A 57,671-nucleotide genomic window follows, 5' to 3' on the forward strand; every position below is an offset into this window, starting at 1 on the left:
AGGTAAGTGTGGTATAAATCATCAGTAAAACATTAAATAATTCACTAAATTATTTGTACTTTAGCCGATAGATTCTGAGTACAAAAAAAGAATGAACTGCGTATTAAAATAAATAAAGAGAAATGCCAAGAAAAGTTGTACAAGGTCCCATCAGGGATAAAGAAAAAACAAAACAGAAACTGCTTGCTGCAGTAGGAAAAATTTTAAGGGTTAAGGGGTATTCCGGACTGAAGGTGAGTAAGATCGCTGCAGTAGCCGGGTTTGATAAAAAACTCATCTACGAGTATTTCGGAAGCACGGAAAAACTGATTGACGAATACATCCGCTCCCAGGATTATTGGAGCAGGCTGGATCAGCAACCTATTGAAATCGATATGTCAGACGGAGGTCAGGAACTTTCCAAGATGGCGGTCATTGCTCAGTACGATAGACTTAAAAAAAATAAAGAGCTTCAGAAGATCATCCTTTGGGGACTATCTGAATCCAAGCCTATCCTAAAAAAAATTGCTGATGAAAGAGAAGAAGTAGGAGAAGAGTTATTTACGGCTATTGATCCTCATTTTGGGGAAGATGCTACGCGTTACAGGGCTATTGCTGCATTGTTGGTTTCAGGCGCTTATTATCTTAATATGTATACCGGACATAACGCCAGTAAGTTTTGCGGAATCGATCTGAAAACGGAGGCAGGAAGAAGGGAAATCGAAATGGCAATTGAAGAGATCATAGATTCAGCGTACGAAAAAAGAAGAAATAAATAATTAATAAAGCATCAGTTTCTCATTAAATGAAGATTAATGTTTATGCAAAATTTGAAAACCTAAAACTTTCAGATTAAAACTTTATTCCTTATTTTTGACCAATGGAAAATTTTATAGTATCTGCAAGGAAATACCGCCCACAGGAATTCAACACCGTTGTCGGGCAATCCCATATTACGGATACTCTAGAGCATGCAATCGGAGAAAATCAGCTGGCACAGGCACTGCTTTTTTGCGGTCCCCGAGGTGTGGGTAAAACCACATGTGCCAGGATTCTCGCGAGAAAAATCAATGAAAAGGACGGCTCTGTTTCAGAAGACGGATTTGCCTATAATATTTATGAACTTGATGCCGCATCCAACAACTCTGTGGATGACATCAGGGAACTCATAGACCAGGTGCGTTTTGCGCCACAGGTAGGCAAATATAAAGTATACATTATTGATGAGGTGCATATGTTGTCTTCCGCAGCATTCAATGCTTTTCTGAAAACGCTTGAAGAACCGCCTTCCCATGCTATTTTCATCCTGGCTACGACCGAGAAGCATAAAATCATCCCAACGATTTTATCAAGGTGCCAGATTTATGATTTCAAAAGGATTACCATCGAAGGTATTCAGGATCATTTAAAAGAGATTGCTTCAAAAGAAAATATCCGTTATGAAGATGATGCCTTATATCTTATAGCCCAGAAAGCTGATGGGGCGTTAAGGGATGCCTTATCGATCTTTGACCGTCTTTCCACATTCTCCCAGAAGAATATTACACTGGCAAAAGCCGCAGAAGTGCTGAATATCCTGGATTATGACCAATACCTGAACATTGTTGATCTCGCAAAGGAAAACAAGATTCCGGAAGTGCTTTCTGCATTCAATGAAATCGTAAAGCGCGGCTTTGATTCGCACATCTTTATTGCCGGACTTGGAAACCATTTCAGGGATCTGATGATGGCTCAGAATGCATCTACCATGGACCTTATCGAAGTTGGTGAAAAAACAAAAGCCAAATTCGTAGAACAGGCAGCAAAATGGAGTGCCCAGCAGCTTGTGGATGCCATTGAAATCTGCAACCATGCGGATATCAACTATAAAAATTCCAAAAATCCGAGGCTGACTGTTGAGATCGCCCTCATGCAGCTGGCTTCCCTTACGGCCGGTGCAGATATTTCAAAAAAAAAAAGTTTTTCATCCTAGCGCCACATCCTGTTGAAGCTGCACAACCGAAAATCCAGGAAAAGCCAATTGAGATAAAAGAAAAGCCTCAGGAAAAACCTGTGGTGGAAGAGGTGAGTGAAGTGGTCGTTAAGAAAACCACAAAACCTTTATCAAGACAGGCCATTTCTTCCGGCTTCAGCATCAGTTCTTTTCTCAATAAAGAAGACAAAGAGGAAAAACAGGAAGAGACTGTGGTCAAAGATGAAAACCTTCCTCAAAGCCATTTTACCGAAACAGACCTTCAGATGGAGTGGAAGCTCTTTCTCAAACAGGTACAGGCCAAAGACCCTTTTGCTTTCAATGCGATCAAAGGTTTCAGCCTTGTTAAGGCTGAAGAACATACGGTACGCGTGCTCTATCCTTCGGATTCGGCCAAAGCTGAGTTTGATAAAATAAGCGGGGAATTCTTCAACCATTTCAAAAGAAAAGTTCATAACTACATGATCAGGATAGAATACCACCGTGATTTTGAAAATCTTAAGGTTGAAGTGATGACCAAAAGAAAGATTTTTGAGAAACTGGCTGAAAAAAACCCGCTGCTTAAAGAACTTGATAACCTGATGAAGTTTGATTTGTCATAATTTTTTATATATTTGTCGGATAATTTGATCCGGATCATAAAAAAACTGTTCCGGACAAGCCGTCCAGACGGCCCTACTCAGGTGAATACAACATTGATATCATATCAGTCCGCTGAAAACCACTCCGGTTTTGCTTCCGCTAATAATTTTAGCGGACGATTTAGCTTTTTCACTGCCTATCACAGAAATTTCAGAACGTATTACCGTTTTTACTGGTATTGCTAACTGATTTTTCTTTCTCAAAAAATACAGGAATATACCTTCAGCTATTCCGCATTCATTAAATAATTTTTAACGGCATTTTTTGAAAAGAATTATAAAGTAAGTTTATAATCACTATACTATTGACATTAATTTAAAAATAACAGACAAATATGAATTTAAAAGAATTAAGCAGCGATTGGATCAATGAATTTCCGCAACCGATGATGATTGCAGGGCCCTGCAGTGCTGAAAGTGAATCTCAGATGTTGGAAACGGCCCGCAGGATCAAAGAAAGCGGAGCTCCCGTACCGGTATTCCGTGCCGGGATCTGGAAACCGAGGACCAAGCCGAATGGATTTGAAGGCGTAGGGGTGATCGGACTGAACTGGCTGAAAAAAGTAAAAGAAGAATACGGATTCAAAACAGCAACGGAAGTAGCCAATGCCCATCACGTATTTGCCGCTCTTGAAGCGGATGTTGATGTCCTGTGGATCGGTGCCCGCTCTACCGTGAACCCTTTTACGGTCCAGGAAATCGCTATGGCGCTGAGAGGTGTGGATAAACCGGTATTCGTGAAAAACCCTGTGAATCCGGATCTTGCTTTATGGATTGGGGCATTGGAAAGGCTATTGGGACAAGGTATTACAAAACTGGGTGCTATTCACAGAGGGTTTTCAACGTATCAGAAGACCAAATACAGGAACAATCCCAACTGGCAGATTGCACTGGATTTTAAAAGCCAGTTCCCCAATATCCCGATGCTGATCGATCCTTCCCATATCTGCGGTAACAGGACAGGGCTGGCAGATATTACCCAAGAGGGCCTCAATGTAGGATACCAGGGAGCCATCATAGAAAGCCACTGCAATCCTGATGAAGCATGGAGCGATGCCTCCCAGCAGATTACGCCGGAAGTGCTTGCCGACCTGATTTCCAACCTTAAGATCAGAACTACGGAAATGGCAGGTTTTGAAGATGAGATGGGCCGGCACAGGACACTGATTTCAGATATCGACTTCCAGCTGATCGAACTTCTTTCCCAGCGAATGAAGGTTTCTGAAAAAATCGGAAAGCTGAAAAAGGAAAACGATATCGCCATCTTCCAGCCGGAACGGTGGAAAGTCATCACTGAATATGCAAGGCAGAAAGCAGGTGAGACCGGGATGTCCCAGGAGTTTATGGAAAAACTGTTCAAAGCGATCCATGAAGAATCGATCGAGGTTCAGAACAATATCATGATCGATCGGTAAACGGTTGACCAAAATCAGATGTCACGGCAGAAAATCACCGGAGAAAGGATGCTTGCCCTTATATTCAGGTTTTCTGCCGTGATTACTATCTTCTAATTTCCTATATTTGTACCTGTAAAATATGAAAGGAAAAATCATCAAATCTACAGGAAGCTGGTATCAGGTCCTCGATCTGGAAACAGATGCCATTTTTGAAGCCAGGATTCGCGGGAAATTCAAACTCCTGAAAACCCGGCTTACCAATCCTCTTGCTGTGGGTGATCATGTGGAATTCCAGCTGGAGAAAGATGATATTGCCTGGATCACTAAAATAGAACCGCGCAGGAATTACCTGATCCGGAAATCGGTCAACCTTTCCAAGGAGGCGCATATCATTGCTTCCAACATTGATCTGGCCTGTTTTATTTTTACGCTGAAACATCCGGAAACATCTTTAGGGTTCCTGGACCGTTTTCTGGCCTGTTGTGAAGCCTATAATATTACACCACTGATCCTGTTCAATAAAATGGATGTCCTTAATGAAGAAGAGGCTGAAATGGTGAAGGACATTGAATTCCTCTATCAAAATATTGGCTATAAAACGTTAGAAATCTCTTCTTATACCAGGCTCCACCTTGACCGCTTGCAGGACCTGCTCAGGGATCAGACATCCGTGTTCTTCGGGCATTCCGGATGTGGTAAATCCACCCTTGTTAATGCACTTCAACCCGGTCTTAATCTCAGAACTTCAGAAATATCGGATACGCACCTCAAAGGTAAGCATACCACTACTTTTGCCCAGATGTATTTCTGGGATTTTGGCGGTAATGTCATCGACACTCCCGGAGTGCGTGAATTTGCGATGATCGATATCAAAAAAGAGGAGGTGCAGCATTATTTCCCGGAAATATTCAAAAAAAGGGAAGAATGCAAATTCCACAACTGTCTTCATATCAACGAACCCAAATGTGCCGTGATTGCCGGCCTGGAAACCGGAGACATTTTTGAATCCCGGTATGCTACTTACATCAAACTGATGGATGAAGCGGAAGAGGCAGTGCAGAAATAAGGGGATATAATCTACAATGTACTTGCTGAAGACAGTCCTGGAATCTAAGGGATTTTTCAATTTGGTTTAGCGTAGAATACTGTGAACTGCCTAATAAAAGTTTCGCGTATTCCACTTTCCATGATGATTTCTCGCTGCCATATCTGTATGCATCTGAGAAATCAGCACCTTTTCTGTTTTTAATCCGCAGACTTAATCTGCAATCCGTTTTTTCTCTGTCTGATTTTATTCTGACCGATTTTGCTGAACTGATTCTGTATGCTATTATATAATAAGGATATACAAATCTGCTGAAATAAAAAACCCAGCCGAAGCTGGGTAAAAACTAATAACCATGAAAACTCAAATTAAACATGAGAATCGGAATAGAATAAACAATTACTGTGCCAAAAAATTTTTATTTTCGATAAAATTTAAATTATTTTCATGTTGTGAAAAATTAAATAAAATTAAGCGTATTTTTTTGTAATTTCGCGCCATTAAAAAATACTATATTTATGTCTAACATTACATTCACGATGATTAAGCCTGATGCAGTTGCTGACGGACACATTGGGGCAATACTGGGAAAGATTTCTGAGGCAGGTTTCAGAATCAAAGCAATGAAACTGACACAGCTTACTGTTGCTGATGCTAAAAAATTCTATGAAGTACATTCAGAAAGACCTTTCTATGGGGAACTGGTAGAATTTATGAGCTCAGGGCCAATCGTAGCGGCAGTATTGGAAAAAGATAATGCAGTAGAAGATTTCAGAACATTGATCGGAGCTACCAATCCTGCGGATGCAGCTGAAGGAACCATCAGAAAGATGTTCGCCAGAAGTGTAGGGGAGAATGCAGTCCACGGATCAGATTCTGATGAGAATGCATTGATCGAAGCACAATTCCATTTTTCAGGAAGAGAGATATTTTAAGAATATCCTATACGATAAAAGAGCCGGGAATTTTCCCGGTTTTTTTGTGACGTATTGACAGGTTGTTTATCCTGATTTCCCCGTGTCAAAATGACATACAGGTGACAACAGCTGTATAATTCACATTTTTCTCGGACGTCCACATGCTATTATGAAAATGATCTGGCATCCCTGTTTTTCTCTTAACCGTATAGAGGATAAACACGTAATATAGAAATTACGTATTTCTACGGATGTGCCTTTCAGATCAAATCTGCATCTTTGTACCACAAGAAACAACATATAAGCATTCAATCTTATCATAGATTGATAACCATGTAAACTTAATTCTACTACTCTACACAAGAAAAAGGCAGCCACCCGGCTGCCTTTTATTTTATTACGATGGTATAAAAAAGATCAGATCTTTAAAAGTTCGATCGTCTTTTCAGGATTCTCAGCAGAGAATACAGCATTTCCGGCTACCAGGACATCCGCTCCGGCCTCGAAAAGTTTTGAGGCATTATCCAGGTTCACCCCTCCGTCAATCTGAATCAGGGCTGTGGAATTGTTGCTGAGGATGAGGTCTTTGGTCTCAGAAATCTTTTTGTACGTATTCTCAATGAATTTCTGTCCTCCGAATCCCGGATTTACGCTCATCAGGAGCACCAGATCCACATCTGCAATAATATCTTCGAGCAATAAAACAGGGGTGGAAGGATTCAATACGACACCTGCCTTCGCTCCTTTGCTCTGGATATGGTGGATGGTTCTGTGAAGATGTATACAGGCTTCATAATGTACGGATACCAGGTCAGCACCGTGATCAATGAATTCCTCCACATATTTTTCCGGTTCTACAATCATCAGGTGGACATCGACAAATTTTTTTGCGTGCTGCTGTACCGTTTTCATCACCGGGAAACCGAATGAAATATTCGGGACAAACCTTCCGTCCATAACATCCACGTGGAACCAGTCTGCCTGTGACTGGTTAACCATCTCTATATCTCTCTGGAGATTACCGAAATCTGCGGCTAACAGGGAAGGAGCAATAAGCTTTGTTTTCATTTTACTTTTTATCGTTTACTTTAAATTAAATCTTATACATACTGATAATCCCTATCGCTGTCTCCGTCATCATTCATCAGTTATCAATTATTTTAGTGGTATTTCAACTTCATTTCCGGCTGGATCTTCAGCAGTGTTTCATAAATAAGCCGGATCACATTGCCTACATCTTCTTTGGCTACCATTTCTACCGTAGTATGCATATACCGTAAAGGCAGGGATATTAAAGCACTCGGGACACCGCCGTTGGAATGCGCAAATGCATCCGTATCGGTTCCTGTAGCCCGGCTGGCCGCTGCCCTCTGGAATGGAATTTCTTTTTCTTTTGCGGTTTCAATGATCAGTTCCCGGATGGTATGGTGAACGCTTGGGGCAAAGAAAACAACAGGGCCGTTCCCGCATTTCTGGTCCCCTTCTTTTTTCTTCTCGATCATCGGGGTACTGGTATCGTGGGTAACATCTGTCACGATCGCGATATTAGGCTTGATGGTATCGGCAATCATGTCTGCACCGTACAAGCCAACCTCTTCCTGTACCGAATTGGTAATGTACAGCCCGAAAGGAAGGGTATTCCCGTTTTTCTTTAAAAGCCTGGCTACTTCGGCAATCATAAATCCGCCGATCCTGTTATCCAGTGCCCTGCATACAAAATACCGGTCGTTCATTTCAAAGAACTCATCAGGATACGTAATCATGCAGCCTACAAAAATACCAAGCTCCTCAACTTCTTCTTTTGAGGTAGCGCCGCAGTCGATGAAAATATTTTCGATTTTAGGAACAGGCTCATTCTGATTGGTTCGGGTATGGATAGCCGGCCATCCGAAAACGCCTTTTACCACTCCTTTCTCTCCATGGATATGGACTACTTTGGACGGTGCGATGGTCTGGTCTGACCCTCCGTTCCGGATCACATAGATAAGACCATCATCGGTAATATAATTGACATACCAGGAAATTTCATCAGCGTGAGCTTCGATAACCACTTTAAATTCAGCTTCAGGATTGATGATTCCGTAACAGGTTCCGTAATGATCCACTTCTACTTTATCCACATAAGGCCGGATATAATCCATCCATATTTTCTGTCCCTGATGCTCGTAACCGGTTGGTGATGACGTGTTTAGGTAGTTTTGTAAAAATCCTAAAGATTTCTTTTCAAATTTCATAAGAAGGAATGATTTTTGATATGAATATTTGTTATTATGAATGTAAAAATAATGAATTTTAATAAGATGACCTGCCTTTTCATGCTGTTTTTTAGCGCATGCGTTTTCGGGCAACGGGATTCTGTCATTGCCAGGCCGCTGAACCAATATCCGCAGGAGCTGCTAAAAACAGATGAATTCGGAAACAAGTATTACTACGATGAAAAGCAGAAGGCTAAAATCTACGAAATAAACGGTGAAACAGTGGTGGTAATGGATGAGCTGGTCCTGCTGAACAAGCCCAGGTTCAATAACCAACTGGACAGGAATTACTATTATTTTCTCAATAAAAAATTATACCGGGTATACCCTTTATTCCTGACCGCCTTACAGCAGTACAGGGATATCCGTAAAGATATGTCGAACATGGACAGCAAAACCAAAAGGCAGTTCATGAAGGACCGGCAGAAAATGCTTGCCGACCAGTATGAAAAACAGCTGAGAGACCTTACCACTACGGAAGGGCAGATATTTGGGAAGCTGATGAACCGGGCTACCGGCAAAAACGTCTATGAAATTATCAAGGAACTGAGAGGGGGATGGAGCGCTTTCTGGTGGAATGTAAAAGGAAAGATGGCTGATATCGATCTTAAGGACCAGTATAATCCTCATGTGAACCGTACGGATGAATTCCTGGAATCCCTGTTGCAGTCCAACTGGAATTCAGGGTACCTTCAGCCTTATCCGGGGGCCAGTGATTTCAGAGTCAGAAAATAAAAAAGAAATTCCTGTAGCATTACAGGAATTTTTCTTTTAATTTATCGAAGACAATTTTATCTACCGGAAGTACAAAAGGATTATCCTCCCTGTTGATATCAATCCATTCCGTTTTTTCAATACATGGATCCAGGATCAGGAAATCTTCTTCATTCAAGATGTCAACCAGATAATAAATCGTCAGCAGCTGTTCATTTTCTTTAAACCTTGACACCAGGAAATGTTCCTGCGTATATAAGTGGCTTACAATATCAATTTTTACATTAAGTTCCTCGTCAAATTCACGGTGAAGGCAATCCAGTACTCCCTCGCCATATTCTAATCCGCCGCCCGGAAATTTCATCAGTGGCTCACCGGCATATTCTTCAAATAAGGTCAGTACTTTCTGGTCTTTTACAACGCAGGCATATACCCTGATGTTGATGTTGTCTATCATATGTCCTATTTTGTAAGGCTAAAATACGTAAAAATGATTAAAGTGGGGTGGTAGTGGTATTGTTGTATTCACGTATTTATGTATTTACGTCTTCATGTCTTTATGATAATATATATAGTATAATGTATAATGTATAATGTATAATGTATAATGTATAATGTATCGCTTATACCTCTTGTAATATGTAAGTATTATTCATCACTCATCAATTATCAATTATCATTCATTACCTATTGCTCATAACTTCACTGCGTTGATCATTTCCCTTTTCCCGGGAGGGCCCTGTTTTTTTTCCACTGTGAAACCGAGCTCCTGAAGGATCCTGCGTACGCTGCCTTTGGATGAATAGGTTGTTAATAATCCGTTCATGCTCATTTTGTCAGCAACCAGTTCAAATAGGGGCTTTTCCCATAAGTCCGGTTGAACCCTCGCACCGAAGCAGTCATAGTAAACCAGGTTTATTTTCGGTAAATCGATGGTTTTCAGGTCGAAAAAGTCGCACTGGATTTTATGAAGGTAAAAGCCTGTAATGATTTCCACCGGTTTTTCCCATTCCGCATCATGAATTTTATGATAAATATTTTTGAATTCAGGGTTATCAAAGAGTTCAAAATAGGCGAGATCATTTACTTCTGATTCATTTACCGGATATTTTTCAAGGGAAAAATAATGGATGACATGATTTTTGTCAGTTTTTAAATATTCATTAATTGTTACCAAAACATTTAGACCTGTACCAAAACCCAGTTCTAAAATATTAATTTCGTAATCATTAATCAGATTCATTCCGTTTTTAATAAACACATGTTCCGCTTCCTGTAGCGCTCCGTGATGTGAATGGTAATTTTCATTCAATTCATTGATAAACAGTGTTTTGCTGCCGTCATTCGTGGTCTTTATTTCTCTTTTCAATCTATTTTTTGTCAAATTTACTCCAAAATTTTTATATTTGGAAAATTATGTTAAATTTGTGGAACATCATAAAAAATTTTAGAAATGATAATTCAAAAAACTGAAAACTCCAGAATTTCTGCATTCGACCCGGATAACTTTTCATTTGGAAATACTTTTGTTGATCACATGATCATCTGTGAGTATGAGAATGGAACATGGGGCGATGTAAAATTAGTACCGTACGGTCCGATCCCTTTTACACCTGCTATGATGGGGGTAAATTACGGACAGGCTTGTTTCGAAGGAATGAAAGCTTATAAAGATAAGGACGGGCAGGTTTTCCTTTTCAGGCCTGAAAAGAATTTTGAACGTATCAATAAATCAGCAAAACGTCTTGCGATGCCGGAAGTTACGGAAGAGATGTTCATCGACGGACTTAAAGCTCTTGTGGATATCGACCGAAACTGGATCCCGGACGGGGAAGGAATGTCCCTGTATATCAGACCCCTGATTTTCGCTACCGAAGAAGCGCTTAAAGCGAGAATAGCGAACAAATATATGTTTGCTATTGTAGCGACACCGGCAAAAAGCTATTACACCGAACCGGTTTCCGTGAAAATTTCAGATCATTATTCAAGAGCTGCAAGCGGAGGAGTAGGTTCTGCCAAAGCAGCAGGAAATTATGCCGCTTCTTTTTACCCTACCCAACTGGCTATTGAAGAAGGCTATGAGCAAATCATCTGGACCGATGATGCGACTCATGATTATTTTGAAGAAAGCGGAACGATGAACGTATTCGTAAGAATCAACGATACGATTTATACCCCTCCGACTTCCGAAAAAATCCTGGACGGTGTTACCAGAGACAGTTTTATCCAATTGGCAAAAAGGAGAGGAATAGATGTAAGAGTAGAGCCTATTAAAGTTACTGACGTTATCGAAGCCCAGAAAAACGGTACGCTGAAAGAAGTATGGGGTGTAGGAACAGCAGTGGTAACAACAATCTTCCAGGCATTAGGATATAAAGGTGAAAAGCTTTCCCTTCCTCAGCTTTCTGATGAAGAGAGCTATGCGGCACAGCTTAAAAAAGACTTGGTTGACTTGCAGAGCAACCTTTCAGAAGATCCGTTCGGATGGAGGGTGCTGGTAGAAAAAAACATCCTTGAAACAGTATAAGGTTATATAACGACTTTATCATCATAAGGCTGTCTCAAAAGTAAAATACACTCAGAGAATCTCCTGAAACGATTCTTAGAGAAGGTTTTATTTATGAGACAGCTTTTTGTTTGTATGAAACACATAAAAGACGGCATTTTGACCTAGCAGAATAGGAATGCTTCAGATACCCGGATTACGGAGACCTCCGGTAATAAAGAAAGTGATACTACCGGTTAATATACAATGATCAGACAACAATACATTTGATAAGCAAAAAACCGGCTATTAAAGTCGGTTTTTATCTTCATTCTCATATGTGTTAGCATTTCAGAACTGTTCATCAGTCAGTTCTCGATTTGCCATACTTCCTGCAATTCCACCTGAAGAAACGGCGTAAGAAACAGAACGCATCATGGCTGAATTATCTCCACAGGCAAAAACTCCCCTGACTGTTGTTTTCTGAAAATTATCAATCTTGATGTAACCCTGCTCGGTAAGCTCACAGCCTAAAGAAACAGGAATGTCAGAATGTTGCCGGAACGGAACCGATGAATAAGCGACATCAAAACTCATTTTTTTCCCGTTTTTAAAAATTACATTTTTAAGCTGTCCGTTTTCATGTTCTATTTCTGTAATTTTATCTTCTACAACATTTATATTGTGGTTGTTCAGTTTTGCCGTTTGTCCAGCATTGAATTCGGCTTTTCCCTGGGGTAGAATGGTAATGTTATCGGTCAGATTATTAACCAACGAGCTTAGGTGAAATGCTTTTTCTCCGTTTGCCATAATTCCTGTTGTATGCCCGCTGAATTCGTATCCATGGCAATACGGACAATGGATCAGGGATATGCCCCAACATTCTGAAAACCCTTTAATATCAGGCATTATGTCTTTTATCCCTGTGGCGAAAATGAGTTTTTTCGATGCCAATGTTTCGCCGGTTTCAATGGTAATTTGAAAACCATTCTCGTTTTGGGTTCCACTCACGGCAAAACCGTTAAGAAATTGTACCGTATCGTATTTCAAAACCTGGGCTCTGGCTTTTTCAGCTATTTCACCGGGTTTTACTCCATCCTGGGTGATGAAATTATGTGAATGTGGTGTTTGGCGGTTACAGGGCATACCGTTATCAATAATTAAAACATCGCGCATGGAACGTCCTAAAGCCATTGCTGCTGATAGCCCCGCGTAACTTCCGCCGATAATGATTACATCTAGATTTTTATGATTTGTCATACTGTTGAATTTTTAAATTTGGTTAACAGAAAGGCAGAACCATTAGGGTTAGTATGAACATTCCCTGTTGTAAGGATTCCTGTCTGATGATTACCCGTTTAATTTGATTATTTTTTAAGTATTAAAGCTTCTAATTCAATTTCAACCATGATTTCGGGCATCCCAAGTTCCTTGACGCCAATCCAGCTTCCTGTAGGAAAGTGTTTTTTTGTAAATTTCCTTTCTGTAAGAAGCATTTTTATGAAGCTCTCCCATATTGGTTGTATAGATATTTTCAAGTATGACATCGTCATAAGTACAGCCATAATGTTTTAATATTTTATCCAGGCTTGCGTAGCAATTTTTCATTTGTTGCCGATAGTCGTTTTTTGCAGTGGGATTTCCTTTCTCGTCAATACTGATGATGCCTCCTATTTTTACGAGATTACCCACTCTGACGGCCTGAGTATAACCATACGTTTTTTCTAATTTGGGACGGAGGAGAAAGTAGTCAGGCCTTTCCGTCTTTTCAATTTCATTGGTCGTCCTGTCGGCTTTTTGAGGCTCCTGAGAGCAACTATGGAAAAGAAGGGATAACAGCAGGGGAGCTGTTGCCCTGAGAGCGGTTTTTGCAGATCGGATGTGTGTGTTCATAATCTTTAATGTATTTGACACAAAGATAAATAAGTTTTCTTTAATGCAACATTTTTGCATTAATTAAATGCGAATAATTTGCATTAAATTTGCAGAAGAACAATAAAAAGATGAAACGCAGAAACACACCGTCCAAAGCAGCAGTCCTGGAACTATTGGTAAAAGCGGGGAAAGCGATGAGTCGTGATGCTATCGAGGAAAAGATTGATGTACCAATGGACAGGGCTACGATATACAGAGTACTGAACCGCTTTTGTGAAGATGGAGTAGTCCATAAAATAGTTGCCGAAGATGGCAAACAGTATTTTGCAGTCTGTATAAAGTGTGACGAAAATAGTTTTACGGACAATCATTTTCATTTTCGATGCACCCATTGCCAGACTATTGAATGCCTGCCGGAAGCCGTTCATTTCTCAGTTCCCGGCGGTTACCGTGTAGAAAGTGTGAATTGCATCCTCACAGGACTTTGTAAGCGTTGCTCGGGGAAATAATAGCTCAACCTTCATCAGGGAGAAAATTGCGTTTAGGAAAGCAATTTCTTATTAATGAAACCAGGAGTAACATAGGGAATACAGGAGTTAAGTCCTGCTTGTTTTACACTTTTATTCTCCGCAAAGTGCTGGTCCGTAGATTTATCTTTGGTGATGTGAGAAAAAGATTTTTGCTGCCTGGTTATTATTTTAAAGTCATTGTTTTTGTAATTGATTCCTGAAATGTGTATTTTCGCACCACCTATGAAAAACATTGTTTTCTTATCCATTCTCCTGCTTACCGGCTGCAACCGGAAAGCTGCCGAAACACACCCTCCTGTAGGAGGCGTCCTGAGCCGCAGCGATCTTGATATTTCCAGGGAAAGGATGAAGAACCTGAATGCTACGGAGCGGAGACAGATCCAGGAATGGATCGCGACCCAGCCCGTAAAATTCTATGCTATGCCGCTTAATTACTGGGTGAACGCACAGGATTTCAGCGGAAGAGCAAGAAGGGAAGACAATACGCTGATCTCCTATTCTTATGATCTTTATGATTTTGACCAGACCAAGATCTATGACCAACCTATTGAACGGAGAGAAGCCAAGTTCGGACACTTTGATGAACTGAAAGCGGTAGAAAATGCTTTGCGGTATATCCATGATGGCGAGGAAGTTACCCTGTTGGTTCCGTCTGCTCTGGCGTACGGTACATACGGAGATGAGAAAAAAATAGATAACGACATTCCCCTGATCATAAAATTAAAAGCATTATAAATGAAATTGTTTAACAAAAATATAATTCTGGCAGCGGCAAGTGTTTCGCTGATGAGTTGTACACCAATTTATAAAAAAATGAACGTAGACAAAGAAACTTACGAAGGTCTTAATGACGGACTCTATGCTAACCTTCAGACGTCCAAAGGAAACATGATTGTGAAGTTTGAGGATAAGAAAGCTCCGGTTACCGTAGCGAACTTCATCGGTCTTGCCGAAGGTAAAATTGATAACAAAGCGAAGGCTAAAGGTGTTCCTTTCTATGACGGAACCATCTTCCACAGAGTGATCAAGGATTTCATGATCCAGGGAGGAGACCCTCAGGGAACAGGGATGGGAGATCCGGGATATAAGTTTGAGGATGAAAGAAACGACCTGAAGCACACCGCAAAAGGGACGCTTTCCATGGCGAATTCAGGACCGAATACCAACGGATCGCAATTCTTTATTACGGAAGTGGCTACGCCATGGCTGGACGGAAGACACACGATCTTCGGGAAAGTAGTAAAAGGAGAGGATGTGATTGATGCGATTGCCAACGTAGAAAAAGGTCCTCAGGACAAGCCTAAAACTGATGTTGTTCTTGAGAAAGTATCCGTATTCAGCAAAGGAGACGAATACAAGAACTATGATCCTGCAAAGACTTTCAACGAAGGAAAAGCAAAAATAGCAGAAAACAATAAAGCATATATTGCCAAAGAAGAAGCTGAGAAAAAAAGAAAAGAAGAGGAATTCAAAGCTAACCAGCTGAAAATGGTGGAAGACCTGAAAGCAGGAATGCAGAAAACGGAATCCGGACTGTATTATAAAATCACCAAGACCACTGCAGGAAAGGCTCCGAAATCGGGGGATAATGTATCGGTACATTATGCAGGAAAACTGGTTGACGGAACCGAATTCGATTCTTCATTCAAAAGAAATGAGCCGATCGACATTCCAATCGGAATGGGAAGAGTGATCAAAGGCTGGGACGAAGGGATTCTTTTGCTGAAAGAGGGTGAAACGGCTACTTTACTGATCCCGCCGGCAATGGGTTACGGGGAAAGAGGAGCAGGAGGTGTGATCCCGCCTAATGCATGGCTGGTTTTCGATGTTGAACTTGTAAAAGTACAGTAATATTATCTGAATAAAACTCAAGAGCCATCCGTAAGGATGGCTTTTTTTATTGTCTGAAGCATATTTTGTAACGACCTGCACTCATTCATCGACTGATTCAACTGAAAGAGAGTATGATTAATATAATCTGATCATTTTAATGATGCTTTCATTTTAATCAAAATCTATCAACTAAAATATCTGAATCATCATGAAAAGAAAAACACTTATGTTCCTGTTTGTTATGCTGTCCTTTCTGGTCTTTGCCCAGAATAAGGCGAATCCTGATGAGGCATCTATAAAAAAATCTCTAACTTACTTTATGAATAGTATTAAAGACAAAAAAATTGATCAGGGAGTAAACTGCATCTATCCAAAGCTTTTTATAGTAATTCCCAAAGATCAAATGACCCAGATATTAAATATGACTTATAATAACCCATTCATGAAAATTGATATGAGTAATTTGAAGTTTGGGAATATAGAACTTCCTAAACAAATTAATGGAGAGTACTTTTCTATTGTTGATTACTTTTTTCATCTTAAATGTGATGTAGGATCTTTAAATGATGAAATGAAAAAACGATTGAACGCAGCTTTTATAAGCAAGTATGGTAAAAATAATGTGAAATATATTGCTGCTGAAAGTTCTTATTTTGTTAACGCTCATATGAGAGCTTGCGCAGTTTCTAAAAATAGAAAAAATTGGCAGTTTATAATTCTCGAAAAGGAATATAAGCCTCATCTTATAAGGGTCTTGCCAAAGAAAATCCTTGATAAAATCTAACAGGTCATCCATATCCAATAAAAAGGCTGCCTCATGTGAGACAGCCTTTGGTTTGAAAAACTGAAATTGCAGAGTTATATATTCCTCTCTAATTTTTTCCTGATTTGCATCTTCTTTCTGTTCAATGAACTGATGAACAGGGCACTGAAACCTCCGTAGGCGATCAGGGCAACCAGATATACCATCAGGTTATTAAAGCTGATATTAGATACGTATAATAAAACGGAGAAAACCGCAAATACAAATAATAAGGCGATACTCAGCATGTGTGTCTGAGTTAAACTTTTTGGAGTGTTGGTCGTCATTTCTTTTACATTCTTCATTGTTAATAATTTTAAAAATTAAACTTAATATTTTGTAGCCCTGATGGAACTGATCTAAAGTATGAACAGAGCTATTCTTCCTGATACCCTATAATACTTTTACTTCCATGGAATTCGATATTCCAGAAAGCGGATTCATGATACAACAAGGTGATGGTGTTAACTCGGAAGACGGCTGTTCATCAGCCAGTATATTTTCAGAGTCAGATACGGAAAATCCGTGGTAATACCTTATTTTTCATCATCATAGCGTGGTTTTATTAAAGCATTATGTAGCTATTTCCGTGCCAAATTTCATTAAACAGGGAATGTTATCAAAAACTCAGGTGAAAAATGATGATAAGGTGATACCTGATTGCAGATCTGAATGATGAATACATAAGCCCGCTGATTTTCAGCGGGCTTATGTAGATCAGTCGATAAATCAATATTTTTGCTGTATCACCAGTTTTTATCAATCATATAGATCAGCTGTGTCATTGCAACCGCCCCGAGCAGAAGCTCCCTCCGGTTTACTTTATCAAACGTATCTTCTTCTGTATGGTGGATGTCAAAGTAGCGTTGTGAATCCGGAACCAGCTCGGCAGTCGGGACGCCCATATCATGAAGCGGATAAAGATCGGTCCCAGAAAACCTTCCTTCAAAATTGTAGACGCCATACGGAAAGAACAGGTTCGCCCAGCTTTTGATCTGATTGATTTTCTGTACATCCATTTCCATGGAAATTCCCCGGGGTGCAAAGCCTCCCGCATCGGATTCGATCGCAAAAAGATGCTTTTCATGGTTTTCTTTTGCGGCTTTACCGTAGGCTATTCCGCCTTTTACGCCATTTTCCTCATTGGCAAAACACACTACCCGGATCGTATGCCGGTTAGGTATGCCCAGCTTTTTGAACGTCCTCAGCACTTCTATGCTCTGTACAATTCCTGCTCCGTCATCATGGGCACCTTCACCTACATCCCAGGAATCTAAATGACCTCCCACGACAATAACCTCCCGGTCTTGATGACCGGTGATCTCACCGATAACAGAATGGGACAGCTTTTCGCCCTTCATACCGCAGTGGGAATTCAGTTTAAGGGTTACTTTTCCATTTTTCAGCATTCCAGCCAGTTCGTCTGCAACGGTAGTACCGATTGCTACGGCAGGGATTTTAGGATACTGTTCATCATAACGCATGCCTCCCGTATGGGGTACGTTATCAAAAGCTGAGGAAAGGGAGCGGATCACTGCAAATTTTCCGCCTTTCTTTGCTGTAAGGGAAGCTGCATTGACTCTGTATTTTGCCGCGTCACTATAGCCTTTGAAGGTTTCGACAAAGGACTGGCTGAACGGGTAATTGAAAAAGACAACCTTACCTTTTACCTGATCTGCCGGAAGTTTCTCATATTCTTCGAGCGACTGTACCATAATGACCTCTCCGGAGACATCTTTACCTCGGGTGCCTTCTGAATTCCCTAATGAAAGCATCTTTACGGATTTCCACTGTCCGTTCCCGGTCTGGATCTGTAATGATTCTTTTCCTCTTTCCCAGACCGGGATCATCACTTCCTGAAGCCAGACTTTATCCGCACCGGCTGCCCGAAGCTCTTTTGCTGCCCATTGTACTGCTTTTTCATAAGATGCTGAACCGCTGAGGCGGTGGCCTATATTTTGGGTCAGATCCCTTAATTCGGTATAAGCTGTTCCGTTATTCAGGATTTCGGTGGAAATCTTTGCAAACTGCAGGGAATCTTCTTTTTGCTGGCCGTAGGCCATCATACTGCTTATGAGTACAGCAGTGCATAGTATATTCTTCATGATCTGTCATGCATAATTATTGTTGTTCCTGTTTTAATATTTTATTTCTACATCAAGCTGCCTGCCTTCTGCCTCTGCTTTTTTATCCATTGAAGCACCTAATGCCATTCCGATGGTCATTCCTATCGGAAGTCCTATACCGAGAAATGCCATATTGCCCAATAAAAACCCGAAGGCGATTCCAATAGGCAGTCCGAATGTTGCCAGACCCGCCGCCAGCCACATAGTATGGTAATAATTTTTAGGGACCAGCTTATATTCTTTTTCAAGCATTTTAAGGATGCCTGTCTGCTTTTCCTTTAATAGTTTTGATAAAGCTTTATCCTTTAAAGAAGTGGAATTGATTACTCCTACCTGCTGATTAATAGTTTCTTTGGTCTGATCGGATATGTCTTTCTTTTCAAGTTCATCCAGTAAAGCCTTCAGCTGCTGATACAGCAGTTCAGATCTCTTATCGGCTACAAGTTCGGGATTAAGCCGGAGTGTACTCATCTTTTTCATTTGATTCGGTTTATTAAAACATATTGAATTCCGATACTTTATAAGCAGAGTTGCCTACCAGTTTTTATCAATCATCAGGACCATCTGGGTAAGGACTGTGGCACCCAGCAGAAGTTCCCTCTTATTCACCTTGTCAAAGCTGTCTTCCGTGGAGTGGTGGTAATCAAAATACCGCTGCGGATCTACTACCAGCTCGGCCAGAGGAATATCCAGCTGCTTCAGGGGAGAAATATCCTGGATTGCATTGGTCTGGTCAAAATCATATACGCCGTACGGCAGGAAATAATTTTTCCATTCAAAGATCTGCTTTCTCCGTTGGGGCGGCATATCCAGGGAAAATCCTCTCGGGGAATATCCGCCGGCATCCGTTCCCATTGCAAAAACGTGTTTCTCTTCTTTTTTCTTCACGTATGCGGTATAGACTTCATGGCCCTGGCCGCCGTTTTCACTGTTGGCAAACAGAACGATCCTGATCGTATGATTATTCTGTATTCCGAGCGCTTTGAGGGTCCTCAGGATTTCAATACACTGCACGACGCCGGAGCCGTCATCATGGGCACCCTCTGCAAAATCCCAGGAATCCAGCTGTGCACCAATCATGATGACTTTTGAATCTTTCTTTCCTGGAATTTCAGCAATGATATTGGGATTGGTGGTATCTCCTTTAGGCTCAGCAGACATATTGATCTTTGCTGTAACCTTCTGTTTTTTGAGCAATTTTTCGAGTTCATCCGCAGATCTTACACCGATGGTTAAAGCAGGAATCCTGACTTTATCATCCGGCTCGTAGTACACCATCTTAGCATGGGGAGTATCATCGAAAGCCGTTGTCAGCGACCGGATGATCAGTGCTTTTGCCCCGGTTTTGGCAATCACTGAAGCGGAAATCAGCTTGGATTTGGCAGCAGTAAGGTAGGCGTCACTGGTATTGATGACCGTGGGATCCATCGGCAGGTTGACGAAAACAATTTTATCCTTCAGCTTCCCTATCTGTAAGGCATTCAGTTCCGCAGTGCTGCTGATCTGTACGATTTCCCCCGTAAGGTCTTTTCCGCCGGTCCCTTCAGAATTTCCGAATGAAAGCATCCTGATGCTTCTCCAGTCTCCATTCCCCGCTTTTATCTGCAGGGATTCTCTTCCCCTGATCCATACCGGGACTTTGGCTTCCTGCCTCCAGATCATTTCAATGCCTATATCCTTAAGCTTCTTTTCTGCCCATTCCACAGCCCTGGCATAGCCCGGAGTTCCGCTGAACCGCGGCCCGATTCCTTTGGTCAGTTCCCCCAGATTGTCATAAGCCGTACCATGGGTCATGACCTCATCAGAAATCTTTTTGAATTCATCATGGTAATTGGATTTTACAGATGCGTAGGGTTTTTTTGAAAGTTTCTTCAGCGGTTTTTTCTGAGAAAATAAAAATCCACTCAAAAAGAGTGGAATTATAATGAATGCTTTTTTCATTTTTTATCAACCTATCTTTTCCATCGCTAAAAGTAGGAAAAAAACAGGAATATTAAGACTTCATGTCATACATTAAAAGGGCTGTAACCAATTTAGGCTCAATGAATGTACATTTTGGCGGCATGCTCAGTTTAAGGTCCGATATTTTGATCATATCATTGAAACTGACCGGGTAGATCCCGAATCCTGCCTTACCTTCGCCATGGTCCACTTTTTCCTTCAGCAGGGCAATTCCTTCCAGGTTGGAAGTCCCTTTGACGTAGCTGATTTTTTCAGAACTGTCCGGATCTTCGATTTTCAGGATGCTTTTGAATATGTATTTATCCAGGAGGTGATGGTCAAGATTATCCAGTGACATTTCCTGTGATCGCAGGTCATGCTTCACGTGAAGCGAATAAAATTTACCGTCCATGTACATGGAGATATGGAACTTCTGGGAAGGATAGTACGCTGTTTCCCCTTTTTCGTGAATCAGGAAGTACTGCTCCAGCTGCTTCAGGAAATCTGCCGGGCTCAGTTCTCCCAGGTCACTGACTATCCTGTTGTAGTCATGGATTTTGATGGATTGGTTGGATACGATGAAGCTGTACACAAAATTGTATGGTTCTGTTCCGTTATGCCTTTTGTTTTTATCTTTCTGGTGCTTGGCATTCAGCGCCGTGGATCCGATCCTGTGGTGGCCGTCTGCAATATAAAAAGAGTCGATCTGGTCTATAACTTCCTTAAACTGCTGCAGTTTCAGGCGGTTATCAATCTTCCATATTTTATGGCGGATACCTTTGGTATCAACATGGTTAAAGATCGGGACATTTTTCTCCTCATGGTTCATGAGCAGTTCGATCTTGGAATTGGAAGGGTAGGTGAGCAGTACCGGTTCGGCCTGCAGGTTTACCTTTTCCAGGTAATGCGCCAGTTTTTCTTTTTTCTGGGGAATGGTGCTTTCGTGTCTTTTGATCTTTCCGTTCCAGAAATCTTCGATGCTGGCCAGTCCCAAAAGCCCCCTGAAGATCTGCTTGTTAGGGTAGATCTGCTCATACAGGTAATAGGCGGAACTGTCCTGGACGAGTTTATTTTCATCCAGCAGTTCTTCAAAGGTTGCCCGGATCTTCCTGAGGTTCCGGTCAATATCCTTTGATTTGCTTACCACATAGGGCTTGATCATATGGATGTAGGTATTCTCAACTTGAGCTTTCTCTGTGATCTCCTCCTGGGTGAAATTATCCAGGGGGTGGGTAGGGAAAGTACTCTCCAGGTCTTTATGAGGTCTTATTCCGCGGAAAGGTTTAAAAACAGGCATATTTTATTGTATAGTTTCTTTTTGCAGCTTAATAATCTGTTCGGCAAGTTCGAGTCCGATTTTCTCCTGGGCGTCTACCGTATTTCCTCCTACGTGCGGGGAAAGCGACAGGGCAGGGTTCATCAGCAGGGGCAGTTCCGGTGCCGGTTCGTTTTCAAAAACATCCAGCGCTGCTCCGGCTACTTTTCCGGATTCTATAAAGTCGATCAAAGCTACTTCGTTAATCACACCGCCTCTTGCAGTGTTCACAATATAGACTCCATCTTTCATTTTTTCAAATTCAGCTGTGTCTATGATATATTCATTCGTTTTAGGCGTATTGATGCTGATAAAATCGGTATCCTTAAGGAAGGCATCGGTATCATTGGAAGACGTAACCTCAAAATTCAGCGACTGTCCGTCAAAAAATTCGAGTGTAAGCGTTTCGGTTCTCGGTTTTCGGGTCAGCACTTTCACTTTCATACCTAAAGCTATCCCCATTTTGGCTACTTCCTGTCCGATGCTCCCGAAACCGATTATACCTAGGGTCTTTCCGGAAAGCTCATAGGCTTTGCTGAATGACTTTTTCATGGCATTGAAATGGGTTTCGCCTTCTAGCGGCATCAGCCGGTTGGATTCGTGCAGGAACCTGGCCAGGGAAAAGAAATGTCCGAAGACAAGCTCCGCTACAGATTTTGATGATGCATTAGGAGTGTTAATTACACGGATTCCTTTGCTTCGGGCATATTCCACATCAATATTATCCATCCCGATCCCGCCTCTGCCGATAACCTTCAGGCCCGGGCAGGCATCAATGATATCCTGGCGTACTTTCGTTACGCTTCTTACAAGGAGCACATCTACCTTGTTATCATTAATGAAACCAATAACATGGTCTTGGGCAACCTTGTGATCCAGCACCTCAATGCCGGCGTGCTTCAGGGCTGATGCTCCGGATTCGGAAATACCGTCGTTTGCTAAAACTCTCATATATTCAGGGTCTAGTAGTTAATAATTTAAAGATGCATGGAATAGACCGGTCTGCAAATTAAGAAAATTAAAAATAATTTTGATTATTTTTAATCACTTGTCTGTAAGGCAGATATTATCCGATGGATTTCATAACGTCTACCAAAATCTGTACGCTTTCGAGAGGCAGGGCATTATAAAGGCTGGCCCTGTAACCACCTAAGCTTCTGTGACCGTTCAGTCCGCTTACGCCGGCTGCTTTCCAGGCTGCTTCAAACTCCTCTTTCCTGCTGTCGTCCGTAATCCTGAATGACACGTTCATCAGAGAGCGGTCTTCTTCAGCACAGAACGTTTCAAATAAAGGATTCCTGTCGATTTCATCATACAGCAGCTTTGCCTTGGCTATGTTTCTCGCTTCAGCCGCCTCAATGCCTCCATTCTTTTCCAGGTATTGCAGGGTAAGAAGGGATGCATATACAGGGAATACCGGTGGGGTATTGTACATGGATTCCTTGGCGATGTGCTGCGAATAATCCAGCATCGAAAGCATATTGTCTCTTCCTGTTTTTCCTAAAATATCTTTTTTAATGACTACCAATGTTACTCCGGCAGGACCCATGTTTTTCTGGGCACCGGCATAAATCAGGTCAAATTTCGAAAAGTCCAGCTGTCTTGAGAATATATCGGAGCTCATATCACAAACCATCAGGGTATCCACCTCAGGAAAAGATTTCATCTGAGTCCCGTAGATGGTATTGTTGGAAGTACAGTGGAAATAATCATATTCTGCACCTACGGTATAATCTTTCGGGATGTATGAATAATTGTCTGCCTTTGAAGAGCCTACTACATCAACTGTTCCCAGTTTTGCGGCTTCCTTAATCGCTCCGGCAGCCCATGTGCCTGTATCCAGGTATGCAGCTTTTCCCCCTACTTTCATCAGGTTGTACGGTACCATGGCAAACTGAAGGCTTGCACCGCCTCCCAGGTAAAGTACTTCATAATCATCACCAAGGTTCATCAGCCTTTTTACGATGGCTCTTGCCTCATCCATTACAGCTACGAAATCCTTGCTTCTGTGGGAGATCTCCAAGATGGATAATCCCATTCCGTTAAAATCTAAAATAGCTTCTGCAGATTTTTCAAATACCTCATGAGGCAGGATGCATGGCCCTGCGCTAAAGTTATGTTTCTTACTCATATTGTTATTTTTTTTACAGGACCTGGTGTGCCTGTGGATTCATTATTATTGGATATCAGGAAAAAGACTTAAAAAAACCGCCTCATACTGGATGAGACGGCATGTATTATTCACCGTGTAAAAACGCTTTTTTATTAAGCAGGGTTTCTTCAGACTCTACATGGTCCTCGTCCGGAACACAGCAGTCTACAGGGCAAACCGCAGCACACTGAGGTTCTTCGTGGAAACCTTTACACTCTGTACATTTATCTGTAACAATAAAGTATACGTCATCACTTACCGGTTCCTGTGGTGCATCTGCATTTACAGTAAGTCCGGACGGTAATGTTACCGTTCCTTTGAGAGCAGTCCCTTCAGAAGCTTTCCAGTCTACGGCCCCTTCATATATGGCATTGTTCGGGCATTCCGGTTCGCAGGCGCCGCAGTTAATGCATTCATCAGTTATTTTAATAGCCATCGCTAATTTTTTTTAAATTTGCACAAAATTACAAAATATTCCCCAAATTTACAGTAATTATGCATACCGAAAATCAAGTTTTAGGGCTTACGAAGCTGGGCCGCTATATCCATACCTATCTGACGGAAAGTCCTGAAAGCCAGGCAGAGAACTATTCTGAGCTGGAAACAGTGATGAGGAAATCCCATATGGAAAACCCGTGGTTTACCATTGAAAGCCAGAAGTTTGCCCTTGAAGAATGGGCCGGGCTCCTTACCGGAGATACCTTAAGGCAGTGGCTGCAGGGCTATTCGGTTTCAGAAACGCCGAAAAAGGTAGGTCTCATCCTTGCCGGAAATATTCCGCTGGTAGGATTTCATGATGTCATCTCTGTGATTCTCAGCAATCATATTCCTCTGATCAAGCTGTCCTCTAAAGACCGCTACATGATTCCTTTTCTGCTCAGGAAGTGGAATGAGTTTTCAGATAGCGGGATACGTTACGAACTGGTCGAAAGGCTGGAGGATTTCGATGCCGTGATTGCCACAGGGAGCAACAATACTGCGAGATACCTTGAATATTACTTCAAAAACCATCTGAGCATCATCCGTAAGAACAGGACTTCAATGGCTGTCCTTAAAGGCGATGAAACCGATGAGGAGCTCCAACTGCTGGCAGAGGATATTTTCCATTATTTCGGATTGGGGTGCAGGAATGTTACCCGTCTTTTTATTCCGAAAGATTTTCTTATTGACCGCCTTTTTGAAAACTTCCTGAATTTCAGTGATATCATCAACCATCACAAATATGCCAATAATTACGATTATAACCGTGCAATATACCTGCTGAACCAGGAAAAGTTCTGGGACAATAATTTTGTGATGCTGAAAGAGGATGAGAAATTGTTCAGTCCTTTATCAGTAATCAACTTCAGCCGGTACGAGTCCCTGGATGACGTTAGGGAATTTCTTGCAGACCATTCGCAGGACATCCAGTGTATTGTGGCCAAGGATGAGTTGGGATTGGATTCTATTCCGTTTGGGCAGGCCCAGCATCCCGGCCTGGATACCTATGCCGACAATGTAGATACCATGAAATTTCTTGAAGTACTCTGAAAAATTTAATATCTTAGACACAAAAAATTATACACTATGTTTACAAACACTTTAGTCGCCCATTCTTCGGATACCGAAAAGGCAGACTTTTATAAGAAAACGTATATCCACCTTGCTTTATCCGTGCTTGCCTTTATCGGCGTTGAAACCATTCTTCTCCGCACAGTACCTGTAGAGGTTATCGCCATGATGTTTGGGCAGAGGTATACATGGCTGCTGATCATCGGGGTATTCTGGCTGGCTTCCGTGCTGGCAAGCCGCTGGTCTTTGTCGCAGAGCAGAAGCACACAGTACTTCGGTTTAGGATTTTATATAGTTCTTGAAGCCGTCATCTTTTTGCCGCTTATTTATATGGCTTCTGCTACGGCAGGAGGGCAGGTGATCTTCCAGGCTGCCATGCTGACGATTGCCATGTTTGCAGGATTGTCTATCGTGGCATTCACTTCCAAAAGGGATTTTTCTTTCTTGAGAAACATCATGATTATCGGAGGTTTTATTGCCCTCGGACTGATTGTTGCCGGAGCGATTTTCGGGTTTAACCTGGGCCTTTGGTTTTCAGTAGGAATGGTCATCCTGGCATCTGCAGGGATCCTGTACGAAACCAATAAGCTTCAGAACACGTACACCACCGGACAATATGTAGGAGCATCTTTACAGCTGTTTGCTTCCATTATGCTGTTGTTCTGGTATATCCTGAGGATTTTAATGAGCAGGAGAAGCTAGTGAAGTTATAAGTTTTAAGTTATGAGTTATGAGTTATGAGTTATGAGTTATGAGTTATGAGTGCTTATAGCTGTCATACATAAAAATCCCGGTGCTATTGAAGAGTACCGGGATTTTTTATTGGGTCTGAACGTTAATTCAGATCATGGTTTACTTATCGATAGAACCTAATACTTTCTGGGCAAATGAATTCAAAGCATCTTTCTCGCTCATTCCGTTCTGCACATTGGCATGAACTTCAAGGGCTCCGCAGATATTGGTAATCAGTTCTCCGGCAACATTCAGGTCCTCCTCACTGGTTCCCCTGAATTCGCAGAAGCTTTCCAGTACCTCCAGTGTCTTTTCAAGGTTTTCAGGGGTCTGGTTCTGATAGAATTGTCTAATTACAGGTAACTTCATAACTATAATTCGTTGAATAGGTTGATTAAACTTTCCGCCTGGTTGCTCTGCACCTGGTTAACCAGCTCACCGTTCCTGAAGATGGCAAACGTAGGCAGGTTATCCACCTTGGCCAGCTTCCTGCTTTCAGGCAGTTTTTCAGCGTCAACATATAAAAACGGAATGCTGTCGTTCTCTGCAGCCAGTTTTTTGAATTTCGGCTTCATAATCCTGCAGTTCCCACACCAGGTAGCACCATACTGTACCACTACCTTTTCATTGTCATTTACGATGTTCTGCAGTGTATCTTCTGTTAATTCTGTGTACATAAGGATAATTTAAATTTGGAAATTTGGAAATGTGTTAATGAGCAGGCAGCATTGATCATCATAATATTGATTCCTTGCCTTATTAAAAAGAAGATGAGATAATTCTAAATAATCTTATCAGATAATTTCAAATTATCTCATCATCACATTAACACATTATGCTAGTTTTTCGCTAAATACTCGGCGGTAGAAGAACGGTCTGCTTTCATGGCATCTTTTCCTTCTTCCCAGTTTGCAGGGCAAACTTCTCCATGCTTCTGTACGTGTGTGTACGCATCGATCAGCCTTACATATTCTTTTACATTTCTTCCCAACGGCATATCGTTTACAGACTCATGGAAGATTTTTCCTGTTTCGTCAATCAGGTATGTTGCTCTGTAAGTAACATTAGATCCTGTAAATGTTTCGTTTCCTTCTTCATCGTACTCGAAATCCTGATCTACAATACCTAAAGCATTGGCTAGTTGTCTGTGGGTATCCGCTAAAAGAGGATACGTAACCCCTTCGATCCCTCCGTTATCTTTTGGGGTGTTCAGCCATGCGAAGTGTACTTCGTTGGTATCGCATGAAGCACCGATTACTTTAGTGTTTCTTTTTTCAAACTCACCTAAAGCCTCCTGGAAAGCATGAAGTTCCGTAGGGCATACGAAAGTGAAATCTTTCGGGTACCAGAATAACAAAACTTTCTGCTGGTTGGAAGTAGCTTCTTCAAAGATGTTGATTCTAAGATCATCACCCATTTCAGACATCGCATCTACTGTTAAACTCGGGAATTTTTTTCCTACTAAAGACATAATTGTATATTTTTTAATTTTAATTTTCTGATGCAAATTTAAAACCATATCATCTATCAAACCTAATGTTTCTGATAAATAAAATCTATGTTTGTTTTTGATGGTAAATAACAGCAAAAGGCTTTAAAAAATAACTTTTGAGGTATTTTTTTATATTTTTGTTTACTATAAAATTGCTATAAGTATTTTTATAAAAATTGTTTAAAATTTTTAATCAATCACAAAAGAAATAAAAGTTTTTGACCTCTAGAATTTTTAAGATGATGGCTTTGAGATAATGAGAGAGTTATGGTTTTAAAAATCTTACTAGAGGTTTAAGGCCTTTCACCATACCCCCTAAAAAGCGGAGCAGGAACCATAATAATCCTGTAGAGCTCAGTCATAAAGCAGAGTATAAATAAAGCCGGTGTTAATTTAACACCGGCTTTTATAATTAGTATCCGAAAATTTCGGTCAGGTTCAGCTTTTTCACGTCACCCAGCTTCTTCATTTCAGTGTCATTCACTTTATCCTGAGAGGCTACGATACAGTAGGTGTAATTCCTGCCTTTCATCTCCTTGTCATGGAAGCTTTGGATATCGGCAAAGCTCAGCTTTGGAGCTGTCTCATACACTGTTTTCCTGATGTCGGAATTGTTGCCGAGCTTCTGTGCTCTGAGATAGTTGAAAATAATACCGTCCTGCGTAATCCTTTCTGAAGCGATGTTCTTTCTCAATCCGCTTTTGGCCGTTTCAAACAGCTGATCAGATTTAGGAAGGTCAGTCAATAACTCATTCATCGCAGTAGTGGATTCGTTGAACTTATCTGCCTGTGTCCCTACATAGGCCATCACCATATCCTTATCTTCTTTTTTGCTTGGGAGCGAGAAGTAGGAATAGGTAGAGTAGGCCAGTGCCTTGGATTCCCGGATGGTCTGGAATACGATAGAACCCATTCCGCCACCGAAATAATTGTTAAATAAGCTTACGGTCGGCGTGATGGACACATTGTACGGATCGGAGTTCCTAACCCAGAAGATCTCTGCCTGTACCATATCATAATGCGCAAACAGTACTTTGTTGTTATCCGTAGGAATCTGTACGAATGTTTTGGCTTTCGGCAGCTCTTTCAGCTTCGCAGGCAGGACATGGATCAGTTTGAGGGAAGCTGTCAGTTCATTTCCTGTTTTCGGCCCGTAATACAACACTTTATGCTGATAGCTGAAAAGGTCATGAAGAACTTTGATCAGGTCTTCTGCTTTCAGGGCATCCAGTTCTGCATCGCTTAAAACATTATTGAAAGGGTTTTGTGGCCCGTACTGTGCATAGCTTCTCAGTCCGGCCATGATGGTCCCTTTATTCTGCTTGGCATTGGCACGGGCTTTTTTCAGCCTTGTTTTGTAGGCATCCAGCGCGGCCTGGTCAGCCTGGCAGTTTTTAATCAGATCCTCAAAAAGGGAAAGGGTCTGGCTGAAGTTTTCATTAAGCCCTTCCAGGGTCACATAGGTTTCTTCATTCCCTGCACCTACCCTGAAGCTTGAGGCAAGCCTGTAGAAATCCTTGCTGATAGTTTCTGATGATTTGTCTTTTGTTCCCAAATACTGCAGGTATTCAGCCGCCAACGGAAGGATTTTGTTGTTCCATTTACCGGAATCGAAATGATAATACAGCCTGAACAGGTCGTTATCCGTATTCTTTACCGAAAGCACGTCAATGCTGCCCAGCTTGTTTTTAGCAATATCCTTGTCATAATTCAGCCATACCGGCGCAATGGTGTTTTCAGGCATGGCATCGATCTTTTTCAGGAATGGCGACTGGTCTTCCCTGTTTACGGAAACAGGAGTGATTGTAGGTTTGTCCACCTTCACAATGTTTTTGTCTTCGCCTTTACGCTTGTATACCGCTACATAATTATTGTCCTGAAGGTATTTCGCCGCAAAGTCCATAATATCCTTCTTGGTGATTTTGGAAATCTCTTCAATATATTCCAGGGCCGTTCTGTGATCGATATCGGATGTGAATTCATCCATAAGGATACCTGCTCTGGAAGAATATTTTTCACTCTTTTCAATCAGGCTTTTCTTTTCATTATTAACGATCGACTGGATCAGGTCTTCTGAAAACTCCCCTTTCCTTAATTTATCGATCTCCTGTAGCAATAAAGTCTTCACTTCATCCAGTGACTGGCCTTCCGTAGGCCTTCCCTGAAGCAGAAGAACGGAATAATCCTTCAGAGTATATGGAGAGGCGTAGGCAGACAACAGTTTCTGTTTTTTGACCAGATCCAGGTCGATAAGACCTGCCTGGCCATTGGTGAGCATATTGCCTACCAGGTTCAGCATTCTGGCATCCCTGGTAGTAGCGCCCGGAAAACGGAATCCGAGCATGATATTCTCAGGATTCGGTCCTACAACTTCCTTAACAACGGGTGCTGTAATATTTTTTTCCTGACCAATGTTGTAGGCAGGAATGGCTTTAGGCTTCATGTAAGAGAAAGCTTTGTCCACTTTGGCAATCATTTCGTCCGGATTGAAATCTCCCGACATGATGACTCCCATATTATTAGGAACGTAATAATTATTGAAATAGTCTCTGATGGCTTTCAGTGACGGGTTTTTAAGGTGCTCGATGGTTCCGATGGTCGTCTGCTTACCGTAATTGTTATTCGGGAACAGGTTGGCGAACATTACTTCAAATACTTTGTCCCCATCATCATCAAGGGATCTGTTTTTCTCTTCGTATACCGCTTCAAGCTCGGTATGGAAAAGCCTCAGGACGGGCTGCCTGAAACGTTCCGCCTGAACGGCGAGGAATTTATCCACCACATTGGCCGGAATATCCTCGGTATAAACGGTCTGCTCAAATGAAGTAAAGGCATTGGTACCATCGGCACCCATACCGGCCATCATTTTGTCGTATTCATTGGCAATCGCATATTTCGCCGCTTCTCCGGATACTTTATCGATTTCCTTGTAAATTTCCTTTCTTTTGGCTTCGTCCTTAGTTTGGTTGTACTGTTCGTACAGCCCGTCGATACGGTCAAGCAGAGGCTTTTCTTTAGACCAGTCTTTAGATCCGAACTGGTCTGTGCCTTTGAAAAGCATATGTTCCAGGTAATGGGCCAGTCCGGTATGGTCGGCAGGGTCGGTCTTGCTTCCTGCTTTGGTTGCTACGTAAACCTGTATCCTTGGGTCTTTCCTGGTTGGGCTGAGGATGACGGTCAGTCCGTTTTTGAGTTTGTAATATCTTGCAGCGGTAGGGTCATTGGTGACATAACGGTAGGTATATCCGTTGGAAGTGGCTTCTTTCCACTGGAAATCCTGCCCGTAAGCATACCCGCAGAAGCTCGCAGCAGCAATGCTGGAGACAATGGTTATTCTTTTTAAAATGTTCATGAATAAATTTTGTATTTTTTTTAATTAAACTGATCAAGCAGTGTTTTGATTCTCCTCATGGCCTCTTTCAGCTCCTCTTCAGAAGCGGCATAAGAAAACCGGATGCATTCCGGGCTTCCGAAAGAAACCCCGCCTACGCAGCCAACGTGGGCATGCTCCAGGATAAACATGGCAAAGTCATCGGAATCTTTGATTTCAACGCCGTTCAGTGTTTTTCCGATATAGTGGGAGATATCCGGGAAGAAATAGAATGCCGCTTTAGGCAATAAGACCTTAAAGCCGGGAATTTCCTTCATCAGACCATACACAAGGTCCCTTCTGGATTTAAAGGCATCGATCATATACCTGTATTCCGAAGGATCCGCTTTTAAAGCTGTGATTGAGGCTCTCTGCGCTACGGTATTGGCACCGCTGGTCATCTGTCCCTGGATTTTTTCACATGCTTTTGCCAGCCATTCAGGACAGGCAGAATACCCGATCCTCCAGCCGGTCATGGCAAATGCCTTGGACATACCGTTGATCACGGCAGTCTGTTCATAAACTTCCGGGAACTGGGCGATAGAGGTGGTTTTAGTTTCATAATTGATGAACTCATAGATTTCATCGGAAATCACGGTTACCTGCGGATATTTGGCGATTACTCTGGCCAGTGACCATAATTCATCATAGGTATAGTATCCTCCGGAAGGGTTGCAGGGTGAGCTGAACAGAATGACCTTGGTCTTATCTGTGATAGCATTTTCCAGCTGTTCCGCCGTAATTTTAAAATCGGTTACATATGAGGTGGGCAACAGGGTAGAGGTTCCGCCCATCATTTTCACCATTTCGTCATAACTTACCCAATAAGGAGCAGGAAGCAGGACTTCGTCACCGTCGTTGATCAGTGCGGCAAGGACATTCAGGATCGCCTGTTTGGCTCCGTTGGATACGCAGATCTGTGAAGGTTTATAATCGAGCTTATTATCCCTTTTCAGTTTTTCAGAAATAGCTTCCCTGAGCTCCAGGAACCCCGGAACGGGAGAATAATGGCTGTAATTTTCATTGATGGCATCAAATGCGGCCTGTTTGATAGGGTCCGGTACATCGAAATCGGGTTCTCCCAAAGTGAGGCTGATTACATCTACTCCGCTGGCCTTCATTTCTCTGGCTCTGTTAGACATCACGAAAGTCTGCGAATACCCCAGTCTGTTTACCCGGTCTGAAAGTTTGTTCATATGGTCTTTTTGAAATAGGAACAAATATAATAAAAACTATCGGTCGAAAAATTAAAATCAAACTTGTTTGAAATAGTGACGGGTAGATTGATTTTATAACTATATTTGTAGTTATAAATAATCAATCTAATTCAATTGCAATGTATAAAATCTTATTCCTTTTCCTGTTCTCTTGTGTTTCTGCCCAGCATTACCGTTTTGTGTACGAGTATACCATGAAGCCGGACATTCATAAAAAGGATTCAACAGTCACCGACTATATGAACCTGGACACGGACGGCAGAGCCTCCTACTTTTATAATGCGGCCAAATATGAACGCGATTCCGTGTATCAGGCAGATAAAAGCTATGCAAAGCTGCTTGCCGCCAAAACATTTGACCAGAACCTCGGTTATATTATCAAAAAAGAGTATTCCGGTAAAGCTATTACCTTATATGACCGGTTCAAAACAGCCAGCCTTTCCGTTCCCGGTCTTGAAGCTCCGGCATGGAAAATAAGGAAGGAATTCAGGACTATTAATAACATACATTGCCAGAAAGCAATGGCACAGTATAAAGGAAGGGAATGGGAAGCCTGGTTCAGCAAAGAATATCCTGTAAGCGATGGGCCTTATACCTTTACTGGCCTTCCTGGTATTGTGGTGCGGGCTCAGGATACTGAAAAAGACCATGTCTTTAACCTCATTCAGATCAGGAAGGTTCCGGCTGTATTTTCCATGCTTCCGAAGCCAGGCAAAAAAGTATCTCTGGCTGAATACAGGAAGATCATGAACGGTTTTACCTTTAGCAACGAAGATGTCGAAGGGGTGAATATCAATAAAGAAACCGGCAATGCAGACCTTCAGCTCAAGGGTGGCTACACTGCAAAGTTCGGGCTTGATGAAATGAAAAAGGTTAAAAATATGGATGCCGAAATCGCAAGAAGACTGAGGAGGACCAATAACCCGATTGAAAAGGATTAAGAGAAGATTGAACATCTTTACGGAAACTCATTTTGAATTCCCGCAATAAAAAACTTATTTTTGCTTTTTATAATAATTCTCATGCCTATACCGTTAGTATTAAAATATTTCCCGGATCTTACAGAAACCCAGAAAGAACAGTTCGCCGGACTGGAAGCGCTGTATCACGAATGGAATGAAAAGATCAATGTCATCTCCAGAAAAGATATGGAATCCCTGTACGAGAAGCATGTGCTGCATTCGCTGGGCATTGCAAAAGCGATGGAATTCGCTCCCGGCACTAAGGTCCTGGATATCGGAACAGGAGGAGGTTTTCCGGGGATTCCGCTGGCCATCCTTTTTCCGGAATCTGAATTTACACTAATCGATTCCATTGGTAAAAAGATCACAGTGGTACAGGCAGTAGCTGAAGGAGTAGGGCTTACCAATGTTACGGCTATCCACGGAAGGGCTGAGAAAGTGAAGGAAAAGTTCCATTTTGTAGTCAGCAGAGCGGTAACCCAGATGCCGGAATTCCTGCGCTGGCTGAAAGGGAAATTTGAAAAAGAACAGTTTAATACGAGGCATAACGGAGTGCTCTACCTGAAAGGAGGAGATCTTGCAGAAGAACTGGCCGGAATCCGATGTGAAATCATCAGCCTTAAAAATTATTTTGAAGAAGAATTTTTTGAAACCAAAAAAGTAGTTTATCTTTCAAAAGGCAATTTTAATTCTTAATTTAACATAATTTAGGAATAGTCTTTGATTATTTAATCATCATAATTAGAATTTTTTACCATGGAAAAAAAGATCTTTATAGGTTTCTCAGCCGTTATTTTGGGAATTCTGATGACGGCCTGTACACCGGATGATGACTATGAGACTATTGAATCCATTGATAAAATAAAGATCGACAGTGTAACAGTCGTCAATGACACCATGAGTGTTTTTGCTGTACAGAGCATCCGGACTTATTCAACATATCCTTCCCATTGCCAGGGATTTTACGGATATGATTATATCTACGGCGATAATCAGACCCGTACCGTAACGGCTTATAAATATATTACCAACGGACCGTGTACGCAGAATGTGTATACGAGTGCCAACCAGATTAAATTCAGTCCCCAGAAGACCGGAACATATACCTTTAGGTTCTGGAACGGCGGAAGCAGCTGGATTACCAAAACGATTGTAGTGCAGTAAAATGAAGTGGATTTTTTTAGTTCCTTTCCTGATATCCGGCAGCTTGTTCAGCCAGAAAATCATCTGGCAGGAAAATAACAGGCTGAAATGGGAAAATTTCAAAAGTAAAATCAACAACCAACAGGGCGATAATGTGGTTGCCTATACCCATTGTGGCTGGGAATATTCTGTGGTTAAATCCACTAATCCGAAAATTCCGGTAAGGATCAAAGTGACGACCATCTTCAACGAAGACCAGTCCTGGAAAGATGTTAAGCGCATCAACGATTATGTGCTCCTGCATGAGCAGAAACATTTTGATATTGCGGAAATCCATGCCCGTAAACTCAGGAAAGAAATTGCAGAAAGAATTAAAACTTCCGGAGATTACAATAAGTATTTCCAGGCGATATACAACAGGGTCCTGAACGATTACCGGAAATTCCAGGCTGCCTATGACCGGGAAACCCGCCATGGCATGAACGAAGAAAAGCAGGCAGAATATAACCGGGTAGTCAGCGAAGCGCTGGAAACCCTGAAAAGCTATGCCGCCTCTTGAAGTTCCTGAACAAAATAGTGGACGAGCTCCTGGCACAAAGTGAAGATCTTTCCGTGTTCAGCATCGTCCTGCCCGGGAAACGTCCCATTGTCTTCATCAGGCAGATCCTTTCAGAACGCAATTATTCAGGCTTTCTCCCTGATTTTTATACGATTGCCGAGCTCATTGACGTCATTGCAGACCGACAGGAAATTAAAGGCATTGCTTTATGGCTGTTCGCTTATGACGTTTACAAAAGCCTGAACCTGACTCCCAAAGAAGATTTTTCAGAATTCCTGAAATGGTTCCCAACCCTGCAGAAGGACTGGGATGACATGATGATGTTTGCTGAAAGTGATGAAGCCGTGCTTCAGTATATGTTCGATGAAGAACGCATCAAGGAATGGGCACAGGACCTCGGTGAAGATGATGAGGCACCGAGGAAGAAATTCCTCAATTTCTGGCGCAATATGAATATCTTCCTGCCGGTACTGAAGAAAAAGCTGCATGAGAAAAACTGGGCTACCCACGGAATGATCAATGAAGCAGCGAAATCCCGGCTGGATGGCTTTATTAAGGAGGCTTCACAAAAATTTGTATTCTGCGGCCTTAATGCCATGACACCTGTGGAGGAATCCCTGATCAGAAAAATGCTCCAGTGGGACAAAGCCCAATGCTTTTTCCAGGCCGACCGGTATTATTTTGAAGATGAACGGCAGGAAGCCGGCAAATTCCTCCGGGATCATAAAAGCTGGAAAGAATTCAGCGATTACAGGCCTTTCCGATGGATTGAAGATGATTTCGTCCAGCATAAAAATATCAAAGTTTACGAAGTTTCCGGAAATATTACCCAAACGAAGATATTGCCGGGAATCTTCAGTGAAATAGAGGATAAAACCTTTTCCAATACCGCTGTGGTACTGCTGGATGAAAACCTGCTGCCTGCTACGCTGGATGTGATGCATGAGATCGAATACCTCAATATCACCATGGGTTTTCCCCTGAAAAACCTTTCGTTTTCCAATGCGGTAAAGCAGCTCTTCTATCTGCAGAAGCAGCTTGAAAAAAACAAATCTTCCTATTATTACAGGGATATTTATCCCATCCTGGAAGAATTGCCAAGATCTGCTGAAGATGATGCAGTCATCAATAACTTCAAAGCCAGGATCGAGGAACGGAATATTGTCTATATCTCACGCAAACTGCTCCAGGAACTGCTGGGTACCCTTTCCTATTACAGGCTGCTCCAAAAAGCAGATTCAACGGATGAATACCTTGATCTTCTGGTTGAATTCTGCCAGCAGGTAAAATGGCTGGAGATTGATGACATCCAGTATGAGAATGTCTCCCATTTTGAAAATGCATTCAGGGTGCTGAAAAACCAGCTTACCCCGTATTCTTTTGAGATCAGGATGGAAACCCTGGAAATCCTGATCAATCAGCATATCAATTCGGAATGCATCGACTTTCAGGGCGAACCTCTGCGCGGATTGCAGGTCATGGGCCTTCTTGAAACGCGTCTCCTGAATTTCGAGAATGTGATTATGCTTTCCGTTAACGAAGGGAAGCTGCCGCTGGGTAATTCACACAACACTTACGTACCTTTCGATATCAGGAAATTTTTCAATATGCATACCTTCCTGGAGAATGACGGGATTTACGCCTATCATTTTTACAGGCTGATCCAGGATGCCCAAAATGTACATCTGTTATTCAATGCACTCAGTTCAGGAATCAATACCGGTGAAAAGAGCCGGTTCATTACCCAGATCGAAATGGAGAGTTCCCATGAGATCGAACACCTGATCATCGAAAACTCTTCAGAGCCCATCGTCACCCAGCCCATCGAAATCATTAAAACTCCGGTGGTGATGGAGCGGCTCCTGAAATGGAAGGAAAAAGTATCTGCTTCCCACCTCACCAGTTACCTGTATAACCCGATAGATTTCTATCTTTCCAAGATCCTTAATACATCCGAAACGGATGAGATCGAAGAAGAGTTGTCCGTGAGGAATTACGGAAACCTGGTGCATTACTCACTTCAGGAAGTATATGAAGTCCTTAAAGGTAAAGTATTAAAAGAAAGTGATTTAAAAGAATCAATTAAAGCAGTAGATCGGTATATAGAAATCGGGATTGAAAAGCTGAAGCACCAGCCTGAATACTATGAAAAAGGCATGAACTTCATTCATAAGGCCATCGCCAAAAAAGTGATTGAAAGTGTCCTGACCCATGATCTGGAGCTGATCCAAAGCGGGAATACACTAGAGATTATCGACATTGAAAAACGATTTGAAAATGTGGATTTTTATCTGGGTGAGAAAGATAAAGTATCCTTCTTCGGATTCATTGACCGGATCGACCGCCTGAACGGAACGGTGAGGATCATTGATTACAAGACGGCCAAAATTAAGAACCTTAATATAAAAATCGACCAGAACAACTGCAGCGATTATTTTCATAACAGCGACAGGAAGCAGGCTCTACAGCTCTGCATCTATCAGTATGTCATCCAGAGCCTGCCCGAATTCTGGGGCCTTCCCGTAGAAACGGGGATCTGGAGCTTTGCAGAAGTAAAAAAAGGGGTCCGCTCCCTGCAATTTGAAAAAGGAGGGATTGAAGAAGCTATGATTGCTGTTAAATGCTTAATTGAAGAAATCCTGAATCCTGACATCCCTTTTACGGAAAACATCCAATCCTATACTGCGTAAGAAAACAAATGAGGTCCGGCAAAGCCGGACCTCATTTATCGTATGATTTTCTTTTTTAAAAAGCATTGATTCCTGTAATGTCCATGCCGGTAATCAGCAGGTGGACATCGTGCGTGCCCTCATAGGTAATGACAGACTCCAGATTGGCTGCATGCCTCATCATCGGAAATTCACCCATGATTCCCATTCCGCCTAAAATCTGCCTTGATTCTCGGGCAATGTCAATAGCTATCTTTACATTGTTCCTTTTGGCCATAGAAATTTGTGCCGGTGTAGCCTTATGGTGGTTTTTAAGATTTCCCAGCTGCAGGCAGAGCAATTGTGCTTTGGTGATCTCCGTCAGGAATTCTGCCAGTTTTTTCTGCTGAAGCTGATAAGAACCGATGGGTTTCCCGAACTGCTTTCTTTCCTTTGAATACTGTACGGCTGTGCAGTAACAGTCGATGGCTGCACCGATGACCCCCCATGAAATCCCGTACCGTGCGGAATTTAGGCACGATAGCGGCCCTTTTAACCCCGTGACGCCCGGCATCAGGTTTTCTTTCGGAACTTTCACATCGTTGAAAACCAGTTCTCCCGTTTTGGAAGCCCTTAAACTCCATTTGTTATGGGTTTCAGGAGTAGTGAAGCCTTCCATGCCGCGTTCTACAATCAGTCCCTGTACTTTTCCGTCCTCATTTTTTGCCCAGACAACAGCAATATCACAAAGCGGGGCGTTAGTAATCCACATTTTGGCACCGTTAAGGAGATAGTGGTCTCCCATATCCCTGAAATTCGTTTCCATAGAGCCCGGATCGGAACCGTGATTAGGCTCCGTAAGGCCGAATGAACCGATCATTTCACCGGAAGCAAGCTTCGGAAGGTATTTTCTTTTCTGCTCTTCGGATCCGTATTCGTTAATCGGGAACATTACCAGTGAACTCTGTACGGACGCCGCAGAACGCACGGCAGAATCGCCGCGTTCCAGTTCCTGCATAATCAGCCCGTAGGAAATCTGATCAAGCCCGGAACCGCCGTACTCTTCAGGAATGTAAGGACCCAGTGCCCCAATGTTTCCCAATTCTCTCATCAAGCCTGGTAAATCCGTATGGTTTTGAGCTGCCTGGTCAATCTGCGGCATAACAAAACTTTCCACCCAGTCCCTTACGGATTGGCGGATCAGTTTGTGTTCTTCTGTAAGCAAAGCATCAATTCCGTAGTAATCGGGAATGCTTGTAAGAGGATAGTATGACATATGATTTTAATTTTCCTAAAAGTAACACTTTTCAGTATTCCGGAAAAATTTTTTTTCATGCCTGTTCTTACTTTTTTAAAGTCTGATTGCCAGCGGTTATTTGGTTTCCTTGCCTGAAATAGGATTAGGACTGTCTGTGCTGAATCTCTTTTTAAAGGTATAAAGATAAGGTGCCTTATTAGCCGAACCGTCATACAGCTTTTCCAGCCGATCCAGGATGTTAAGGCTCAGTATTTTACGCTGGAAATTATTCCTTCTGAATTTTTCTCCCAGAATGGTCTCATAGAGGCATTGCAGGTCCTTCATGGTGAACTTTTCGGGAAGCAGGTTGCTGGCCGCTACTTCCGTATTGATATTCATACGGAGATATTCCAGTCCGGTTTCTATGATCCGGTCATGGTCAAAAGCCATTTTTGGCAGCTTATTGACTTCAAACCATTCACAACTTTCATTAAAGGCATCAGGAAAAGTATTGGCAATGGAAAAATCGATCAGGCTGCAATACCCTACGGTAATGAACCTCTGGAAAATCCAGTGGTCTTTTGGTACTGTGATGCCTTTGTTTTCCAGCAGGATCTGATGGACGTTATTTTCAGTCCGGTCAATCCTCCCGAAGGTGTGGAACTGTTTCAGGAACAGGTCTTTAAGATGCGTCCTTTCGTATAAGACACGGGCCGCTGCCTCACGGAGATCTTCGTCTGTGAAGACAAATCCTCCCGGAAGCGACCAAAGGTCAAGATCATGGTATTTCAGCAGCAAAACCTTGAGGATATTATTATGAAAACCAAATATGGTGCAGTCAACGGAGACATGAGCTACAAAGTCTTTTGTATCAATAAGTTCCCGGAGTGTCTGTTTGTTCTTTGTGTCTTTAATTTTCATGGCAGTAAAAATAAAATTATTTTCTATAAGTTTTTCTTTGCGGCATAAAAATATAGTGAACTCACCGTAAGTAACACAATAACAGCGGCTAAAATGTACAAGGAATACCAGTTCAGCATGCTGTTTCCGAACAGCTTTGACATTACAATGGAGCTCACAGAACTTCCCAAGGAAGAGAAAATGACAATGCAGGAAGTCAGCAGGCTGATCTTTTCCCGCTCCATACCGGCAATTATTCTTGAGTTGATGACAGGGTATAGCGGAGACAGGAAAAGGCCTATCACCGGGAACAGATACAGCAGGATGCCGCTCTGGGGTGAGTATAAATACTGGATGCCGGAAATGATACAAAGCATGATGATAATAGAAGCCAGACATATCCAGTAGTAGTTAGCGAGAGAGAATCTGTGAATGAGGCGGGCGGTGACAGTTCTCCCTGCATAGGAAAAAAGAGCCATAAATGAAGTGGCCTGCAAGGCAAAAAAAGAGTTCACCTTCAAATGCGACTTATAATAGGACGGCAGCCATGAATTAAAGCTCTGTTCGATGAATACAATGAAAAAAATGACCATGAAAAATGCGATTACCGGTAGTTTTATCATGCCTGATATTCCTTCTATAAGTCCTTTTCCATCATTGGCCGGCTCTGAGATATCCAGTTTTGAAAACAAAAATACAGTAATGAATGAAAGGACCGAGACACCCAGGAACCCCAGCTTCCAGAAGGCGGAATACGGACTTGAGATCAGCCATCCGAAGCCCGTATTCACTACAAAAATACCGATCATAAAAGATGCTTCCACATTATTCATGGTTTTGGCCAGCGATTTTTCATCAGCAATATTGTTCCGTATGATCCCGAATACGCAGATCTTTCCGATAGCAAAACACACTCCGATAATCGCAAACCACAGCTTATAGAACCAGAATACTTCCACAAAAGGCAGTATGGCTGAGCATATTCCTACTGTAAGCAATGCTGACAGCAGCGCCTTCTTAGTTCCGGTCTTACTGATAAGGCTTACGGCAAAAAGGGAAATAAAAGCAATAGGGAGATCCTTGAAAGATTCAAGGAAACCTAGTTTTTCATACGTAATTTTTGCCTCCGAAAGCTGGAGGATCACAATGCCCATACAGTTCAGTACCATTGAAAATATAAGAAAACTCAACTTCAGGGGAAGTGATAAATTGCCTGTCTTGGTCATCATTTCGGGGATTGATATTAACGTTTTTTTTGACTTTTTTATGAAAAGCAGGGTCAAAATTATGCCTTTGAACTCCCAAAAATAAAGGAAAAATTAAAATATTTATTAAGACAATGTTAAATAATTAAAAAAAAATATATTTTTATTGTCTCATTTTGAGAATTAAAAAACTTAACTGTATATGAATGTAAAACTATCAAGAAGTTTAGGGATGGTTGCCGTGCTTTATTTTACGGCGAATTTCAGTGCCCAGAACAGAACGAATGACACGATTTCCAAAGAAGCCAAAATTGAGGAAGTGGTGATGATTGGTTATGGTACCCAGAAGAAAAGTAATGTGACGGGAGCCATCTCGAGTATCAAAGCCAGTGACATTGAAAATGCACCTGTAGCTGGCAGACCCGAACAGGTGCTTCAGGGACGTGCAGCTGGTGTAAGCGTTATATCAAATTCTGGGCAGCCAGGATCTGCTCCTACTGTACGAGTAAGGGGTATCACCAGCTTTGGAGCTGGTAGTAATGATCCGTTATGGGTAGTTGATGGAATTGTTGTTGACAATATCGGATGGTTAAATCAGTCTGATATTGAAGGAATGGAAATTCTGAAAGACGGTGCCTCTGCAGCAATTTATGGTGTTTCTGCTGCAAAAGGAGTTGTTCTAATCACAACTAAAAAAGGAGCCAAAGGAAGAATGAATCTTTCATACAGTGGCTTCTTCGGCGTAGGAAGTGCAGCAAGAAAACTGGATTTACTTAATGCGACGCAGTATGCCACCATTATGAACGAGGCTAATGCCAATGATGGGAAGCCAGCCATGTTTTCAAATCCCGGTTCTTTTGGTGCTGGTACAGACTGGCAGAAGCAGATCTTCAATACTGCTCAGCGTCAATCTCATGAATTTAGTATAAATGGAGGAAATGATAAGTCTACCTTTTATACCTCATTCGGATATTACGATCAGGAAGGTATTGTGATGAGAGATATTTCCAATTATAAGCGAATCAATGCTAGATTTAACTCTACACATAAAGTTTTTGACTTTTTAACAATTGGACAAACCTTTGCTTATACCCATGTAAAGGCACAAGGTATTAATGATAATAATGAATTTGGTGGTCCCCTTAGTTCTGCAATTAATTTAGATCCTACCACTCCTGTTGTCGTAAATGATATTGCAGGACAACCGTTTCCAAGTGATTATTTAAACAATGCAAACATTATAAGAGACCCTAATGGTAACCCATATGGTATTTCGCATTATGTAAGTAAAGAAATGACTAACCCATTGGCTTTTCAGGAAACTCAAAGGGGAAGATATAGGTGGTCTGATGATATTGTAGCTAATGTTTTCGGAGATTTAAAAATTAATAAGAATTTTAATTTTAAATCAAGCATAAACGGTAAGCTGGCGTATTGGGGGAACCAGGCATTTACTCCAAAATCTTATCTGAGTTCTGCCAATTCAAATTTAACTAACAATTTATTTAGAGAAATTCAAAGAAAATTTGAGTGGAATACAGAAAACACTTTAACTTATCAAAATAGGTTTGGTTTGCATAATCTGAACGTATTGTTAGGACAGGGTTATTATGAGTATAATATCTCTTATGGACAAAACACAACGTATAAAAATCTTCCTACAAACAATTGGCAGGATGCATCATTCAATTTTGATATTTCACCTAGTGACAGGACTTCAAATGCGTGGGATGGAAAAGAAACACATAAGGCATCTTATTTTGGAAGAATAGTATATGACTATGATAATAAATATCTATTCACAGGAACTGTCCGAAGAGATGGATCTTCGAAATTCGGAAGAAATAACCATTGGGGTACTTTTCCGGCAATGTCTTTAGGATGGAATGTATCTAATGAAAGTTTTTGGCCTGAAAACAAAGTTTTAAACAGCTTTAAATTAAGAGGCGGGTATGGAGTATTGGGGAATGATGCTATCTCGGATTTTCAGTTTGCAAACTTTTTAGTAGCAGGTAGTAATTATACCTTTGCAGATAACATCATTCGTGTTGGTTATGCACCAAGTACTTTGGAAAACCCTGATTTAAAGTGGGAAAGAACTTCACAGTTAAATATTGCTGCTGACCTTAAATTATTCAAGAACTTTGACTTAAGTGTTGATGTTTACAGAAAAAAAAGTACAGATATCCTGAGACAGGTTGAGGTTCCCGGATACTTAGGCCTTATTAACAACCCGTGGAGAAATATTGGAGATATGAACAACGATGGTGTTGAGGTAACTTTAGGATACAGAAAAAACTGGGGTGATTTCGGCATTTCTGCAAACGGTAATTTCGCTTATTTAAAAAATGAAATAACCAGATTGGAAGGTGGTAAGCAATATGTAAATTTTGCTTCTTTTCAAACTCTTGGAACGGTATCTAGATTACAAGTGGGTCAATCTTATGGTTCTTTTTACGGATACCAAAACCTAGGGGTATTCCAAAATCAGGCAGAAATTGATGCATACAGAAATTCAGGAGGAGCATTGATCCAACCCAACGCTAAGCCTGGTGATTTCAAAAGATTTGATGCAAACGGTGATGGAAAAATAGATGAGAATGATTATATAAATTTAGGCAATTCTGTGCCAAAATATACTTTTGGTTTCACTGTAAATATGAACTACAAGAACTTTGATCTTATGGTATTTGCTCAAGGACAGGCAGGCAATAAAATTTTCCAAGGTTTAAGAAGACTAGATATACCGGAATCAAATTATCAGACTGCCATTCTTGACCGTTGGACTGGTGAAGGAACATCTAATACAATTGCCAGACTTACTAAAGATGACCCAAATCAAAATTATACAAGAATGTCAGATTATTATCTGCAAAAAGGAGATTATCTGAGATTAAAATTAGTTCAAATAGGATATAGCCTATCAAAAGAAACTGCAAAAGCCATCGGAGCTTCAAAAATCAGATTTTATGTAACAGGAGAAAACCTTTTGACATTTACAAAGTATACAGGCTATGATCCAGAAATTGCTGGTGGGGACACATTCGGAATAGATAGAGCATACTATCCTCAGGCAAGAACATTCCTTTTTGGTGCTAATATTCAATTTTAATTCAATAAACAATGAAAAATAAAAGATTTATATACAAAAGTGTATCTGTATTAATGCTTGCAGGTATTGGTTTTGGCACTACTTCATGCAACAATGGCAATTTGGAAGATGTCCAGAATACGGGAACTTTTGATTCCAATAATTATTTCCAGAATGAAGAACAGTCTTTTTCTGGACTGGTTGCGACTTATGATATGCTGAGAAAATATTCAGGCGGTTTTGAAAATATGGTGACATTTTTTAATGCTGCTTCAGATGATTTTTATTCAGGTGGCGGAAACTCCTCAGACGGTGCTGGGATACAGGGCTTTTCAAATTATACCATCAATCCTATCATCATGCCTGCAAGTTATTGGAAGGACTATTATCAGGGTATAGCAAAAGCCAATTTACTCCTGGATAGAATTCCTAATGCCAATATGAACGATCAGGTTAGAAGAAGATTCATTGCCGAAGCTAAGGTTCTAAGATCACTTTACTATTTTGAACTTTTAAGGATGTTTAAAAATATTCCTATGGTTCTAAAGCCTATCCTTGCTACGGATGATTATTATAACATTCCTCAAGCTAAACCTGAAGATGTATATAATCAGATAGAAGCAGATATTCTTTCATCAATTAATGATCTTCCAGCAACTATCAGTTCAGCTAATAAAGCCGAATTAGGTAGGATTACACAAGGTTCAGCCCGCGCGATCCTTGGAAAAATCTATCTTTACAATAATAAAAAAGACCTTGCCGCGGCACAATTTGAAATGGTTAATGGAACTCCGGGGCAGACCAGTCAGTACGGTTATCGGTTGGTAAATAATTTTGCTGATCTTTGGGTTGTGGATAATAAATTTACTACGGAATCTATTCTTGAGGTAATGCATACTAATGCAAGTAATGCCGACTGGGGATTTTGGGGTTCGGGAAAAGATGAAGGGAACTCTGTAAATCAAATGGTAGGAATTATTTCTTACGGAGTCAATTCTCAACTTCCAAATAACGATGCTCCGAGCATTCACAAAGGCTGGGGATTCAATCCTGCAACAGAAGATCTATTCAATTTTATGCAGGGAGACCCCCGTTTAGGAGCAACCATTTTTAATGCTAAAGCATTGGTACAGCAAAATAAGGTTACTTACTCTCCTGGATTCAGAGATACAGGGTATTTCCTAAATAAATACTTACCCAGAACATCAGATGAGACGACTTTACCTGGAGTTGTGGAACTAAATTTCCGTCAGGATTATATAGCTATTCGGTTAGCAGATACCTATTTAATGGAAGCAGAAGCCCTTGGTGGTACAGGCTCAAGAGCACAGCTTTTATTAGATGCAGTAAGAGCAAGAGTGGGATTAGCTTCCGTCCCTGTTTCTATGCAGGCTATTAAAGATGAGAGAAGAAGGGAACTTGCAGGAGAAGGACATCGCTGGTTTGACTTAGTTAGATGGGGAGATGCTCCTTCAAAACTTGGTTCAAGAGGGTTTACAGCAGGAAAGAGTGAAATTCTTCCGATTCCTTTTAACGAACTGACTAATACTGCTTTGAAACAAAACCCTGGTTATTAATCTAAATCTAATTAAAGTATGATCGCTAAATTTATCAATAAAGGACTTTTGCTCAGCTCTGCCGTGTTTTTCCTGGCCAGCTGTACACCGGATACCATCGATGGTGATGGCAACGGTATCATGCCTTCCGCTGCAGATGCTTCATTCAAAGTGACCAAAACAGCGGAAAACAGGTATAACCTGAAAGCAAATTCCAACAATTATATTTTTTCCAAATGGAATATCGACGATGACGGATATAATGCCGGAAAGAATGAAGAGAATATTTTCCTTCCCGATGCCGGAACCTATGTGATCCAGCACCAGACGATAGGAGTTGGAGGCACTGTATCGGGTACTTCCAGCGGAACTATTGTAGTGCCAACTTCTGATCCTGTAGCAGGAAATATGATCCAGGGAGGAAGGTTCGATACTCCGGATGAAATTGCCAAATGGTCTAAGCATACCATCAGTGCATCCGGAGCCCAATGGGTTTTTGCCAACGGGAAAGCAACCATTGTGGCCAATGGAGGAAGCCAGCAGGGGATCTATCAGGCTGTGAACGTTGTGGCAGGACAGAAGTATGCCATTGATATGGTGGTTTCTTCGGAATCTGCCCTTGTCGATACCTGGTTTGAAGTATATGTCCTGAACAGCATGCCGGTTACAGGCCAGGACATCAGCGGAACGGTTTACCGCAACATCAATACCTGGGCAGGATGCGGAAAGTCAGCGTTCAAAGGTAAAGTGTCATCGGTGGGTTGTGACAGCCCTAAAAACGGGGGCGTTTTCACGGCAACCACCACAGGAACCGTTTACCTGGAAATCAAGTGCGGAGGAACAACCGTCAACAGCCTTAGCGTAGACAAAGTGGAATTCCGGAGAACACAATAATTTTCATTATGAAATCACACAATTCATATAGTTTATTTATGAGAAGTGCTGCACTTTGCGGTGTAGCGCTTCTCTCTTTTTTGGGGTGCAGCAGCACTTCATCAGATTTGGCCAATAACGAGAATCCGGTTAACGGCGGTGGCGGGACTACAGGTGATCCTGTGGATGTATGGCTGACGAAGGGTGACCAGTCGGTCAAACTGCAACAGCAGACCGCAGTATACTTTACTTCAGCATCCAACAGCTATCCGAGCATAGAGATCGATGCTTCCAAAGTCTTTCAGACGGTGGATGGCTTTGGCTATACCCTGACTGGCGGAAGCGTGGAAGTGATCAATCAGCTGACTGCCGCAAAGAAACAGGAATTACTGAATGACCTGTTCAGCAGCTCCGGAATCGGGATCAGTTACCTGAGGATCAGCATCGGAGCTTCGGATCTTAACAGTGAAGTGTTCTCATATGATGATATGCCGGCAGGCCAGACCGACCTTAGTCTTTCGCAGTTTAGCCTTACCAAGGATCAGGCAGTTATTCAGATGCTGAAAGATATCCTCGTGATCAACCCGAACATCAAAATCCTGACAACACCATGGTCGCCGCCGGTTTGGATGAAGGATAACGGAAGTACCATCGGCGGAAGCCTGAAACCCGAATATTACAATGTGTATGCACAGTATTTTGTAAAATACATCCAGGCTATGAAAGCACAGGGGATTACGGTTCATGCCGTTACGCCTCAGAATGAGCCTTTGCATCCTGGGAACAATCCCAGCCTGTATATGACAGCTGCCAATCAGGCTGCATTCATCAAAAATAATCTGGGTCCTGCTTTTCAGGCAGCCAACATCAATACCAAAATCATTGCCTACGATCATAACTGCGACAATCCGGCCTATCCTCTGGCAGTCCTGAATGATACTGGCGCTAATCCTTATGTGGACGGATCCGCATTTCATTTGTACGCAGGTGATATTTCAGCATTGAGTACTGTGCATAATTTATATCCGGATAAAAATGTTTATTTCACTGAGCAATGGACCAGTTCCACCGGGAATTTCTCCGGAGATTTGGATTGGCACGTAAAAAACATTATTATTGGATCTATGAGAAACTGGAGCAAAACCGCACTGGAGTGGAATGTAGCCAACAATGCCTCATTCGGGCCGCATACGCCCGGAGGATGTACGCAATGCAAAGGTGCAGTAACCATTAATGGCGGAAACAGCTATGAAAAAAATGTAGCGTACTACATCATTGCCCATGCTTCCAAATTTGTTCCGGTAAATTCCCAGCGGATTGCTTCCACAGAGACCGGTAACCTTTCTACGGTGGCTTTTAAAACGCCGGCAGGAAAGACGGTCCTGATTGTGCAGAACGGCAGTTCAACGGATCAGACATTTAATATCAAATACAATCAGAAAACAGCTCCTGTAACCATTTCAGGACACTCAGCAGCGACGTATATCTTTTAAAAAAGCATATGAAAAGAGTTTATTTCTTACTGGCCGTTGCAGCCTTCGGGATGAATGCATCCGGACAGAAAACGGCAGACCAGAAAGCCTCCGAACTGTTATCTAAAATGACATTGGAGGAAAAAATAGGGCAGTTGGTCCAGTACAGCGGCTTTGAATACGCCACCGGTCCGCAAAACACCAATTCTGCAACCGTTCTGGAAGAAATAAAAAAAGGTAAGGTAGGATCCATGCTCAATGTAGCCGGATCCGAAGAGACCAGAAACTTTCAGAAGCTGGCGTTACAGTCGCGGCTGAAAATCCCGTTGCTTTTCGGGCAGGATGTGATCCACGGATACAGAACTACCTTTCCGGTGAATATCGGACAGGCAGCCAGCTGGGACCTCACACTTATTGAACAGTCAGAAAGGATTGCGGCTACGGAAGCTTCCGCTTACGGAATCCACTGGACTTTTGCCCCAATGGTTGATATCGCCAGAGATCCGAGATGGGGAAGGGTGATGGAAGGCTCCGGGGAAGATACTTACTTAGGAACCCGGATCGGGTTGGCAAGAATCAGGGGATTCCAGGGAAAAGGATTAGGCAATCTTGATGCGATCATGGCCTGTGCAAAGCATTTTGCGGCCTACGGTGCTGCAGTGGGCGGACGGGATTATAATTCGGTCGACATGAGCCTGCGGCAGCTTAATGAAACCTACCTTCCGCCGTTTAAGGCTGCTGCGGAAGCCGGAGTAGCTACATTCATGAACTCGTTCAATGATATCAACGGTATTCCTGCTACCACCAACCGGTATATCCTGAGGGATTTGCTGAAGGGACAGTGGAATTACAGGGGATTCGTGGTGTCTGACTGGGGCAGCATCGGGGAAATGGTGGCGCATGGCTATGCCAGAGATAATAAGGAAGCGGCTGAAAAAGCCATTATTGCCGGCAGTGATATGGACATGGAAAGCCGTGCCTACATGGCTGAACTCCCAAGGCTTGTTCAGGAAGGTAAAGTTGATTCTAAGCTGATTGATGATGCTGCACGGAGAATTCTGATCAAAAAATTCGAAATGGGTTTATTTGATGATCCTTACCGTTTCAGCAGTGAAAAAAGACAGCAGCAGCAGACCAATAACCGGGAGAACAGGAAATTCGGAAGGGAATTCGGCTCAAAGAGTATTGTTTTGATGAAAAACCAGGACAACATCCTGCCACTTTCGAGGTCCGTAAAGACAGTAGCTTTAATCGGCCCTTTCGGAAAAGAGACCACGGCAAACCACGGCTTCTGGTCGGTGGCATTTAAAGATGACAATCAAAGGATCATCAGTCAGTTCGACGGTATCAGAAGCCAGTTGGATAAAAATTCTACCTTGCTGTATGCGAAAGGCGCCAATGCGGATGACCAGGACAGATCCATGTTTGCAGAGGCCGTTGCAACCGCGAAAAAAGCTGATGTAGTCATCATGACTTTAGGGGAAGGCCATGCGATGAGCGGTGAAGCCAAGAGCCGGAGCAATATTCATTTTTCGGGTGTCCAGGAAGATTTACTGAAAGAAATCGCCAAAACCGGTAAACCGATTGTCCTGATGATCAATGCAGGAAGGCCGCTGGTGTTCGACTGGGCAGCAGATAACATTCCGGCCATCATGTATACCTGGTGGCTTGGAACGGAAGCCGGAAACTCTATTGCGGATGTACTCTTCGGATCGGTAAATCCGGGCGGGAAGCTGCCAATGACGTTCCCAAGAACCGAAGGACAGATTCCGGTATATTACAATCACTACAATACAGGAAGGCCGGCAAAAAACAATACGGACAGGAATTATGTTTCTGCCTATATCGATCTCGATAATGATCCGAAATTCCCTTTCGGGTACGGGCTGAGCTATACCACTTTCAGGTATTCCGATATGAGTTTAAGTTCGGCAAATCTTACAGGAAACCAGGCCCTGGACATCAGTGTTACTGTCTCCAATACCGGAAAATACGACGGTGAAGAGGTGGTACAGCTTTACATCAGGGATCTGGTAGGAAAAGTGGTAAGGCCTGTAAAGGAGCTGAAAGGCTTCCAGAAAGTCTTAATTAAAAAAGGGGAACAGAAAACGGTTCATTTCAGACTGACCACCCAGGACCTTAAGTTTTACGATGATGCACTGAATTACGACTGGGAACCCGGCGAGTATGACATTATGGTAGGAACTGATTCGCAACAGGTGCAAACCAAAAGAATTACATGGTTAAAATAAATAGTTTTTACAGACAGAAGCGGGATAACACCCGCTTTTGGCGGTAAAGGACATCAGGTTCCGGTAATGACGATTTAATAATAAACTTAAATTTTGAAGATGAAGATTCGATATATGCTTAGCCTTTTTACCGGAGGATTGCTGGTTTTTTCTGCATGCAGTTGTATTTCCTGGCTTTCACATCCACGCAGCAGGCTGGTCTGGAATGATGAATTCAATGGAAAAGGTTTGCCGGATTCCACCAAATGGAATTATGATGTCGGTGGCCACGGCTACGGAAATAATGAAGAACAGTTCTACACGAAAAACCGACCGGAAAATGCCAGGCTGGAAGATGGAAAGCTGGTCATTGAAGCCAGGAAAGAACAGTGGGAAGGTAATACATATACGTCTGCAAGGCTTTTGACTAAAGGAAAGTTCTCTTTTCAGTACGGTACCGTGGAGGTGAGGGCAAAGCTACCCAAAGGACGAGGAACCTGGCCTGCCATCTGGATGATGAGTGAGAAAATGAAAAAATGGCCGGATGACGGAGAACTGGATATTATGGAGCATGTAGGTTACCACCAGGGATACATCCATGCTTCCGTTCATACGAAGAAATATAACCACATCATCGGAACCCAGAAAACAGATACCCTTGTTGTACAGGATGCCAGTGAACAGTTCCATGTTTATAAAGGGGTCTGGACACCTGAAAAGATTGATGTATATGTGGATAAACAGAAGTATTTCACGTATGAAAACAGGGAAAAGACCTATGACGCATGGCCGTTTGACCAGCCCTATTTTCTCATCCTGAATCTTGCCATCGGCGGCTTCTGGGGTGGTAAAGAGGGCATTGATGACCGTATATTTCCGCAAAAGTTTGAGATTGATTATGTAAGGGTTTACCAGAACCGATAAATGACCGGTTAAAATTCCCATCTTTTTGATAAAAATAAAAATTCGGAAGAGTTTTTGATAGGGAGCAATATAAAAGAAAAAGAAATTATGAAGAAAATAGTCGTGAGCTGCCTGGTAATAGGAGCAGTTTTTAATGCAAGTGCACAAAATTACTGGAAGAAAAATGCAGGGAAGACAGCCCGGGTGATCCTTACTGATGCTAAAACACAGGAGAAGATGGCCGATAAGGGAGTGGTGAAATTTGTGAAAATGGACCAGCCCAAAGAAACTGATGCCTGTATTTTTGTAGATCCTGACTTTAAATACCAGAAACTGATCGGAATTGGTGGGGCCATTACAGATGCATCTGCGGAGACATTCTATAAAATGCCGAAGAATAAACAGAAAGAAATCATTGATGCTTATTACGGTAAAGACGGACTGGGCTATACAGTTGCCCGTACCAACATGAATTCCTGTGATTTTTCAAGTGATTCGTACACCTATGTCCGGGACAATGATACGTCGCTGAAGTCATTCAATGTGGCCCATGACGAGAAATATAAGATCCCGATGATCAAAGAAGCGCAGAAAGCTGTCGGGAAAGATTTTACATTTTACTTTTCACCCTGGAGCCCTCCGGCATGGATGAAGTCGAACAAAAGCATGCTGAAAGGCGGAAGGCTTGAAAACCAGTTCTACCAGACTTGGGCAGAGTATTATATCAGATTCATCAAAGAATATGAGAAAAGGGGAATCAACGTATGGGGATTAACCGTTCAGAATGAGCCGATGGCTACACAGACGTGGGAATCCTGCATTTATACGGCGGAAGAAGAAGGGCAGTTCCTCAGAAACAACCTCGGGCCTACGCTCTGGAAGAACGGATATAAAGATAAGAAAGTCATGATCTGGGACCATAACCGTGACCTGATCTACCAGAGAGCCACTACTACACTGAGTGATCCGGAAACATCCAAATACGCTTCTGGGATCGGCTACCACTGGTACGAGACCTGGAATAACAAAACCCAGCTTTTTGATAACCTTCTGGAAACCCAGCGCGCATTCCCGGATAAGTTTTTAGCCTTCACGGAAGGATGCAAAGAGCAATTCAGCCTCGATAAAATTTACGAAGTAAGCCTGGGCGAGCTGTATGGTAAAAATATGATCAATGATTTCAATAAAGGTACCGCACTATGGACGGACTGGAATGTACTGCTGGATGAAACCGGCGGGCCGAACCATGTCGGGAATTTCTGTTTTGCGCCTATTATTGCTGATACCAAAACCGGAGAAGTGCATTATACCTATGAATATTATTACATCGGGCATGTGTCCAAATTTGTAAAACCTGCTGCACGCAGGATCGGGACTTCGTCCAACAGGGCTGCGCTGACCTCAACGACATTCATGAATGAAAACGGACAGCTCGTGACGGTCATCATGAATGATTCCGATACGGATATCCAGGCCAACCTTTGGATCGAAGGCATGGCTGCCGCACTACCGGCGCCGGCCCATTCCATTCAGACCATATTGTTATAACGAATACAACAAAACTTCATATTAACAGTTATTTTTTGCGGTATCGGCGGCACTGAAAGTGCCGCCGATACTTTTTTGCTGTATTCCGGAAAACAAAAAAACCGGAAAGTTCAACTTTCCGGCCTGTATATTTTGGATCAGTGATCACTTATTCGACATCATATTTGCTGATTACCTTCTGGGTAACGCCTGAGCTGCTGAAGCCTCCGTCGTGGAACAGGTTCTGCATCGTTACTTTTTTCGTCAGGTCTGAGAATAAAGTTACACAGTAATTCGCACAGTCAAGAGCCGTAGCATTCCCAAGCGGTGACATATCTTCTGCATATCCAAGGAATCCTCCGAATCCTTTTACACCGCTTCCTGCAGTGGTAGGGGTAGGAGACTGGGAAACAGTATTAACCCGTACTTTTCTTTCTCCCCAGTAGTTTCCGAATGTTCTCGCAATACTTTCAAGATAGGCTTTGTTATCAGACATATCATTATAATCCGGGAATGTTCTCTGGGCAGCAATATAGCTTAACGCCAGGATGCTTCCCCATTCATTCATACAGTCTTTCTCCCATGCCACACGCATTACTTTGTGGAAAGAAACCGCTGAAACGTCCCAGCCTTTTTCTAACCAGTCGTAGTTCATTTCCGTATAATGTTTGCCCTTTCTTACGTTAACAGACATTCCTATAGAGTGAAGGATAAAATCGATCTTACCGAATTTGGCAACCGCAGCATCAAAAAGTTTTTCCAGATCTTCAATAGAAGTTGCATCAGCTCCGATAATATCTGAGCCTGTTTTTTCTGCAAGAGCATTCAGTTCTCCCATTCTCATGGCGATAGGTGCGTTGGATAAGATAAATTCTGCACCCTCTTCATGACATCTCTCTGCCACTTTCCATGCGATAGACTGTTCATTAAGCGCTCCGAAAATAATTCCTTTTTTGCCTTTAAGTAAACCGTATGACATATTTTCTAATGTTTATTAGGTACAAATGTAGCGATATTTGTGTTTACAGCATAATAAAAAACGGAGCCTCTTATAAAAAGGCTCCGTTTTTTTTGAAAATATTTATAAAACTGAAATTAATTGGTTTTTTTGTTCCATTCTGCCTTTACATCTTCTGCGGCATCTTTGGTTTTTTCCCATGCATCATTGGCTTTGTCTTTGATGTTTTCCCATGCATCGGAAGCATTATCTTTTACTTTATCGAACCAGTCTTCCTGACTTGCCTCCTGATCGTTGGCTCTTTTTTCGTTGATATAATCTTTTGCTCTGTCAGCTAAATCCTCAACTTTCCATTTTGTGTTGTCCGCAGCATTTTTCAAAGAATTTTCTGTTTTGTCTACTGCGTTTTCTGCTTTGTTATAATCTGAATTGTTCATAATAAATATATTTGTGTATTATATTCTGAAATAAACAATAACCGTTCCTAAAAATGTGGTACTCTGTTAAAATTTTCATAATATTTTTTGATCCTGTTGAATCTTTATCTGAACAGATATTTCTTAGAATAGCAATCCAAAACTTCATTGCTTATATCCGGTTCCGGATCTTCTACCTGTATCATACAGATCAGTTAAGTTCATCCAGGCTGATCAGGCTGACGGGTTTTAATAAAAAAAAATCATCCATAATACTATGAATGATTTTAATCTGTCACCTGTTTGGCAGCCCTGTTATGAAATGATCCTGTCCAGTACCCAGGTAATCAGCCTTTTTTCAGAAGCATGGTGATCCGCGGAAAACTCGCCTCTTCTCCTGTTGGCGATGACGTTATTCACTGTAATGGCTTTATGGCCCAATAATTTGGATAAAGCGTAAATGGCAGAGGTCTCCATTTCAAAATTGGTCACTCCGAGGTCGTTCAGTGTTTCGAGAAACTGGTCATCAAGTGCCTTCAGGCGAAGCTGCCTTCCCTGCGGAGCATAAAATCCGGGGAACGTAGCCGTATTTCCATGGTATGCAGCATCTTTGTACAGGTTTCCCAGTTCTTCAGACCATTCGGAGAAGTACAGCATCGGCTTGATACTCGGATACGGGAATTTTTCCATGAATTTTTTTGAGAATTCATTGTCAAACCGGTAGTCCTGATAAAAATGCATCAGTCCGTCAAGGCCCACTACATTCTGTGTTACCAGCATATTGTCAACCTGAACGTCAGGGTTTACACTGCCGCAGGTTCCCATCCTGAATAGCTGCAGTGAAGAATGCTCTGCCTTGAATTCTTTATGTTTAAGATCGATATTGACTAAGGCATCCAGCTCATTCATGACAATATCAATATTCTCCGTCCCGATACCTGTGGACATCACGGTGATCCTTTCACCACGTAAAGTTCCGGTATGGGTATAAAATTCCCTTTTGTTTTTTCTGATCTCTACCGAATCAAAGTAGGCCGAAACTTTGGGTACCCGGTCCGGATCTCCTACAAGGATAATTTTTTCAGCAATATCTTCCGGGAGAAGATTGAGGTGGTAAACGCTTCCGTCATCATTCAGAACAAGCTCTGAAGCAGCAAGTTTATTTAGCATATATTATATATTATTTGTGGTGAGGCATTCATAAGGTAAGAACCTCAGATTATCCGCCGACTCTTTTTGTTTTAAATCCCATATCCTTCAGGATCTCCATGATTTTGTCACGGTTATCGCCCTGAATAACGATGATCCCGTCTTTTTCCGAACCTCCGATTCCCAGTGTGGTCTTGATTTTCTTTGAAATCTTTTTGAGTTCCTCTTCACTGCCTTCCCAGCCTTCAATCAGGGTTACGGGCTTGCCGTTCCTGCCTTTCTTTTCAAATTTGCATACCAGAGGTTCTTTCTGCCTGAATTGTTCTTCCGGCATTGTAAAGTCCTGTTCCTCATGTTCAGGAAAGAGGTTTTTCAGTTGATCTCGTAAGTCCATGAAGCAAAATTAAAAATAATATTCTGTAAAACGGATCCGGCAGAAGATAAAAGTTGCCACAGAACAAAACTTTTACCTTATCACAAGAGTGTGTAATATTTTATTAATTTTGATTGTTGTATCATCAACACACTCTTATGAGTTAAAAAAATAACTTCTTTTTAGCAGCTGCGGTACTGTTCATTTCTGCATCTGTATATGCACAGAAAGGATTTTCTACGGATCCCCTGCAGACTGTTTTCGAAACCGGAGATACCAAGAGGTTCTGGCAGGCTTTCGACAGCATGCCGGCCTCATCCGGTAATCCGTTTACTGAATACGTCAATGAAGGGTCACCGGGAGTAAAGGGATTTATTCTCTACAGGATCATCAATGCAGATTCATTGTATATAACTGTAAAAAACAATCAGGAAAAATATTTGAAAAGCAGGAATGTACTTACCGGAATCGGGGCCAAAGAAAAAAGGACTAAATCAATTTATGCGGCTATGAAGTACTGGTACCCGAAAGCAACATTTCCGCCGGTATATTTTGTCTATGGAAGATTGACTTCGGGCGGGACAGTATCCGGTGACGGGATCATCATCGGTACTGAAATGCTTAAAGACCTGGATGGCATTACAGCGCTGATCGCACATGAGCTCATCCATTTTCAGCAGGATGTCAAAGGAATAACTCTCTGCTTAAACAATCGCTTGTTGAAGGCGGCGCAGATTTTATCGGAGAGCTGATTTCGAGTGAAAACATCAATTCTGATAAATACAGGTATGGAGATGCCCATGCGGAACAGCTGTACCGGGAATTTGTCAGCAGGCTGAAAGATGAAAAGTTAGAAGACTGGCTCTATGGGACGAGCAAAAAAGATGACCGGCCCAATGACCTGGGATACTGGATAGGCTATAAAATAACAGAGGCTTATTTCAACAGGCAGAATGACAAACACAAAGCGGTTAACGATATCCTTCATATGAAAGATCCGCTGGTATTTCTCAGAGAGAGCGGGTTTTTAGATTCTTATATCCAGGATTACACACATTCAGGAAGCAATATATTTGATGATTTTTTCAAAGAATATTCAGATGAGACCTATCCGGTACAAATTACAGTGAAGGTTCCGAAGCCGGATGATGAGGTCTATATTACCGGCAATCAGCCGGAACTGGGCAGCTGGAACCCTTCAATGGTGAAAATGCACCGGAAAAAGCTTACGAGAGAACCATCAACATCAGGGTCCATCTTCCTGCCCAATTTAAGTTTACCGGTGGTAGCTGGAGCAGGGAGGCAGAGGTAAAAGGCATAAGCACCTGGCTGAACATCAAAGTAGACAGTATCAGGTCCAAAAACCTTCAGTATCAGGTGGTCAGCTGGAAATGATTTCTTGCAATCATATATTTAGAGAATAATTTAATCAAAATTTAAGAACCGCTGATTCTTAAATTCATCTAAAATTGAATAAATTTGTGTTATAAAGTTTATACAAAATGTCGAAAAAAGCAATATTAGCCATCCTTGACGGATGGGGGCTGGGCACCAATCCTGATGTTTCAGCTCTGGATAAAGCCAATACACCATTCATAGACAGCTGTTACCAGAAATTTCCGCATACGACTCTTGAAGCCAGCGGCCTAGCAGTAGGACTGCCTGTAGGGCAGATGGGAAATTCAGAAGTAGGGCATATGAACCTGGGAGCGGGCAGGGTGGTATACCAGAACCTCGTAAAACTGAATATGGCCGTGGAAAACGGCACTTTGGGACAGGAAAAAGCCATTCAGGATGCTTTTGAATACGCAATGAGAGAAAATAAAAAGGTACACTTCATCGGATTGGTTTCCGATGGCGGTGTGCATTCGCATATCAACCATTTGAAAGGATTGCTTACGGCAGCAAAAGCCTTTGGTTTTAAAGAAAACGTCTATGTGCATGCCTTTACAGACGGCAGGGACTGTGATCCGCATTCAGCAGTTGGTTTTATCCAGGATCTGGAAAAACATATGGAAACCACTGTCGGAAGGCTGGCAACCGTGGTCGGAAGGTATTATGCCATGGACCGGGATAAAAGATGGGAGCGTGTCAAGCTGGCTTATGATGCGCTTGTGGAAGGCGTAG

55 protein-coding genes and 1 pseudogene (1 of these 56 only partly in view) are annotated in these 57,671 nt (G+C 42.0%); 30 read left to right on the forward strand and 26 right to left on the reverse strand.

The genetic code is table 11. The annotated features are described in order from the left end of the window. Window positions 1-122: 122 nt before the first annotated feature. The 6 genes from CGB83_RS00530 (at window position 123) to CGB83_RS00555 (ending at window position 5,969) form a co-directional block, all read left to right on the forward strand. Window positions 123-758 carry a TetR/AcrR family transcriptional regulator gene (locus CGB83_RS00530; protein ID WP_100074010.1) on the forward strand — a complete coding sequence of 212 codons (636 nt, stop codon included), beginning with the start codon at window positions 123-125 and terminating at the stop codon, window positions 756-758. A gap of 101 nt (window positions 759-859) precedes the next feature. Next, the gene (dnaX, locus tag CGB83_RS00535) at window positions 860-1,951 is read left to right on the forward strand and encodes a DNA polymerase III subunit gamma/tau (RefSeq protein WP_100074011.1); all 1,092 of its coding nucleotides are present in this window, start codon (window positions 860-862) and stop codon (window positions 1,949-1,951) included. Window positions 1,952-2,031: 80 nt separating this feature from the next. Continuing rightward, window positions 2,032-2,553: a hypothetical protein gene (locus CGB83_RS20415; RefSeq protein WP_228420031.1), complete on the forward strand. Its 522-nt coding sequence runs from the start codon at window positions 2,032-2,034 to the stop codon at window positions 2,551-2,553. A 374-nt stretch (window positions 2,554-2,927) separates the two neighbouring features. Then, window positions 2,928-4,007: a chorismate mutase gene (locus tag CGB83_RS00545; protein ID WP_100074012.1), complete on the forward strand. Its 1,080-nt coding sequence runs from the start codon at window positions 2,928-2,930 to the stop codon at window positions 4,005-4,007. A 121-nt stretch (window positions 4,008-4,128) separates the two neighbouring features. Continuing rightward, window positions 4,129-5,055: a ribosome small subunit-dependent GTPase A gene (rsgA, locus tag CGB83_RS00550; RefSeq protein ID WP_100074013.1), complete on the forward strand. Its 927-nt coding sequence runs from the start codon at window positions 4,129-4,131 to the stop codon at window positions 5,053-5,055. Window positions 5,056-5,552: 497 nt separating this feature from the next. After that, window positions 5,553-5,969 (forward strand): nucleoside-diphosphate kinase, encoded by a 417-nt coding sequence (locus CGB83_RS00555; RefSeq protein ID WP_100074014.1) that lies wholly within the window; start codon window positions 5,553-5,555, stop codon window positions 5,967-5,969. Between the two features lie 399 nt (window positions 5,970-6,368). Here the strand turns inward: CGB83_RS00555 and rpe are convergent, their stop codons facing one another. Both rpe and chrP read right to left on the reverse strand, forming a co-directional pair. Then, window positions 6,369-7,019, reverse strand: coding sequence for a ribulose-phosphate 3-epimerase (rpe, locus tag CGB83_RS00560; protein WP_100074015.1), 651 nt, complete (start codon window positions 7,017-7,019; stop codon window positions 6,369-6,371). A 92-nt stretch (window positions 7,020-7,111) separates the two neighbouring features. Next, on the reverse strand, window positions 7,112-8,185 hold the full coding sequence (chrP, locus tag CGB83_RS00565) for a chryseobasin maturation metalloprotease ChrP (protein ID WP_100074016.1): 1,074 nt from the start codon (window positions 8,183-8,185) through the stop codon (window positions 7,112-7,114). 51 nt (window positions 8,186-8,236) lie between these two features. On the opposite strand from chrP, the gene CGB83_RS00570 reads away from it, so the two are divergent. Beyond that, window positions 8,237-8,941 carry a DUF4294 domain-containing protein gene (locus CGB83_RS00570; RefSeq protein WP_100077433.1) on the forward strand — a complete coding sequence of 235 codons (705 nt, stop codon included), beginning with the start codon at window positions 8,237-8,239 and terminating at the stop codon, window positions 8,939-8,941. Between the two features lie 19 nt (window positions 8,942-8,960). Here the strand turns inward: CGB83_RS00570 and CGB83_RS00575 are convergent, their stop codons facing one another. Both CGB83_RS00575 and mnmC2 read right to left on the reverse strand, forming a co-directional pair. Beyond that, the gene (locus CGB83_RS00575; protein ID WP_100074017.1) at window positions 8,961-9,377 is read right to left on the reverse strand and encodes an NUDIX hydrolase; all 417 of its coding nucleotides are present in this window, start codon (window positions 9,375-9,377) and stop codon (window positions 8,961-8,963) included. Between the two features lie 237 nt (window positions 9,378-9,614). Then, window positions 9,615-10,289, reverse strand: coding sequence for a tRNA (5-methylaminomethyl-2-thiouridine)(34)-methyltransferase MnmC2 (mnmC2, locus tag CGB83_RS00580; RefSeq protein ID WP_100074018.1), 675 nt, complete (start codon window positions 10,287-10,289; stop codon window positions 9,615-9,617). An 84-nt stretch (window positions 10,290-10,373) separates the two neighbouring features. On the opposite strand from mnmC2, the gene CGB83_RS00585 reads away from it, so the two are divergent. Further along, window positions 10,374-11,447 carry a branched-chain amino acid aminotransferase gene (locus CGB83_RS00585; RefSeq protein ID WP_100074019.1) on the forward strand — a complete coding sequence of 358 codons (1,074 nt, stop codon included), beginning with the start codon at window positions 10,374-10,376 and terminating at the stop codon, window positions 11,445-11,447. A 309-nt stretch (window positions 11,448-11,756) separates the two neighbouring features. On the opposite strand, the gene CGB83_RS00590 is transcribed toward CGB83_RS00585, so the two are convergent. Both CGB83_RS00590 and CGB83_RS00595 read right to left on the reverse strand, forming a co-directional pair. After that, complete coding sequence (locus CGB83_RS00590; protein ID WP_100074020.1) at window positions 11,757-12,665, reverse strand: NAD(P)/FAD-dependent oxidoreductase; 909 nt, start codon at window positions 12,663-12,665, stop codon at window positions 11,757-11,759. Window positions 12,666-12,806: 141 nt separating this feature from the next. Further along, window positions 12,807-13,298, reverse strand: a complete 492-nt coding sequence (locus CGB83_RS00595) for a RidA family protein (protein WP_335621870.1) — start codon at window positions 13,296-13,298, stop codon at window positions 12,807-12,809. Between the two features lie 110 nt (window positions 13,299-13,408). Here CGB83_RS00595 and CGB83_RS00600 point away from each other — a divergent pair, with 110 nt between their 5' ends. The 4 genes from CGB83_RS00600 (at window position 13,409) to CGB83_RS00615 (ending at window position 16,427) form a co-directional block, all read left to right on the forward strand. Further along, window positions 13,409-13,789: a Fur family transcriptional regulator gene (locus CGB83_RS00600; RefSeq protein ID WP_100074021.1), complete on the forward strand. Its 381-nt coding sequence runs from the start codon at window positions 13,409-13,411 to the stop codon at window positions 13,787-13,789. A gap of 243 nt (window positions 13,790-14,032) precedes the next feature. After that, window positions 14,033-14,545: an FKBP-type peptidyl-prolyl cis-trans isomerase gene (locus CGB83_RS00605; RefSeq protein ID WP_100074022.1), complete on the forward strand. Its 513-nt coding sequence runs from the start codon at window positions 14,033-14,035 to the stop codon at window positions 14,543-14,545. 78 nt (window positions 14,546-14,623) lie between these two features. Next, window positions 14,624-15,661: a peptidylprolyl isomerase gene (locus CGB83_RS00610; protein WP_172954727.1), complete on the forward strand. Its 1,038-nt coding sequence runs from the start codon at window positions 14,624-14,626 to the stop codon at window positions 15,659-15,661. A gap of 190 nt (window positions 15,662-15,851) precedes the next feature. Continuing rightward, the gene (locus tag CGB83_RS00615) at window positions 15,852-16,427 is read left to right on the forward strand and encodes a hypothetical protein (protein WP_100074023.1); all 576 of its coding nucleotides are present in this window, start codon (window positions 15,852-15,854) and stop codon (window positions 16,425-16,427) included. Window positions 16,428-16,501: 74 nt separating this feature from the next. On the opposite strand, the gene CGB83_RS00620 is transcribed toward CGB83_RS00615, so the two are convergent. The 8 genes from CGB83_RS00620 to CGB83_RS00655 form a co-directional block, all read right to left on the reverse strand. Continuing rightward, window positions 16,502-16,750, reverse strand: a complete 249-nt coding sequence (locus tag CGB83_RS00620) for a hypothetical protein (RefSeq protein ID WP_100074024.1) — start codon at window positions 16,748-16,750, stop codon at window positions 16,502-16,504. Window positions 16,751-17,191: 441 nt separating this feature from the next. Next, the gene (locus CGB83_RS00625) at window positions 17,192-18,550 is read right to left on the reverse strand and encodes a M28 family peptidase (protein ID WP_100074025.1); all 1,359 of its coding nucleotides are present in this window, start codon (window positions 18,548-18,550) and stop codon (window positions 17,192-17,194) included. Window positions 18,551-18,583: 33 nt separating this feature from the next. Then, a complete protein-coding gene (locus tag CGB83_RS00630; protein WP_100074026.1) occupies window positions 18,584-19,051 on the reverse strand; it encodes a hypothetical protein in 468 nt (155 codons plus the stop codon). A 54-nt stretch (window positions 19,052-19,105) separates the two neighbouring features. Further along, complete coding sequence (locus CGB83_RS00635) at window positions 19,106-20,512, reverse strand: M28 family peptidase (protein WP_100074027.1); 1,407 nt, start codon at window positions 20,510-20,512, stop codon at window positions 19,106-19,108. Window positions 20,513-20,564: 52 nt separating this feature from the next. Next, window positions 20,565-21,809 carry a DUF1015 domain-containing protein gene (locus CGB83_RS00640; protein ID WP_100074028.1) on the reverse strand — a complete coding sequence of 415 codons (1,245 nt, stop codon included), beginning with the start codon at window positions 21,807-21,809 and terminating at the stop codon, window positions 20,565-20,567. Between the two features lie 3 nt (window positions 21,810-21,812). Next, complete coding sequence (locus tag CGB83_RS00645; RefSeq protein WP_100074029.1) at window positions 21,813-22,778, reverse strand: D-2-hydroxyacid dehydrogenase; 966 nt, start codon at window positions 22,776-22,778, stop codon at window positions 21,813-21,815. 115 nt (window positions 22,779-22,893) lie between these two features. Next, a complete protein-coding gene (gene serC, locus CGB83_RS00650) occupies window positions 22,894-23,958 on the reverse strand; it encodes a 3-phosphoserine/phosphohydroxythreonine transaminase (RefSeq protein ID WP_100074030.1) in 1,065 nt (354 codons plus the stop codon). A gap of 106 nt (window positions 23,959-24,064) precedes the next feature. Continuing rightward, window positions 24,065-24,415, reverse strand: a complete 351-nt coding sequence (locus CGB83_RS00655; protein WP_100074031.1) for a 4Fe-4S binding protein — start codon at window positions 24,413-24,415, stop codon at window positions 24,065-24,067. A gap of 59 nt (window positions 24,416-24,474) precedes the next feature. On the opposite strand from CGB83_RS00655, the gene CGB83_RS00660 reads away from it, so the two are divergent. Then, window positions 24,475-25,509, forward strand: a complete 1,035-nt coding sequence (locus CGB83_RS00660; RefSeq protein ID WP_100074032.1) for an acyl-CoA reductase — start codon at window positions 24,475-24,477, stop codon at window positions 25,507-25,509. A gap of 36 nt (window positions 25,510-25,545) precedes the next feature. Next, window positions 25,546-26,232 (forward strand): Bax inhibitor-1/YccA family protein, encoded by a 687-nt coding sequence (locus CGB83_RS00665; protein ID WP_100074033.1) that lies wholly within the window; start codon window positions 25,546-25,548, stop codon window positions 26,230-26,232. Between the two features lie 150 nt (window positions 26,233-26,382). Here CGB83_RS00665 and CGB83_RS00670 read toward each other — a convergent pair whose 3' ends face one another. From CGB83_RS00670 to CGB83_RS00690, 5 genes are all read right to left on the reverse strand, one after another. Beyond that, on the reverse strand, window positions 26,383-26,631 hold the full coding sequence (locus tag CGB83_RS00670; protein ID WP_002980002.1) for a DUF6952 family protein: 249 nt from the start codon (window positions 26,629-26,631) through the stop codon (window positions 26,383-26,385). 2 nt (window positions 26,632-26,633) lie between these two features. Then, window positions 26,634-26,939 carry a thioredoxin family protein gene (locus CGB83_RS00675; RefSeq protein ID WP_100074034.1) on the reverse strand — a complete coding sequence of 102 codons (306 nt, stop codon included), beginning with the start codon at window positions 26,937-26,939 and terminating at the stop codon, window positions 26,634-26,636. Window positions 26,940-27,100: 161 nt separating this feature from the next. Next, a complete protein-coding gene (locus CGB83_RS00680) occupies window positions 27,101-27,733 on the reverse strand; it encodes a peroxiredoxin (protein WP_100077435.1) in 633 nt (210 codons plus the stop codon). Window positions 27,734-28,166: 433 nt separating this feature from the next. Next, window positions 28,167-31,106 carry a M16 family metallopeptidase gene (locus CGB83_RS00685; RefSeq protein WP_100074035.1) on the reverse strand — a complete coding sequence of 980 codons (2,940 nt, stop codon included), beginning with the start codon at window positions 31,104-31,106 and terminating at the stop codon, window positions 28,167-28,169. Between the two features lie 20 nt (window positions 31,107-31,126). Continuing rightward, window positions 31,127-32,320: a pyridoxal phosphate-dependent aminotransferase gene (locus tag CGB83_RS00690; protein ID WP_100074036.1), complete on the reverse strand. Its 1,194-nt coding sequence runs from the start codon at window positions 32,318-32,320 to the stop codon at window positions 31,127-31,129. Window positions 32,321-32,460: 140 nt separating this feature from the next. On the opposite strand from CGB83_RS00690, the gene CGB83_RS00695 reads away from it, so the two are divergent. From CGB83_RS00695 to CGB83_RS00715, 5 genes are all read left to right on the forward strand, one after another. Then, the gene (locus tag CGB83_RS00695; RefSeq protein ID WP_100074037.1) at window positions 32,461-33,282 is read left to right on the forward strand and encodes a GLPGLI family protein; all 822 of its coding nucleotides are present in this window, start codon (window positions 32,461-32,463) and stop codon (window positions 33,280-33,282) included. Between the two features lie 81 nt (window positions 33,283-33,363). Continuing rightward, entirely contained in the window at window positions 33,364-33,999 is a 636-nt protein-coding gene (rsmG, locus tag CGB83_RS00700; RefSeq protein WP_100074038.1) for a 16S rRNA (guanine(527)-N(7))-methyltransferase RsmG, read from the forward strand. Between the two features lie 60 nt (window positions 34,000-34,059). Continuing rightward, the gene (locus CGB83_RS00705) at window positions 34,060-34,467 is read left to right on the forward strand and encodes a hypothetical protein (RefSeq protein ID WP_100074039.1); all 408 of its coding nucleotides are present in this window, start codon (window positions 34,060-34,062) and stop codon (window positions 34,465-34,467) included. A 1-nt stretch (window position 34,468) separates the two neighbouring features. Continuing rightward, the gene (locus tag CGB83_RS00710) at window positions 34,469-35,005 is read left to right on the forward strand and encodes a DUF922 domain-containing protein (protein ID WP_100074040.1); all 537 of its coding nucleotides are present in this window, start codon (window positions 34,469-34,471) and stop codon (window positions 35,003-35,005) included. Then, window positions 35,002-37,695 carry a PD-(D/E)XK nuclease family protein gene (locus CGB83_RS00715; RefSeq protein ID WP_100074041.1) on the forward strand — a complete coding sequence of 898 codons (2,694 nt, stop codon included), beginning with the start codon at window positions 35,002-35,004 and terminating at the stop codon, window positions 37,693-37,695. The genes CGB83_RS00710 and CGB83_RS00715 overlap by 4 nt, the downstream gene beginning before the upstream one ends. A gap of 55 nt (window positions 37,696-37,750) precedes the next feature. Here CGB83_RS00715 and CGB83_RS00720 read toward each other — a convergent pair whose 3' ends face one another. The 3 genes from CGB83_RS00720 to CGB83_RS00730 all read right to left on the reverse strand — a co-directional run bounded on the left by CGB83_RS00720 (window position 37,751) and on the right by CGB83_RS00730 (window position 41,019). Continuing rightward, window positions 37,751-38,929, reverse strand: a complete 1,179-nt coding sequence (locus CGB83_RS00720; protein WP_100074042.1) for an acyl-CoA dehydrogenase family protein — start codon at window positions 38,927-38,929, stop codon at window positions 37,751-37,753. Window positions 38,930-39,025: 96 nt separating this feature from the next. Beyond that, window positions 39,026-39,811, reverse strand: coding sequence for an NUDIX hydrolase (locus CGB83_RS00725; protein WP_100074043.1), 786 nt, complete (start codon window positions 39,809-39,811; stop codon window positions 39,026-39,028). 23 nt (window positions 39,812-39,834) lie between these two features. After that, window positions 39,835-41,019, reverse strand: coding sequence for an MFS transporter (locus CGB83_RS00730; RefSeq protein ID WP_228420033.1), 1,185 nt, complete (start codon window positions 41,017-41,019; stop codon window positions 39,835-39,837). A 178-nt stretch (window positions 41,020-41,197) separates the two neighbouring features. Here CGB83_RS00730 and CGB83_RS00735 point away from each other — a divergent pair, with 178 nt between their 5' ends. The 7 genes from CGB83_RS00735 (at window position 41,198) to CGB83_RS00765 (ending at window position 52,669) form a co-directional block, all read left to right on the forward strand. Next, entirely contained in the window at window positions 41,198-44,107 is a 2,910-nt protein-coding gene (locus tag CGB83_RS00735; RefSeq protein WP_100074045.1) for a SusC/RagA family TonB-linked outer membrane protein, read from the forward strand. Window positions 44,108-44,118: 11 nt separating this feature from the next. After that, window positions 44,119-45,663, forward strand: a complete 1,545-nt coding sequence (locus CGB83_RS00740; protein ID WP_100074046.1) for a RagB/SusD family nutrient uptake outer membrane protein — start codon at window positions 44,119-44,121, stop codon at window positions 45,661-45,663. 18 nt (window positions 45,664-45,681) lie between these two features. Then, a complete protein-coding gene (locus CGB83_RS00745; protein WP_100074047.1) occupies window positions 45,682-46,536 on the forward strand; it encodes a hypothetical protein in 855 nt (284 codons plus the stop codon). A 38-nt stretch (window positions 46,537-46,574) separates the two neighbouring features. After that, window positions 46,575-48,008 (forward strand): glycoside hydrolase family 30 protein, encoded by a 1,434-nt coding sequence (locus CGB83_RS00750; protein WP_228420035.1) that lies wholly within the window; start codon window positions 46,575-46,577, stop codon window positions 48,006-48,008. A gap of 8 nt (window positions 48,009-48,016) precedes the next feature. Then, entirely contained in the window at window positions 48,017-50,239 is a 2,223-nt protein-coding gene (bglX, locus tag CGB83_RS00755; RefSeq protein ID WP_100074049.1) for a beta-glucosidase BglX, read from the forward strand. 99 nt (window positions 50,240-50,338) lie between these two features. Then, the gene (locus tag CGB83_RS00760) at window positions 50,339-51,142 is read left to right on the forward strand and encodes a glycoside hydrolase family 16 protein (RefSeq protein WP_100074050.1); all 804 of its coding nucleotides are present in this window, start codon (window positions 50,339-50,341) and stop codon (window positions 51,140-51,142) included. A gap of 87 nt (window positions 51,143-51,229) precedes the next feature. Then, a complete protein-coding gene (locus CGB83_RS00765; RefSeq protein WP_100077436.1) occupies window positions 51,230-52,669 on the forward strand; it encodes a glycoside hydrolase family 30 protein in 1,440 nt (479 codons plus the stop codon). Window positions 52,670-52,817: 148 nt separating this feature from the next. Here the strand turns inward: CGB83_RS00765 and CGB83_RS00770 are convergent, their stop codons facing one another. The 4 genes from CGB83_RS00770 to CGB83_RS00790 form a co-directional block, all read right to left on the reverse strand. After that, entirely contained in the window at window positions 52,818-53,627 is an 810-nt protein-coding gene (locus CGB83_RS00770) for an enoyl-ACP reductase FabI (protein WP_100074051.1), read from the reverse strand. Between the two features lie 116 nt (window positions 53,628-53,743). Then, window positions 53,744-54,043 (reverse strand): hypothetical protein, encoded by a 300-nt coding sequence (locus CGB83_RS00775; protein WP_100074052.1) that lies wholly within the window; start codon window positions 54,041-54,043, stop codon window positions 53,744-53,746. Between the two features lie 294 nt (window positions 54,044-54,337). Then, a complete protein-coding gene (locus tag CGB83_RS00785; RefSeq protein WP_100074054.1) occupies window positions 54,338-55,192 on the reverse strand; it encodes a nucleoside phosphorylase in 855 nt (284 codons plus the stop codon). Between the two features lie 49 nt (window positions 55,193-55,241). Beyond that, a complete protein-coding gene (locus CGB83_RS00790; protein ID WP_100074055.1) occupies window positions 55,242-55,565 on the reverse strand; it encodes a translation initiation factor in 324 nt (107 codons plus the stop codon). Window positions 55,566-55,849: 284 nt separating this feature from the next. Here CGB83_RS00790 and CGB83_RS00795 point away from each other — a divergent pair, with 284 nt between their 5' ends. The 4 genes and pseudogenes from CGB83_RS00795 to gpmI all read left to right on the forward strand — a co-directional run. Beyond that, the gene (locus tag CGB83_RS00795; protein WP_100074056.1) at window positions 55,850-56,296 is read left to right on the forward strand and encodes a hypothetical protein; all 447 of its coding nucleotides are present in this window, start codon (window positions 55,850-55,852) and stop codon (window positions 56,294-56,296) included. Further along, window positions 56,296-56,451, forward strand: a pseudogene (locus CGB83_RS20685) (DUF2268 domain-containing putative Zn-dependent protease); the annotation flags it as partial. The gene CGB83_RS00795 and the pseudogene CGB83_RS20685, both read left to right, overlap by 1 nt. Before the next feature lie 81 nt (window positions 56,452-56,532). Then, complete coding sequence (locus CGB83_RS00805; RefSeq protein ID WP_100074057.1) at window positions 56,533-56,856, forward strand: carbohydrate-binding module family 20 domain-containing protein; 324 nt, start codon at window positions 56,533-56,535, stop codon at window positions 56,854-56,856. A 190-nt stretch (window positions 56,857-57,046) separates the two neighbouring features. Continuing rightward, on the forward strand, window positions 57,047-57,671 hold the beginning of the coding sequence (gene gpmI / locus CGB83_RS00810; protein ID WP_100074058.1) for a 2,3-bisphosphoglycerate-independent phosphoglycerate mutase. It continues 917 nt past the right edge of the window; 625 of the gene's 1,542 nt are visible here — the first part of the coding sequence; its start codon is at window positions 57,047-57,049; its stop codon lies off the right edge, out of view.

The organism is Chryseobacterium camelliae (genome assembly GCF_002770595.1).
GTDB lineage: Bacteria > Bacteroidota > Bacteroidia > Flavobacteriales > Weeksellaceae > Chryseobacterium > Chryseobacterium camelliae.

Bases quoted from the DNA above. Each gene is read 5' to 3' on its own strand.
- CGB83_RS00530 (WP_100074010.1), top strand. From the start codon at position 123: ATGCCAAGAAAAGTTGTACAAGGTCCCATCAGGGATAAAGAAAAAACA.
- dnaX (WP_100074011.1), top strand. From the start codon at position 860: ATGGAAAATTTTATAGTATCTGCAAGGAAATACCGCCCACAGGAATTC.
- CGB83_RS00545 (WP_100074012.1), top strand. From the start codon at position 2,928: ATGAATTTAAAAGAATTAAGCAGCGATTGGATCAATGAATTTCCGCAA.
- rsgA (WP_100074013.1), top strand. From the start codon at position 4,129: ATGAAAGGAAAAATCATCAAATCTACAGGAAGCTGGTATCAGGTCCTC.
- CGB83_RS00555 (WP_100074014.1), top strand. From the start codon at position 5,553: ATGTCTAACATTACATTCACGATGATTAAGCCTGATGCAGTTGCTGAC.
- rpe (WP_100074015.1), bottom strand. From the start codon at position 7,019: ATGAAAACAAAGCTTATTGCTCCTTCCCTGTTAGCCGCAGATTTCGGT.
- chrP (WP_100074016.1), bottom strand. From the start codon at position 8,185: ATGAAATTTGAAAAGAAATCTTTAGGATTTTTACAAAACTACCTAAAC.
- CGB83_RS00570 (WP_100077433.1), top strand. From the start codon at position 8,237: ATGAATTTTAATAAGATGACCTGCCTTTTCATGCTGTTTTTTAGCGCA.
- CGB83_RS00575 (WP_100074017.1), bottom strand. From the start codon at position 9,377: ATGATAGACAACATCAACATCAGGGTATATGCCTGCGTTGTAAAAGAC.
- CGB83_RS00585 (WP_100074019.1), top strand. From the start codon at position 10,374: ATGATAATTCAAAAAACTGAAAACTCCAGAATTTCTGCATTCGACCCG.
- CGB83_RS00590 (WP_100074020.1), bottom strand. From the start codon at position 12,665: ATGACAAATCATAAAAATCTAGATGTAATCATTATCGGCGGAAGTTAC.
- CGB83_RS00595 (WP_335621870.1), bottom strand. From the start codon at position 13,298: ATGAACACACACATCCGATCTGCAAAAACCGCTCTCAGGGCAACAGCT.
- CGB83_RS00600 (WP_100074021.1), top strand. From the start codon at position 13,409: ATGAAACGCAGAAACACACCGTCCAAAGCAGCAGTCCTGGAACTATTG.
- CGB83_RS00605 (WP_100074022.1), top strand. From the start codon at position 14,033: ATGAAAAACATTGTTTTCTTATCCATTCTCCTGCTTACCGGCTGCAAC.
- CGB83_RS00610 (WP_172954727.1), top strand. From the start codon at position 14,624: ATGAACGTAGACAAAGAAACTTACGAAGGTCTTAATGACGGACTCTAT.
- CGB83_RS00615 (WP_100074023.1), top strand. From the start codon at position 15,852: ATGAAAAGAAAAACACTTATGTTCCTGTTTGTTATGCTGTCCTTTCTG.
- CGB83_RS00620 (WP_100074024.1), bottom strand. From the start codon at position 16,750: ATGAAGAATGTAAAAGAAATGACGACCAACACTCCAAAAAGTTTAACT.
- CGB83_RS00625 (WP_100074025.1), bottom strand. From the start codon at position 18,550: ATGAAGAATATACTATGCACTGCTGTACTCATAAGCAGTATGATGGCC.
- CGB83_RS00630 (WP_100074026.1), bottom strand. From the start codon at position 19,051: ATGAAAAAGATGAGTACACTCCGGCTTAATCCCGAACTTGTAGCCGAT.
- CGB83_RS00635 (WP_100074027.1), bottom strand. From the start codon at position 20,512: ATGAAAAAAGCATTCATTATAATTCCACTCTTTTTGAGTGGATTTTTA.
- CGB83_RS00640 (WP_100074028.1), bottom strand. From the start codon at position 21,809: ATGCCTGTTTTTAAACCTTTCCGCGGAATAAGACCTCATAAAGACCTG.
- CGB83_RS00645 (WP_100074029.1), bottom strand. From the start codon at position 22,778: ATGAGAGTTTTAGCAAACGACGGTATTTCCGAATCCGGAGCATCAGCC.
- serC (WP_100074030.1), bottom strand. From the start codon at position 23,958: ATGAGTAAGAAACATAACTTTAGCGCAGGGCCATGCATCCTGCCTCAT.
- CGB83_RS00655 (WP_100074031.1), bottom strand. From the start codon at position 24,415: ATGGCTATTAAAATAACTGATGAATGCATTAACTGCGGCGCCTGCGAA.
- CGB83_RS00660 (WP_100074032.1), top strand. From the start codon at position 24,475: ATGCATACCGAAAATCAAGTTTTAGGGCTTACGAAGCTGGGCCGCTAT.
- CGB83_RS00665 (WP_100074033.1), top strand. From the start codon at position 25,546: ATGTTTACAAACACTTTAGTCGCCCATTCTTCGGATACCGAAAAGGCA.
- CGB83_RS00670 (WP_002980002.1), bottom strand. From the start codon at position 26,631: ATGAAGTTACCTGTAATTAGACAATTCTATCAGAACCAGACCCCTGAA.
- CGB83_RS00675 (WP_100074034.1), bottom strand. From the start codon at position 26,939: ATGTACACAGAATTAACAGAAGATACACTGCAGAACATCGTAAATGAC.
- CGB83_RS00680 (WP_100077435.1), bottom strand. From the start codon at position 27,733: ATGTCTTTAGTAGGAAAAAAATTCCCGAGTTTAACAGTAGATGCGATG.
- CGB83_RS00685 (WP_100074035.1), bottom strand. From the start codon at position 31,106: ATGAACATTTTAAAAAGAATAACCATTGTCTCCAGCATTGCTGCTGCG.
- CGB83_RS00690 (WP_100074036.1), bottom strand. From the start codon at position 32,320: ATGAACAAACTTTCAGACCGGGTAAACAGACTGGGGTATTCGCAGACT.
- CGB83_RS00695 (WP_100074037.1), top strand. From the start codon at position 32,461: ATGTATAAAATCTTATTCCTTTTCCTGTTCTCTTGTGTTTCTGCCCAG.
- rsmG (WP_100074038.1), top strand. From the start codon at position 33,364: ATGCCTATACCGTTAGTATTAAAATATTTCCCGGATCTTACAGAAACC.
- CGB83_RS00705 (WP_100074039.1), top strand. From the start codon at position 34,060: ATGGAAAAAAAGATCTTTATAGGTTTCTCAGCCGTTATTTTGGGAATT.
- CGB83_RS00710 (WP_100074040.1), top strand. From the start codon at position 34,469: ATGAAGTGGATTTTTTTAGTTCCTTTCCTGATATCCGGCAGCTTGTTC.
- CGB83_RS00720 (WP_100074042.1), bottom strand. From the start codon at position 38,929: ATGTCATACTATCCTCTTACAAGCATTCCCGATTACTACGGAATTGAT.
- CGB83_RS00725 (WP_100074043.1), bottom strand. From the start codon at position 39,811: ATGAAAATTAAAGACACAAAGAACAAACAGACACTCCGGGAACTTATT.
- CGB83_RS00730 (WP_228420033.1), bottom strand. From the start codon at position 41,019: ATGATGACCAAGACAGGCAATTTATCACTTCCCCTGAAGTTGAGTTTT.
- CGB83_RS00735 (WP_100074045.1), top strand. From the start codon at position 41,198: ATGAATGTAAAACTATCAAGAAGTTTAGGGATGGTTGCCGTGCTTTAT.
- CGB83_RS00740 (WP_100074046.1), top strand. From the start codon at position 44,119: ATGAAAAATAAAAGATTTATATACAAAAGTGTATCTGTATTAATGCTT.
- CGB83_RS00745 (WP_100074047.1), top strand. From the start codon at position 45,682: ATGATCGCTAAATTTATCAATAAAGGACTTTTGCTCAGCTCTGCCGTG.
- CGB83_RS00750 (WP_228420035.1), top strand. From the start codon at position 46,575: ATGAGAAGTGCTGCACTTTGCGGTGTAGCGCTTCTCTCTTTTTTGGGG.
- bglX (WP_100074049.1), top strand. From the start codon at position 48,017: ATGAAAAGAGTTTATTTCTTACTGGCCGTTGCAGCCTTCGGGATGAAT.
- CGB83_RS00760 (WP_100074050.1), top strand. From the start codon at position 50,339: ATGAAGATTCGATATATGCTTAGCCTTTTTACCGGAGGATTGCTGGTT.
- CGB83_RS00765 (WP_100077436.1), top strand. From the start codon at position 51,230: ATGAAGAAAATAGTCGTGAGCTGCCTGGTAATAGGAGCAGTTTTTAAT.
- CGB83_RS00770 (WP_100074051.1), bottom strand. From the start codon at position 53,627: ATGTCATACGGTTTACTTAAAGGCAAAAAAGGAATTATTTTCGGAGCG.
- CGB83_RS00775 (WP_100074052.1), bottom strand. From the start codon at position 54,043: ATGAACAATTCAGATTATAACAAAGCAGAAAACGCAGTAGACAAAACA.
- CGB83_RS00785 (WP_100074054.1), bottom strand. From the start codon at position 55,192: ATGCTAAATAAACTTGCTGCTTCAGAGCTTGTTCTGAATGATGACGGA.
- CGB83_RS00790 (WP_100074055.1), bottom strand. From the start codon at position 55,565: ATGGACTTACGAGATCAACTGAAAAACCTCTTTCCTGAACATGAGGAA.
- CGB83_RS00795 (WP_100074056.1), top strand. From the start codon at position 55,850: ATGCCGGCCTCATCCGGTAATCCGTTTACTGAATACGTCAATGAAGGG.
- CGB83_RS00805 (WP_100074057.1), top strand. From the start codon at position 56,533: ATGAAAGATCCGCTGGTATTTCTCAGAGAGAGCGGGTTTTTAGATTCT.